Source organism: Streptomyces sp. CA-142005 (assembly GCF_050942335.1).
In the GTDB taxonomy this organism is placed as follows: domain Bacteria; phylum Actinomycetota; class Actinomycetes; order Streptomycetales; family Streptomycetaceae; genus Streptomyces.
On the sequence record NZ_CP192078.1, the window covers coordinates 9847898 to 9902422 of the forward strand.

The following is a 54525-nucleotide window of genomic DNA, read 5'->3' on the forward strand; positions in this document are numbered from 1 at the left end:
GTGAAGGCTCCGGCGGGTGCCGTCCCGGTGAGATCCACGTCGTTGACGTCGGCGGGGTCGGCACCGGAGAGCAGATCGCGGGGTGTGCCCCCGCTCAGCCAGCTGTGATGGCCGGATGCCGCCAGCTGCTCGATCAGCGGCATGGTGCAGACGAGGGAAGAGGGCCCGTACAGCAGTTCCTCGAAGCGGCTGGTGGAGCCGGGACAGACGGCTTCGGGGTCACGGCTGAGGGCCGGGCCGATCTGCTCGTGGGGCGCTCGGCCGGTGCGGCTCAGGCTCGGCTGGGCGGCGGGGTCCGTGCTGCGCCGCGGCGGCGGGCCGCTGCCTTCGTCCCCCTCCAGGACCAGTTGGTCGTCGGCGGCGGTCGGTAAGCCCGTGGCCGTACAGGCGAAACCAACGACCGGCCGGCCTTCGACCGTGTCACCGGCCAGGATCGGCCCCGTGCTGTCGTCCCCCGTGACTCTCCCGGGCTGCCGCGGCACCAGCGGCGTGCCGGTGGGTTCCTTCAGCTCACGCCCAGTCCCGTCCATTGTGCGGTCCCTCCTTCGAAGCTCAGGGTGAGGGGTACGCGTACGGCGTCCGCAGTCGTGAAAGCGGATCCGCCGTAACCCAGGCCCGGCGAGACTCCTGGCTTCAAGGCGAGGACGGCTGCGTCCCGCAGCTGTTGTGGCGTGCAGCTGATGTCCTTGTGCGGCTCGTCGACGCAGGTCGACCCCTCCGGGTAGATCAGCAGCCCGCCCGACAGCCGCCGCGGGTGGGTGCGGATGGCCCGCAGGACGTCACGCGCCCCGTCGCCCGAGCTGACCCACCGGCGTACTGTCGCAGAGCACGGGTCGCAGAGCGCGGCGAGCCGTCGCGTGTGCCCTCGCGCAGCCGCGTCCTCGATCTCCCCGGCCAGCTTCCGCACCGCGGCGGGCAGGCGGGCGCCGTGGTCGTCCTCGGCCGTCACGCCTTCACCGGGTTCCCGGGCCGGGGTCGTGGGCGGCCGCGCGGCGGCGCTCTCGGCCGGGGTCAGGACGAACTGGGACACCCCTGTGGCCAGAACACGCTTGCGGCCGTGGGCGGTCAGGGTGAGAGTGCCGGTCGTGATGGCCTGTTCGTCCACCTCGTGGGTCCGGGGGTACACCGGGTCCTCAAGACGTACGACGCGGCCGTCGGCGCCGAGCGCGATGCCGAGCATGCCGCTGCCGAGGTAGGTCCAGTGGCCGTCGCGCAGGTAGTACGACACCGTTCGCGCCGGGAACATGACCTGGCAGGTGGGTACGGCGCTGAACGTGGTGGTGATGCCGTCACCCACCCAGGCGAGGGACGTCACGAGCCGCGCCTGCGTCACCAGGGCGTGCCGGAGCGCCGCGTCGTGCGGCAAGGAGCTGCGGGGATCACCGCTCGTCGTGACGGGGTGGGTGTAGACGCTCGACAGGGTCCAGCAGGCGCCGCCCGAATCGGCGCTGCTCCACACCAGTCCGGTGCCGTGGGGCTGCCGCTGCGCGTCACCGAATGTCGTGCGGCCCTTGGCCGGGAGCAGTAGACGAACCGTGCCCTTGCGGTCGGCCACGGCGAGCGTGCCCTGGCCACGCTCCACACCGGGCCCGTCGAGAAGCGGGGAGAACAGCACGACGTCGTCGGTTCCGCCGGCGACCAGCCGGGAGTAGGGACGCTGGCGCGCGGTGAGGGCGACGCGCCGCGCGCCGCCGGCGGCCGGGAAGAGCAGCAGGGAGCTGCCGTCGCTGCTGAGACTGACGGCGTCGTCGCCGAGGAAACCGATCCCTTGGCAAGGGCAGGGGCGTGCGGTCTCCTTCCCGGTGCGTACGTCGACGATGTGGATCTGGCCGGTCTGGTCCACGTCGTTTGGGGCGTCGAGCCACGCCAGTCGCCGCCCGCCGGGCGACCAGGCGAGTTTCGTCGGCCACTGCGCAGCCGTGTCGTAGACGGAGGCCGACGGACGCATGTCGGCGGCCTTCCATGTGCGGCCGGAGGCGTCGGCGACGAGCACCGAACCATGGGCCGGCTGGACGAAGGCGACGACCGGGTGGAGCTTGTCGGGCTGCCCAGTCGGAGCGGCGGAGGAATCGGGCCGTGGCGGCCGAGGGTCGTCGTGGCCGACGGAGCACGCGGCGGCTGCCAGCGCCACCAGCACGGTGACGGCCAGGTGCCGGGTACGGCGGCATCGTGCGAAGGACATGGGCGGCTCACTTCCTTGTCGCGCACAGGTCGATGTACGAGTGGCGTGTGCCTATCTGGGTGCGCCATTCGCCGGGGGTGAGCCCGGAGTTGCCGGTCCAGTGGCAGATCTGCCGTTTCCAGTCGATCGCGTCCACCCGCCACAGGCTCACCGGCCCGGCGACCTGGTCCGCCCTGACCGAGCGGGTCGCTGCGGCGAGGAAGTCACCGTTGGGCGACCAGTCCAGACGCGTGATGTCCGTGCCATCCGAACTGCGCAGGGTGGGCAGGGCCTGCTGGCCGGTGGCGGTGTCGTGGACGAGCACCTTGTCGTCGACGGCGACCGCGATGTAGCTGCCGTCCGGTGACAGGGCCATCGCGTCGGGTGCCCTGGTGTTCTGTGGCAGGGTGAAGGGCCGTCCGGTCTCGTTGAGTTCGCCGTCGCGGAAACGTACGGTGCCGTCCGCGCTCAGCACGGCGATACGGGACCCGTCGTGACTCCAGGCCAGTTGCTCGGCGCCGGAGGAGCGCACTCGGCGGGTCGTGCCAGTGGTCAGGTCGGTGAGTGTGGTGAAGGGACCGTCCTTGCCCCCGTCCTCCAGGGCGAGCGCCTGTCTTCCGTGCACGGCCAGACCGGTGCCCGCCCGGAGCGGAACGGTCGCCGACAACTTCCAGGTCCTGGTGGACCAAACTGCCAGCGGACCGGTGGCATGGCGGGCGACGAGCAGATCCGTCCCCGGCACGAAGGCGGTTGCCGTGAACATGCGTCGGCCGGTGTCGGTGACGCCCAGGTCGAGTCGCGGTGCGTGGAGGGTGAGGCGCGGCGCGTGGTCGTTCTTCCCCCAGACGCCGACGACGGACTGGCCGCGGTACCGGCCGGCGGCGGCGACGTAGGGGCCGTTCCGGGCGGCGTCCATGATGTCGAAGATGCTCGACCCGTAGTCGGCGACGTGCCGGTAGGACTGCAGCGAGGGCGTCCGCGCGGGCTTGAGGGGCGCCGCCGGGTCGATGGAGAACACGCCGTCGGAACCCCCGAACGAGCCCGAGGCGAGCAACAGCAACCCGTCGGAGCCGAAGGAGACGACGGTCGACTGGTCCGCGGGAGTGAGGCTCAGGGAGTCGGGCCGCCGGTCGAGGACCTTCACCCAGGCGCCGGGCCCCCCGGCGACCACGGTGTAGAGATGACCGATCGCGACCGTGTCGGCGGAACCACCGCGTGGTGTCTCCAGCTCCCGGTTGGAGTAGAAGGAGCCGGTATCGACGGGCACGAGCGCGGTGCCGTCCTCACCGGCGATCGCCACGCTTTCTGACTGCGCGGCGATGGAGCGTGGCGGGTACGAGAAGTTTCCGACGAGAAGGGGGAATTGACGATGGTGACGCCGGTCCCACACCTGTACGCCGCGCGCGGTGGCGAGGAGGATCACATTGGCGCTGGCGGTGATCTGCGTGGGAGGACCCTGGACATCGCCAGCCGCGATCTCTGTGGTGACCTTGTGGCTGTCCAGCCCGACCGCGACGACGTCGCCGGACGTCAGGAGCAGCAACGCGCAGTCCTCCCGCCGTGGTCGGTCGGTCCGGTCCGGATCCGGGCCGGGAGCGGCCGTGGCGTCGAGAACGCTTCCCTCCCCGGAGGGGAGGGTCGCCTCCTTCGGCACATCGTTGCCGAAGCGGCGGCAGGACGTCGGCTGCAGCGTGGTGGTGTCGTACTGGGCGATGGTTCCGTCGTCGCGGATCTCGACCAGCCGTACGCCGCTGTTGAGGAACGCCGTCGCGACGGGTTTGCTGCCGGTCCCCGAACAGGAGGGCTCGGGAAAACGGCCGATGCGCTGTGGTACGGGCTGCAAGCCCGAGTACAGGCTCACTCCCTTGGAGTCGCGGGCCGCGAGCAGTCCGCTGGTGTGGTCGAGGACGAGGTCGGTGACGGCTGCGTCGGCCTTGCCCAGCAGTTTGCCCGTCCGCAGGTCCCAGGACTTGAGGTAGGGATCGTCGCCGGTGGTGTAGATCCGGCCCCGGTCGTCGTCGACGGCGACGCTGGTCACCTTCGCCGGGCTGGCCCGCCAAGAGAGGTGAACCCCCGCGTTCGCCTCCAGCACGTCGCGCATCGCCTGGACGGCGCCCGGAGTGTCCGGCTGGATCGTGTAGCCGGCCAGGGCCAGCAGGGCGGCCAACCGCGGATCGTTCTGGCGCAGCAGCATCGCCCGGGCGGCGAGGTCGGAGGCCAGCGCCTTGCGGCTCTCCTTCTCACTGCCCGCGCTGATCTGCTGGACGGCGAACACCGCGATCAGAACCGCTGCGCTGAGCACGGCGACGGCTGTGAGGCCCCATCGCCTGACGACGGGGAAGTCCCAGGTGCGGGCCTTGCGCGCCGCCTCTGCGACGGTGGCTGCGAAGAGCAGCCGGTCCGTGGTGCCGTTGGGCTGAGCCCGCAAGGCCTCCTGGCGGTCCACCGCGGGTACGACCACATTGGCGCCGTCGGCCACAGCCTGCAGCTTGGCCCGGTAACCGCCCACGGAGACCAGCGCGCCGGGCCGGTCCGCTTCGAGCCCGCCGACGAGCGCGGTACGCCGATTGAGCCGCCGCAGGGCCGGCAGCCGCGCCCCGCGTGTGGTCCGGGCCGCCTCGCCCAGCAGGATCGCGAAGGCGCATCCCAGGGAGTTGTCCTCGACCATGCCGACCACGCCGTCCGCGTCGGTCAGCGACCACAGCACGGGCGTGGTGACGTTCGCGCCGCTGGTGGCCCACGCGGCGCTCAGTGACTCGCGGAACCGCTGGTCGCCGCGGAACCCCGACATCGTGTGCGGGTCGGCAAGCAGGGCCGGCGGCCCCTGGGGAAGGACGGACCCGGTGAGGGTGCCGCGCACGCCGCCTCGGCCGTCGTCGAACAGGACGGTCACTACGGCCACCGGTCGCGCCCGCGGCAGTGCGTCGTCCAGGGCCAGGAGCCAGGTCAGCGTCGGCAGAGCCAGATCCTGGTACGCGTCGGGGACCGCGTTCAGCAGACGGTGCAGTCGGGTCGCGTGCCCGGCGTCGCTCGCATCCAACAGTGCGTGGATCGCACGGGGGGTCTGCTCAGGCCCAGGGTCGGGGAGGGCATGACGATGACGAAGCCACCGCAGACCGGCCGTCAGCTCCTTGGTGCTGTCACCGGCGTCGCCCACGAGGCTGAGTCCCATGGCGGCGGATGCCCGCAGTGCCTGGACCGCGGCGGCCTCGTCGTCCAGGAAGGGTGCCGTGCCGACGAGCGTACGCACGGAGGAGGCCGCTGCGGCGCGGGGCATCAACAATGAGTGCAGGTGCGTGTTGGCGTCCCGCAACGTGCGCAAGGTGTCGACGTCTTCGGCGGCCACGAGCGCTTTGAGGTGGCCGAAGACGGGCTGCTGGGGAGACAGCAGGGCCCGCTTGATGTGCTCACGCCCTCGCATGGGCGGCATGGTGTGGAGCAGCGCGGCCACATCCACGGCGTCAGCAGGCTCGTTCGCCGACTCTTCCACTCGTCCCCCCGACCAGCCGCGATGCGCGAGACCGCCCTCGACGCAACAGTTTGATTATGGGGAAAAGCTGATGACGTTTCAGCCTAATGGGACAAGTCCGTCCCGGGACGACGGTGCGCCTGCAGCAGCCGCAGTAGTGGTGCGCCACGACGCCGTCGCCGCCGCCGCACGGGCCACCGAAGGCACACCGGACCCCCGCACCGCCGCCCTGACGCTGGCCGGCCACCGGGCGTTCATGGCCCACGTCAACGCCGCCGAGGACCGCATCGCCCACATCCTCGGTGAGCAGTGGCAGATCACTCGCGACGCCCCCACCGGCCCTTCCCCAGAGCACCGGCGCCAAGCGGCTTGCACCACCTGCGAGCCGACTGACCGACCGGGCCGGACTCGGCTTCGTCGCCTACAACGCGGCCTGGACCGCGATCGGCAACGCCGCACGGACCTTGCAAACCCTTCAGGCGGCCTATCGCAGCAGCACCGTCGCATTCGGCCGCCCGCCCGTGATCGCCGAGCAGGTCGAACAGGCCCGCACCGCCGCACAGGACGCCGGGACCCTACTTCGATGACCTCAAGCGCAGCCGCTGCTGACGCTTCACTGCTCCAGAGGGAGAATTCCCGTTCGTAGAGTTGCTCGTTGTGTTCGTTCATGAAGAACTTGCGTTCCCGCATGAGTTCTTCGCGGCACGCCTTGGCCTGTTCCAGCGTCATGGTCGAAAGTTCTGACCAGGGTTGCTGCGGTGGCACATCGGAGGTCGAGACAATCGTCTCCGACGGATCGACCAGGAAGAACGCGAGAATTTTGCGATGCCCCGGGCGCGTGGGGTCCGCAAGGCCGAACGAGTCGACGCGGTGTTGCAGGATGTTCGGGAATGCCAGGCAGCGGCCCGCCGGGGTCGACGTCGATCCCAGCACCTGGTTCAGCGCATCCTCGTTCTCCAAGCCGTAGACCTCACGCACACCGTTGTCGTCGTTCTGTTCGTAGTTCGGGTCGTCGAGCGCCGCCCGGAAGCTCAGCCGGCTCTCGGTGATGTTCTCGCTGTCCCAGTAGTAGATGCCGGTCGAGGCGATCCGCTCATTCAACATCCTCTCGACATGCCAGGAACCGCCGGGGTACTCCGGCTTGTTGGGGGTGAGCTGAATGGTGGCGAGCTTGACGATGACCTGGAGACGGCGGCCGCGCAGGTCGACCCGGGCGCTTTCGTCGGGCGACTCCGGCGAGGTGTAGACGGGGGCGTCCGCGACGACCGCCGACGGTTCCGCCACCAGTCATCCTGGGCCTCCTCCCATGCGCGGACGGCTTCTGCGTAGGCCTCGTCATCTCTGTAGGCCGCCTTGTCCGGATACTCCGGCTCTGAGTCGTACCACCCGTAGGGGTCGGCGTCGATCCGCAGGGGCCGCGGATGACGCAGGTCGGTGAGCACCTTCTCCCACAGCGGGAGGAAGCGCGCGAACAACTCCGGCAGTGCGCAGGCCAGTTCGTGATGAGTTCGGGGGTGGACGTTGTTGACATACGAGCGGAAGGTGGCATCGCCGTCGTCACTGACGTCCACGTCCGTGGGCAGCCACTGGAACCCCACGACGCCACCAGCCAGCCACCAATCCCGTCCGCCAACGCCAACGCCAACGCCAACGCCAACGCCTACGCCTACGGCGACGACGACCCGCTGACCAACGCCCGACCCCTCTGGCGACAGCTCCTGCCACACAGCGACCGGATCCACCGGCCACAGCAGCTACCACCACCATCCGTCCTATTCCCCCATCAGCTACTGGCACCCCTCCAGCGGTTACAGGCACCACTACAAGCACACCCACGGCCACCGCAGCCCGAGCCGGGACTACAGCGACGAGATCGCAGCGGCACAACGCGAGATAGCCGCCGCAGCCGCCGATATGGTGGCGTCGCTGAGCGGCATGTTCGGTGGCTCAAGGCACCACATAAAGGTGATGCGTCACTACAGTGGCGGAAGCGGCTTCTGGAGCGGGCTCGGTGTCGGCGCCAGCCTGGGTGGCGCCTTGGGAGCGGGCATCTCCTTTGTCGAAGAGGGAGGCTGGGTCCTCGCCGCCGGCTACAGCAGCTGCAACGTCACCACGACGCCGCCCCCGCCGCCCCCGCCCACCGCCAAGACGGGCCTGCGGCAGAACCCAGGGACGCGGCCGTCGGGCCAGCCCCACGGGAGCGAGAGCCCGCATCAGAACGGCACCAAGGGCCCGGGTACGGGTCCGTCGGACACGAAGCCGCTCAACCCCAAGGGCCCGGCGCCCACCCAGGTCACCGCCCCAGCCGCCTACCAGCCCACGAGCAACGGCACAGGCCTTGACAACAGCGGCGGCTGCAGCGGAGCCCTCCTCGGTTTCCAGTGCAACGGCAACGGCAACCTCCTTGATCCCGACACTGTAGCGCGCGGCGGTCGGCAGGTCCGCGATGCGTTGCCCGGCGGCCGACGCCTTTGGTGATCCAGTCCGGTTGCGCGAGACACGCGACACCGTCGGGTCCGACCCCCATCGTCACGCAGACCCCGCTGCGATTGCTTGATCCGCAACGAAGGACGTGACGGCGTTGTTGGGGTTGCGGACGTCCTGGGTGCCCGACGGCTCAGCTCCATGCGGAAGCGGCGAAGCGTATTCCGACGCGGAATACCGTGCGCGGCGTCTGACCCGCCATGGGTCAGGCGCCGTAGTGCTGTCCGTAGGTAGGGCAGCAGTACGGGAGCGTCGATTGCACAGCGGCCGTAGATGGTCCTCGGCGATCATTTCTGGACGATCCGCCCCGAGCCGATCCCACAGGCCCACAACGTGCAGTCGATCATGGGAGTGTGAGAACAGCTCAGTTGTAAGACGCGATGGGGGTGAACCGCCCCGTGTCAGGTAGAGACTCCGGCCTGCCCCGAGTTACACGGAGTCGGGATACCTGATTTCACGCTACAGGTTCTGCACGCAGTTCGTACTCCACTGGGCTGAGCATGCCCAGAGCGGAGTGCCTGCGTTGTCGGTTATGGAAGATCTCCAGGTACTCGAAGAGCGCGGTGGACAGTTCCAGCCGGGCCCGAACTTCGGCTTGGTCCGGCGCACTCCGCGGGCCACGGCGCGTACACGTCCGCGCCCCCGCTGAGCAGCGTGATGATCCGGTCCGCCTCACCCAGCTTCTGGGTGCGCAGCACGATGCCGTCGTCGCGGAACAGACTCATGGACTCATTTTCGCGTACGGAGTCAGCGCGCGTGGTCGGGGTTGCTGATGGCGTCCCACGGTGCCAGGTTCCAGGGGCTGGCCCGGTTCGCTGGGTCGAGCAGCACGCGCAGATGTGCCTCGGCAACGACATGCGGGGCGGGAAGGTCCGCCTCCGACCGGCCCTGCAACCCGTCCCGCCAGACCTTGCGCCCGAGCAGGTAGTGGTCGGCGTACTCGTGCCAGGAGGCGTACGTCCTCACGACCGTCGGCACGATGTTCTTCAGCGCGGTCCAGGCCTCGGCCTGGCTGATCATCCCGCTGCCGAAGCCGCGGCGGGTGATGTCGACGTACAGGGCCGCGTCCCAGGCCAGCGGTGCGACGCCGAGGAGCCGGTGGACCCGCGCCCGGTAGCCGGTGCGCGCCAGCCCGTCGAGCCGGCCGATCAGCTTCTCACGCGAGGTGATCTCCCACTGGCCGGCCAGCCACTGCCTGGCCGCGTCGTCGTCGATCCGGGTGAACGGGTACAGGGTGGTCCGCGAGGCGTCCCGGTCCCAGTTGACCGGCGCGCTCAGCGACACCATCCACAGCTGGTGCATCGTGAGCGGGTCGGGGTACCGGCGCTCTGCCCGCGGCCTTCTCCATCTCGTCAAGCTCCACAAGGCCATGCGCCCGTACATTACGTCATGCCACACGCACCGCTGCAGGGTCCCCGGATCCACTGCTTCAAGGAACCTCGCCCCGGCTGCGCGCGTTGGCGTACGCCGGCAAAGAATCTTGAAAAGTGCCCTGGCCACTGTTCCGGATCTGCCGTTGTGCAGCGCGGCGGCGTTGTTCAGCAGCCGGCCGCTTGCGGGTGAAGGCGGGCCTCGGCTAGTACTCCAGTGCGGTTTCGTGATCTATCCAGCGGGTTCGCTGGCGGTTCGTCGTCGGTAGTGGCTGCGGCGGGCTGTTGCCTGGTGGCGTCGGCGCCAGTTGGACCAGTGCAGCAGCCTGGCCGCGGTCACGGCTGGTGGGTTGAAGACGGCGACGAGTAGGTGTCGGATCTCCGGGACAGTCAGCGTGATCGGATCGCGGCTGCGGACGAAGTGGTACGTATCTGCGGGCGGTTTGGGGGTCGCGTCGGCTGCGAGGGCGGTCAGGAAGGCCTGGGCGAGCATGGCGAGGGTGATGTGCCGGTGTCAGGCAGTCCAGTTGCGGACCTGGTAGTGGTCGAGTCCGACCTGGCTCTTGGCGGCCTGGAAGCATTCCTCGACGCTCCAGCGGGCACCAGCGACACGGACCAGTTCGGACAGGGGCACTTCGGTGGGTGACCAGCACAGGTAGAAGGCGAGTTCGCCGGTGGACCGGTTGCGTCGGATGAGCAGGTGCCGATGGCTGCCGGTGCCGATGTGGATCCAGGCCCAGTCGTAGTAGCGCGGGCCTTTCGCGCCGTTTCCGGCGCTTCTGACGGTGCCAGGCCGTGGCGGGCAGGCGGTCGGCGAGGGTATCGCCGCGGGCGGGAGTGCGGCCGTGGTTGATCCTCACCCGTGTCGAGCAGGCGACGGCCAGGACATAGCCGATGCCGCGCGCCTTGAGGGCGGTGCGGAGCTGGGGTCCTGGCCGTAGGCTTCGTCGCCGGTCACCCAGGAGGCGGTGATCCCGGCGTCCAGGGCGGCCTGGATCATCTGCTCGGCCAGGCGGGGCTTGGTGGCGAACTGCACCGTCTCGGGTATCCCGGCCGCGGTGCGGCGTTCGGGATCATTGGACCAGGAGTGTTCGGGGAGATGGAGCCGATCGCCAACGGCATCTCCGGCGCGATCCAGCACCGTGCCGGGGCCGTGCGCTTGTCGACGCGGTGCCGACCGGACGCTTGCGGTGACCCGGCGCCCGCCTTCCCGCCGGACCACTGGACCGGCACACCCTGGAAGCCGGCGCCAGCAACCGGCCTTCCCGGTCCAGGGTCTGAAGGAAGTCGGCAGCGTCCTTGGCATAAATGCAAATGCATTTAATTACGATGCAATAATCTTGGCCCGATGCCGCGTGGGGGAGAGCGCACCGGCGACCAGTCCGCCGAGACCGGCGCCGATCATGCCGCCGAGGCTGAACGCGGCGCCGGCGACCGCGCTCAGCGCGGTACCGGCCGCACACGCCTCCACCGGAGCCGAGACCTCGGCTGAGGACGGCGCCGCGGCCCAGGCGGCCGGCTGGTGCCGGACGGGGGCGGGCGAGGTGACGGCGACGGACGCGCCGACGCCGCCGGCGACCACGGCCGGGGCCGCCGCTCCGACAGCCCGCATTCGTACGCACTGACGCATGCTCTGTCTCCCGGATGGAAGGGAGGGGGGCGTGCCGGAAGTTTAGGGACAAAAGGCGGCTATCTGATCATGTGACGCCAAGGGGGTGATCGGCGGTTCGACGCGCGTGATGGGGGACAGGGCCGCTCCCTGCGGCGGGGCGGGCGCGCCACGGAGGTGCGGGGGCAGACGATCCGGGGCCGTTCGGGTGGAACGGTGCCGCGATCTCCTCCGGCGATTCGCCATCGGGTCCCCGGACACGTTTGCCCGGGCGGGGACAGGCAACGCGAACTTCCATGACTGAATCGAGCAATGACACGAACCGGAAGTCGGCGGCGGAGCAGAGGAGCGGGGCGAAGGCCCGGCAGGCGGCGGCCAAGGTGACGGAGCCGGCCGGTCGCGGGGCCAACAAGGCGGTGACCGTGGCCGATGACGCCGCGTCAGCCTCGCAGGCCGGAATCGAGCGGGCGGCGCGGGCGACGAGCGCGGCTGCCCGTACGGCGGCCCAGTCGGTCGAGTCGGGCCGCCAGGCGCTGATCGCGGCCTCGGGGCAGGTGGCGGCCACGGCGAAGACGGCGTGGGCGGTCGTCGCGCACCGCAAGGCGGTCGCCGCCGGAGTGGGCGCGGGCCTCACCGCGCTGAGTGCGGCGTCGTACGCGATGGGCCGCCGGGCCGAGCGCCACACCCACGGGCCCCTCACCCGCCTCACCCGCGGCCGCATGTGACGCATTCTCGGCCCCCGCCTCCAAGGCGACGCCCGGACGGACCCGGGGGGGCTAGGCGATGTGGCTGAAGTCGTACCGGCTGTTGATTGAGGCGCGCCGTACGGGAAACCGTCTCGGGAAAGTCTGACGCGCACGGTCGACCGGACGGATACCACGTGATGGCCACGACGGCGGGCAACGCACACACCTTTCCGGCGGCTCCGAACAGCCTGAGGCTGCCCGGGATCATCCTGGGCGTCGGCCTCGGCGGATTCGTCGACGGCATCCTGCTGCACCAGCTCCTGCAGTGGCACCACATGCTCACCAGCACCGACCACGACCACATCGGGGTCAAGTACTACGACCCCCACACGGCCTCGGGGCTGGAGATGAACACCGTCTGGGACGGCATCTTCCACGCGGTGTGCTGGATCGCCGTACTGGTGGGACTGGCCATGCTCTACTCTCGGGTCACGCACAACCGGCGAGCGGTGTGGACCTCGCGGGTCCTGTGGGGCTGGATCCTCGCCGGCTGGGGCCTGTTCAACCTGGTCGAGGGCGTCCTGGACCACCAGATCCTCGGCATCCACCACGTCCGCGGCGGTCCTCACCAGGCTTGGTGGGACGCCGGCTTCCTCGTCGTGGGCGGCCTGTTCGTGATCGGGGGCTACCTGCTGCAGCGCGGCGGCCGGCCCTTCGACCCCGAGGCGCCCCGGGACGGCGAGCGGGCCGGAGTCCCCGCCTGATGGGCACGATGCACCAGCGGGGACAGGGCGGCGCCGAACTGCCGGGGGCGGTGCTGACGGGGCTGCTCCTGCTCGCCGCGGCCGGCGGCTACCTGCTCGCCGTGCGGCGAGCCCGGCGTCGTAACCCCGCACAGGGCTGGAGCGCCTGGCGGTCGGCGTCCTTCCTGGCCGGGCTGACGCTGCTCGCCGTCGCCCTGCTCCCGCCACTGGCGCCCGCCGCGCACGACGACTTCCGCGGGCACATGGCCCAGCACATGCTGATCGGCATGTACGCGCCCCTGGCCCTGGTACTGTCCGCGCCGGTCACCCTGGCCCTGCGCACGTTGCCTCCCGGCCGCGCCCGCGGGGTGGCCGGGCTCCTGCACAGCCCGCCGGCCCGCCTCCTGGCGCGTCCCGCGGTGGCGCTGCTGCTGAGTGCGGGGACCCTGGGAGTGCTGTACTTCACGCCGCTTTACAACACGGCTGCGGCCCACCCGGCGTGGCACTGGGCCATGCACGCGCACTTCCTGCTGTCGGGCTGCCTGTTCGCCCACGTCATCGCCGGTCCCGACCCCGCGCCCACCCGGCCCGGGGTGCGGACCCGGCTCGTGTATCTGGGCGTCGCCATCGCCGCCCACGCCTTGATCGCGCAGGCCATGTACGGCGGGTTCTTCGTCGACATCCACGCCCCGATCGGCCAGGTCCAGCAGGGCGCGGAGATCATGTACTACGGCGGTGACATCGCCGAACTGCTGCTGGCCGCCGCGCTGGTGGCGACCTGGCGGCCCGACCGCCGCACCGCGACGGCCGGCCGGCGCCGCGGGCCGGGTATCGCCGCGCCCACGGCTCGGTGAGCGGGCCGGCACCGGCCCTTCGCGGAGCGAGGCCCCGGACCGAACCGAGCAGGCGGGACGGATCAGAGTTTGCACCAGCGCGCGTTGCACCAGGAGAAGGCGCCGAACGCGGCCAGGCCGAGCGCGACCAGCACGAGCAGCCACGGCCCGGCAGGCAGCTCCCGGAACGAGCGCAGCGTGTCGTCCATGCCCGTGGCCTTGCCCGGCTGGTGCCTCGCGGCCGCGACGACGGCGAACACCCCGGCCATGGCGAGGACGGCGCCGCGCGCCGCACCCCCGACCACGCCGAAGAGGTCGGTCATCCGGGCGGCCCTGCGGGACATGGCGCCGGTCCGCAGGTTCTTCCGGAACTTCTTCCTGACGGCCCGGACGGCCATCCACAACCCGACGACCACCACAGCCGCACCGGCGAGCCCCACGAGCCACTGGCCGCCCGGCCAGCGCAGAGCCATCGCGGTGACGTCTTCGGTGCGCTCGTCGGAGGACCCGCTGCCGCTGCCCCGGTCACCGGCGGCATAGGACAGCACCGAATAGGTCGCGAAGACGTAGACGAGAAAGCGGCCGGCGGCCGCCACGCGCTTCGACGGCTTCGCGCCATCCGGTCCCGCTCTGCCGAACACCGCCTCCGACAGCCGCCACAGCCCCATGCCGGCGAGCGCCACCCCCACGATCCACAGCATCGCCGCGCCGAAGGGCTTGCCGGACAGTTCCTCGAGGGCGCCTCCGCGGTCGGCCTGGCGCCGGCCCCCGTCCTGCCCGAAGGCGATCTGCAGGGCGATGACGCCCACGAGGACGTACAGCAGCCCGCGCGCCGCGAAGCCGCCCCGGGCCGCGACGGCCATCGCCTTTCCGGTCGCCGCCCGACGGGCCTCGCCACGTCCCCTCAGTGCCCATGCGTATGCATCCATACATCGCCGATGCCCTGGGAACGGTGTCCGACACGTGCGCGTCGGCCGGTGGTTCCTTGCGACGGGCCGCCGCGGGACGCCTCCTGTGCGACGGGCCGCCGCGGGACGCCGACTCGGCGCGGCCGAATGGGGATCACGGCGGCCGCTGCTCGTGACCAGCGGTGCCGGGCGCACACGGCGCACGAGTGGGTTCGTGCGAGGCGCTCCAACTGAACGCGGCATGTGGCACGGGGCAGCTAGTGTCCTGCGCCAGAGATCCGTCGGCAGAAGCGGGCGAGGGAGTCGAGGATCTCTTCGGCTGTCTTGGTCCAGACGAACGGCTTGGGGTCTTCGTTCCAGTCCTTGACCCAGGCCCGGATGTCGGCTTCCAGGGCCCGGATGTTCTTGTGTGCGCCGCGGCGGATCATCTGGTGGGCCAGGTAGCCGAACCACCGCTCGACCTGGTTGAGCCAGGAGGAGCCGGTCGGGGTGAAGTGCAGTTCGAATCGCGGGCGTTTGGCCAGCCAGGCCTTGATCGCGGGAGTCTTGTGGGTGCCGTATTTGTCCGCGATCAGGTGGACCTGCAGGTGAGCGGGCACCTCCTTGTCGATCCGGATCAGGAACTTCTTGAACTCCACGGCCCGGTGCCGGCGGTGCAGGGCGGTGATGACCTCGCCGGTGGCGACATCGAAGGCGGCGAACAGGGTGGTCAGGCCGTTGCGGACGTAGTCGTGGGTGCGCCATTCGGGCATGCCGGGCATTATCGGCAGCACAGGCTGGGACCGGTCCAGGGCCTGGATCTGCGACTTCTCGTCCGGGCAGCCCGCTCTCGTCGGCCGCGTCGCCGCGGTGCGAGATGAGCAGGACTGCCCGCCCGGCCACCTTCGCCGATGCCGGAGCGACAGCCCCGGCGTCGGCCCGGGCCTGCTCGGCCAGGCGGTTCAACTCCCGCTCCGCAACCGCCAGTTCGTCCCGCTCGGCCTGGACCTCCTGGAGTTGCTTTGCCAACTGCTCGGCGAGAGCGTCCAGTTCGATCCGGCGGGCGGTGATCCACTGCCGCTCCTGCATCCCCCGCGCCCTCCCGTGTTCCGGGAGAATGCCGTGGCTGATCGTCTGCGCCGCCCCTGCGGGAATTGAGGGGTAGCCACTCTGCTGCCTGGGTCTGCCGCCCTGCGCCGGTCAGGAGACGTCGCGGACGGTGTTGCGAAGCGTTCCGAGTTTGCTGACTTCCACTTCTACGACGTCACCGTCGACGATGAATCCCGGCGGCTCCATGAAGAGCCCGACACCGCCCGGCGTGCCGGTGACGATGACATCGCCGGCGGAAAGCGGCGTGAACGCGGTGACGTACTCGATGATCGACGGAACATCGTTGATCAGGTCGGCGAGCTTGCCGCGCTGGCGTACCTCACCGTTGACCCGGGTCGTAAGCTCAAGTTCGGTGACATCGCCGACCTCGTCGGCTGTTACCAGACAAGGACCGAAGCCACCGGTCCCCGGCCAGGTCTTGCCAGGCAGCCACTGGCTGGCGGCACGCTGCCAGTCGCGCACCGAGAAGTCGTTGTACACGGCGTAGCCGGCGACGTGGTCGTAGGCGTCGGCCCTGGAGACCTTGTGTGCGGGCTTGGAGATGACCAGAGCCACCTCGCCCTCGTAGTCGAACTGCGCGGAGTCCGCCGGCTTGAGGGCATCCTCGCCATGCCCCATCTGGCTGTCGGCGTAGCGGGCGAAGACGACCGGGGCCTGAGGAGCCGCCTTGCCGATCTCGTGCTGATGGCTATGGTAGTTGACCCCGATGCAGATGATCTTTCCGGGCTCCGGGATGACCGGAGCGAGCCGCACATCACTGAGCGCCACCGGGCGATCGGTGTAGTGCGCCAAGGAATCGAGGGCGTCAGCTGCGATGGCCTCAGCGAGTGAGGGTGCTGTCGGGGTCGCGTCATATACGGTCTCGGCGTCGAGACGCCCCCAGGCGATGCTGTGGTCGGCGCGGTAGTAGCTGACGAACCTGCTCATCGGGTGCTCCAGTTCAGTGGTGGGCGAGGGTGCGGGATTCCGGAGTACGGATCGGTCCGTCGGGAGCGGTCATCGATGAAGGTGCGGAGGCGCTCGACGACGCGTTGCTCGCCGGCGGAGTCGAATACCGCCGCGACGTAGCGGTCGGGACGTACCGCGACGAAGACCGGAAGGGTGCCGGCGCCGAAGGTGAGCACCGCGGTGGTCTCGGTGACCATGCCGTCGGTCGGCTCGCCGCCCGGTGCGCGGACGCACAGCCGCTTGGCTCCGATGGCGTCCCAGTACGCGTCGACTGCCGCGTCGGGCGGACCTCCGATCTGCAGCAGTGTCCACCCGCGCCCGAGGTGGGCGTCGAGTCCGCGTTCGGCGCCGGTGGCGTCGCGTACGACCGGTTGGCTCAGGGCGCGGCCGACCGTCACGGTGTCGAGGGTGACGCTGTGGGCCGGGGCGGCGACTCCGGCGGTGTAGTCGGGTGGTGCGATGAAGCGCATGTTGGCGAGGAATGCGCGCACGCGGGGGATCAGACTGACCGTGCGGACGACGGTGTCCCGTACGCGTGTGACGACCGGGTGGGTCGCCATGACGACTGCGCCGATGCGGCGCGAGACCGTCACCATCGCGGCTCCGTGGGTGCGCCGCTCGACCTCGTACGAGTCCAGAAGCCGTTCGGTCGCGCCGCCGGTGATCGCCTCGATCAGCTTCCAGGTGAGGTTGGTCGCGTCGCGGATACCGGCGTTCAGGCCTTGGCCCGCGAACGGCGGCATCAGGTGTGCGGCGTCACCGACGAGGAACGTGCGCCCCGCACGGTAGGTCCGCGCGACGCGCTGGTGCGCGATGTACACGACCGCGCGGCGCACGTCGCCCGGCGTCAGCTCGGCCCGGAAGCGCGGCACGATCAGCTCGCGGATCCGCTCCGGGGTGGTCATCGCCTCGGGGTCCTCGTCGTCGAAGAGCATGAACTCGATCCGCAGGCGTCCCTTGGCGCCGGGCACCAGCACGTACGGCCGCTCCCCGTCGCCGTGGAACTCGGCGAACGGGTCCCGCGCGCGCGGCTCGCCCCGCAGATCGACGACGATCCACCGCTGCGGTTGGGTGGTGCCGGCCAGTTCGATCCCGACCGCCCGGCGGGTGAAGCTGCGGCCACCATCGGCGCCGATCAGCCAGTCGGCGGTCAGAGTCCGCGTCTTCTCCGCGACCGTCTTCTCTGCTGTCGTCACGGTCACGCTGACCCCGTCGCCGTCCTGCGTGATCGCGGTCGCCTCGGCGTCGCGCAGGAACTCGAGTCCCTCGTGCGCGACTGCTCGCTCCCACAGCAGCCGCTCCAGGACCGGCTGGTCGAACTGGGTCTTGGCGGGATGCCCCAACCGCGACGCGACCGGCCTCGCTTCGAGCAGGAGGCGGTCCCCGAGCCCGAAGTAGCGGCTACCGGTGTCGAGCAGGGACTCGGCCTTGAGCGCGTCGGCCACACCGAGCTGCTCAAGGGTGCGGAACGACTCGTCCTGGAGGCTGATCGCGCGAGGCAGGTCGCCCGGCTCGGTCTCCTTCTCCACGAGCGTCGTACGCACCCCCGCGTCGGCGAGCAGGAGAGCGGCGACGAGCCCGATGGGGCCGGCGCCCACCACGAGCACATCACGCCGTGCGGTCACGACGATGCCTCCGGGCGTGGGCGGAGGTGGAAGTCGGTGTCGAAGTCGGCGCCCTGTGTCAGCTTCCAGTACTCGAGATGGCCGTACGGCCATACCTGCGAGACCCGGCCGCGGGAGTTCTTGTACCAGGTGCGTACCTGCGGCTGCCCCCACGCACGTTCGGCGTTGCCCTGGTCGACCCACGCGAGGAAGCGGTCCAGGGTCTCCTGCTTGACCTCGAGCGACGCATCCCCGCGGCGCAGCAGCTGATGTATCGCCTCGGTGGTGAACTCGACCCCGCACTCGATCATGAAGTGGAACTGGCCGTGCACGACGTAGTTCGTGTTGGGCCCCTGGATGAGGAAGAGGTTCGGGAAGCCGGGCACGCATACACCGGCCCAGGCCCTCGCATCACCGTTCCAGTGCTCCTTGAGGGTCTGCCCGGACGGCCCGGTGACCACGATCGGGTCGAGGTAGTCGGACGCCTTGAACCCGGTCGCGTAGACCACGGCGTCGACCGGGTGGTGCTCGCCGTCGGCGGTGACGATGCCGTCGGACGTGAACCGCTCGATCGGGGAGGTGACGAGATGGGCATGCTCCCGGTGCAGTGCGCGCGCCCACACGCCGTTGTCGCGGAGCATGCGCTTGCCGCCGGGGGGATACGCGGGCACGACGACATCGAGCATATCGGGACGGTCCGCCCACTGCTCGCGCATGATGGCGGTGAGTTCCTCGCGCACCCGCAGGTTGGTCGCCGACACCGAGTCGGTGCGGTCCCACTCCGGATCGACCTCGACGGTGTGGAGGCGTCCGGTGCGCGCACCCCAGAACGCCTGGAAGCGGAACCATTGACCATAGTGCGGGACGTGCTCGCTGAGCCAGGCCAGGGCCGGCGGTGTCGGGTCGTGGTAGTTCGGGGCGGGAACCGTCCACGGTCCGGACCGCTGGAAGACATCGAGGTGGGCGACGCGGTCGATGATACTCGGGACGATCTGGTAGGCGCTGGCGCCGGTGCCGACCACTGCGACGCGCTTTCCGGTCAGGTCCACGTCGTGGTTCCACCGCGCGGAGTGCATCTGTACGCCGCCGAAGTCGTCCTGCCCGGGGATCTCCGGGATGTTCGGCTTCTCCAGCTGCCCGGTCGCGGCGATGACGGCGTGGAACCGCCGGTGCTGCTCGACGCCGTCACGCCGTACGACGACCTCCCAGGTGGCCGATGCCTCGTCCCAGGTCATCGAGACGACCTCGGTGTCGAACTCGATGTGCTCGCGCAGCTTGGCGCGATCGACGATCTCGACGGCGTACGCCTCGATCTCCGCACCCTCGGCGTACGCGTCGGGCCAGTCGGCCCGCTGGGCGAAGGAGAAGCTGTAGCCGAAGGTCGGGGTGTCGAGACGTACGCCGGGGTAGGTGTTGGCCCACCAGGTGCCGCCGACCTCGGGGTGCTTCTCGAACGCGGTGAACCGTACGCCCGCCTGCCTGAGCCGGTACATCGCTGCGATACCGCTCATCCCGGTGCCGATGACCGCGACTTCGAAGTCGCGGTCGGGTGCGACCTCGTCGATGTGCCAGGTCGGTGCTCCCGGACGCTGTGCGACCAGGCCGAGCTCGTGCATCATCAGTGCCGCATCCTCGGCACTCGCCCCGCCCGTGATGAAGTCGACGATCGTGCGTGCTTCCCCGGGCTCCAGCAGACGGGGCCGGGTGAGCCCCTCGTCGCGGACGCGCTTGAGGGCGGACAGCGCGAGCTCACGCGCCCGCGCCTGCGCGGCCTCGCTCATGCCGCCGTGCGCAGGCGGGGTCGTGTCGACGGGTGGAAGCGGCGGGCGCAGCTCAGCCGGGATCAGCGTCTGATCCCCGGTCAGGGCTGCCAGCGCCGTGAGCAGCGACGGCAGGTCGGCCTCTGCGACGATGCGGTCGAGGAAGACGTCGTCCTCCGTGATGGGCGTGTACTCGTCGCGCCAGTACACGTCGTCGATCTGGGCGGCCTCGCTCGGATCGGGCATCGGCCCTCCATCGTGTTCGGGCGTGTTCGGGGTTCTCTCGGGGACATGCCGGGATCACACCACGCAGGCGACCGCGAAGACCTTGCCGAGTACGTCGTCGAGCTCCTGGGCCAGGCACTCGGCGGCGATCACATGGTCGGGGCGGACGACGACGGCACCGACCGGCCGTGCGTCGAACCAGGCCTGCAGGCCCGACTCGCCGCCGAGGTCGCCGACGACGGTGACGCCGGGCGTGGCCTGCTTGCGCGCCCACGGCAGCTGCGCCTTCGGCACCACCTGCACGAGGCGGGCGCCGAGCCGGTCGAGCACGGCGAGCCGCGGGTCCGACACGAACGCCGTCGGGTCGTTGTTCCAGGTGAGGATCCGCCAGCCCTGCCCGGTGGCGTCGTCGAGCAGCATCTCGACGCCGTCGGTGTCGGTGGCCCTCGGCTGGGGGAAGATCGACCCGGCCAGACGGGGGACGTCGCGGTCGGGCAACGTCTTGAACGTCGGCAGCGGGGTGTGCACCACCACGCCCCGGTCGAACTTCGGCTGCGGCTTGAACGCCTGCCGCTTCTGGGCCTCCCGCTCCTCGGGGGTGCGGTTGGCGGCGATCCGGTCGCGCTCGGCGGCCTTCTCGGGGTCGTGGTCGGTCATCTCCTTGGCCATCCCGAGGGAGACGGCCACCATCTGCGTGACGTGGCCCAGCCGTTCGGTCTCGTACGTGTCCAGCAGACCGTCGCTCGCCAGGCCCTTGACGACGGCTGCCAGCTTCCAGCCGAGGTTGAAGGCGTCACGGATCCCCGAGTTCCAGCCCTGGCCGCCGACGACCGGCATGACATGGGCGGCGTCGCCGGCGAGGAAGATCCGCCCCTGGCGGAACCGACCGGCGATACGGGCGTGGTGCCGGTAGACGCGGCGGCGGATGATGTCCAGCTTGGACGGGTCCGGCACATGCGGCGCCAGCAGGCCGAAGACGAACTCGTCGTTGTCGACCTCGGCCTCGGACTCGTCCTCGAAGAGCGTGAACTCCCAGCGCCGGATGCCGTGGGGCAGCGCGATGGAGGCGTAGCTGCGGGCCGGATCCCCGCCGAAGACGGCATGCGGCGTACCGATCGGGTCATTGGCGACGTCGATCACGAGGCCGTCGGACGGCCGGGTCTCGCCCTCGAACGAGATGCCCAGGCGCTTGCGGGTGGGCGAGGCCCCGCCCTCAGCGGCGACGACATACCGCGCGCGCACCGTCTCGCCGCCTCGGAGCGTGGCGAGCACGCCGTCCGTGTCCTCGGCCAGGTCCACGACCTCGGCGCCGAAGCGTGCGGCGGCGTTCGGGAAGCGGTCCAGGCCGGCGAGCAGCACCTGGTCGACCAGCGGCTGCACGAAGCCGTTGCGGCGCGGCCAGCCGAACTCGCGTGTCGTCGGGTTGACTTCGGAGAGGATCATCCGGTCCCCGTTGACCATGTAGATCTTCTGGTCGGGGATGGTGTGGGGGAGCACCTCGTCGACGAGGCCGGCGGTCTGCATCGCGCGCAGTGCCTCGTCGTCGATGCCCACGGCCCGCGGGTAGTCGATGAGGGCGTGCTCCCGTTCGGCGACGAGGACATCGACGCCCTGCTGTCCGAGCAGGTTGGCCAGGGTCAGGCCGACGGGGCCCGCGCCGACGACGAGGACGTCGCAAGCGGTGGTCATGAGGTGCTCCCAGTGGATCGTGCCGAGCCGAGCGCGGCGATGGTGTCGCCGAACGCGCGGTTCAGCAGGACGAGATCGATGCCGAGGGCCACGTAGTCGACGAGGCCGTCGGCGAACAGGCCGGCCGCGTACTCCGGCCGGCCCGAGTAGATGCCGAGGGTGACGCCGTGCGCGGTCGTCACCTCGCGCAGGTACGCGATCGCCTCGCGCACGGGGCCGTCCTCCCAGTCGCCGCGTCCGGGCAGACCGTAGGAGACGGCCAGGTCGGCGGGTCCGATGTAGACGGAGTCCAGGCCGGGGGTCGAGACGATCTCCTCGGCACGGTCCACGCCGGCCTTCGTCTCGATCTGGGCGATGGCGGATACGGCACGGTTGCCGGCCTCGGTGTACGAGTCACCAGGGTCGCCCGGGTTGCCCGGGTACAGCGCAGGCCTGGACGGACCCAGGCTGCGGTTGCCGGCCGGCGGGTACTTGACGGCGGCGACCAGAGCTTCGGTCTCGGCCCGGGACTCGACGCTGGGCGCGACGATGCCGCGGGCCCCGCTGTCGAGCAGCCGCAGGATCGGGGCGGGATCCAGCGAGCCCACACGCGCGTACGCGTACGCGTTGTCCCGCGGGATCGAGCGGAGGATCCCGCACGCCGCCTCCAGCCCCAGCTCGCCGTGCTGGAGGTCGAGGACCACCCCGTCGTAGCCGGCTGCCGCCGCCCACTCCGGCATCGAGAACGACGGCACCGACTGGTGGTACAGGACGGGGTTCCTGCCGCCGAGAGCTGCCTGCTTCACTGCGCCGACCCCTCTCGCCCGGCCAGCCGCGCGGCGTGCGCCGCGGCCGCCTTGCCGCCGAAGACCGGCACGATCTCGCGACGGGAGAACAGCCACCGGCCGTCGACCCTGCGGTAGCGCTCGCGGAACTCGCCCACCGAAGCGGGCTGCGTCTGCGGCTCGTTGGTGTCGCGGAAGGTGAGGTACTGCACCGTTCCCTCGACCTCCTCGCCGTCCCACACCAGGCGGATCCCGCCGATGAAGTGGCGGCCGACGACGTCGGTCTGCCGGGCGCGCCTGGCACCCCAGGCCTTCATGGCCTCGCGGTCCATGTCGCCCATCGGGCCGACCGAGATGCCGTCCTCGGTGTACAGCTCCCAGGTGGTGTCGGCCCGGTTGTGGTCGAGGCGGTACAGCATCTCGGCGATGAGCTGCTCGATCTCGACGCGGGTGGTCGCGTCGACGGGGCGGTAGTCGTTCATGGGACGGTCAGCCTTTCGAGTCCGCGGTCGCGACGACGCGACCGAGTCCGGTGATGGTGGCGACGCACTCGACGTCGGCGGGCCACGGCTCGATGTAGCCGATGGACCCGGACAGCAGCACCTCGCCGGCGCGCAGCGGCTGGCCGGTGCGGATCGCGGTCCGGGCCAGCCAGATCACCGCGTTGACCGGGTCTTCCAGCACGTTGCTGCCGACGCCCCGGGTGATCTCCGTGTCGCCGCCCGTGATGACCATCTCCACCTTGGTCAGGTCGACCTCGCCGTACGGGTGCCGCTCCTCGCCGAGGACGACGCCGCTGCAGCCGGCGTTGTCGGCGATGGTGTCGACGATCTGCCCGACCGAACCGCCGTAGCGGAAGTCGACGACCTCGAAGGCGGGGGTCACGTAGTCGATCGCGGCCTCGACGCTTTCGCGGGTGGCCTTGTGGATGTCGCTCTTCAGGACGAACGCGACCTCGGCCTCGATCAGCAGCCGGTTGTACCGGGACAGCGGAAGGCGCGTTCCCGAGGCGTGCACCATGTCGTCGTGGATGATCCCGTAGTCGGGTTCGTCGATGCCCACACGCTGCTGCACGAGGTGGTTGGTCAGGCCGACTTTGCGGCCCACCCGCTTCACGCCCAGCTCGCGCTCGCGGAGGGCGGCGAACTCGGCGGAGATCGCGTAGGCCGCGTCGAGATCGCGCTCGGGGAGCCGGGGGCTCACGTACGGCACGGTGTACACGCCGCGCTTCGCCTCGAACAGCTCGCGCGCGATCTCGTTGACGGTCTCCTGGGAGACGCTCACTGGCGGTCCTTTCGTCCGGCGTGCTTCTTCAGGAAGGCGACCGCCGCGGCGTTGAACTCCGCGGCGCCCTCCCACTGCGGCCAGTGCGCGGCGCCGCGGACCAGCAGGTACTCGCCGTCCGGGATCAGGGCGCACAGGCGCTCGCCCTCGGCCTCGTCGCCGGTCGGCTCGTTGTCGGTCCACACCATCAGGGCCGGGACCGGGAGCGCCGCGAAGTCTGCGTCCGTCACCCGGTTGCGCCAGCGCCGCTCCGGCTCCCGCAGCGCGGACACGTACGCCATGCTGAACCCCTCACGGGCGTAGATCGCCTGGCGGACGCGGACGAGCTCGTCGGTGATCTTCTCCGGGTCGTGGATCACCACCTGCAGGCGCTTCTTCACGTTCTCGAAGGTCGGCTCGCTCACCGCCTGGGCGCTCACCGACTGCGTCCTGTCGAGCCGCGCCTCCTCGACCATCCGCCCGCCCGGGGCGGACAGGATCACCGTGTGCAGCCGGTCGGGGTGGATCGGCGCGAACTTCAGCGCGAGCCAGCCGCCGAGCGACTCACCGGCGAGGTGCACGCGCTGAAGGCCCAGTGCATCGAGCAGCGCGAGCAGGTGCTCCTCGTAGTCGCGGATCTCCAGGGGGTGGTCGGACAGCGAGGTGTAGCCCTGGCCCGGGTAGTCGTAGCCGACCACCCGGAAGCCGGCCTCCACGAACGCGCGGACGTTCTGCGTCCACGCCTCGATGTGGCCGCTGGTACCGCTGGCGAGCACGACCGTCTGTGCGTCGGGGGCCGCCCCGGCGAAGTCGAGCACCCGGGTGCGGTAGCCGCCCGCGTCCACGTACCGCAGCGTGTGCTCCAGGTCCGCGATCTCCTCCCAGAAGGTCGCGAAGTGCGTCTTTCCCACCTGGCTCATGCGGTCACCGCCGCCTGGATCGCGAAGCCGGCGCCCCACTTCTCCACCGCCCAGTAGTGGTCGACGGCGAAGCGGTACGGGCCGGCGGTCGACAGCGCCGCGTAGGCGGCGACCCAGCTGCGCATCTCGTGCGCGGCCGAGCCGCCCTCCGCCAGGAACCAGCCGTTCTCCCAGCCGTCGACCGGGCTCAGGTCGCCGGAGCGGAGCACATCGAGGACGAGCGTGTCCCACTCCTCGTTCAGCGGGTCGCTCGGCGCCTTGCCGTCGGCGATCGCCTGAATGCCCCGGACGATCATCTGCTCACGCTCGTGCCGCTCCTCGGGCGAGGGCGCGTACGAGACCAGGCGCTCGTGCACGGTGTCGGGGGCGCCGTCCCAGCGCGGGATAGGCGGGCTGTGGGAGATGCCGCCCGAGGCGAGGAACAGCACCTTCTTGTCCATCGCCTGGGCGGCCCGGCCGAACGCCTCGCCCATCAGACGCACCCGCCGCATGGGCGAGAGCGGCAGGCCGATCGCGTTCACGAACACCGGCACGATCGGCTGGGTGAAGCCCTTCCCGAACACGAAGTCGAGCGGCTGGACCACGCCGTGGTCGACCTTCATCCGCTCGCTGCGGCCGATGTCGATGCCCTCGGCCAGCACCGCCGAGTGGAAGGCCCGGGCGGCACCGCCGTCGACGGGGAGCGGCCCCGCGGTGGTGCCGTAATCACCGACGCCCTCGGCGGCCGCGCCGATCGCCCACGGGGTCATCAGCGAGTAGAGCTGGCCGTTGAAGTGGTCCGGTCCGAACACCACGACCAGGTCGGGGCCGTACTCGGCGACGAATCCCCTGACCTCGTCGATGGCGGCATTGATCTCGGCGAACGTCTCCCCGCCCGGGTCGACGTTGCCGAACGACGGCGCGTGGGAGAGCGCTGCGACGGCCAGCGGCATGGCGTGGTTCCTCTTTCTCGGGTTTCTCGAGGTGTGTCGAAAGTGGTGGACGGCGCTTACGCGGACGTACCGGCGAGCGCGGGCTGGGCATCCGCTACGTCGGAGCCGGAGCGGCGCAGGCCCAGGTGCAGAGCCAGGACGCAGAGGCCGGCGACGAGCATGGGCAGCGCGAAGACGGTGAAGGCCGCCCCCATCCCCATGCCCGCGTCGAAGGCCGCGCCGCCGACGATCGGCGCCGCGATGCCCCCGAACCGGCCGACGCCGATGACGACACCGAAACCGGTCGAGCGGGCCAGCGTCGGGTACAGCGTCGGGACGATCGCGTAGAAGGCGGCGGTGCCCGCGCAGACGAAGAACGAGGCCAGGAACAGGGTCCACCAGGCGGTCGGCATCCCCGGCCCCGCGATGCCGAACAGCGACAGGGTGACGGTGGCCAGGACCAGGAAGACCGGGGTGAGGAGGCGGACGTTGAGCTTGTCGGCGAGGTAGCCGAAGAGCACGTTGCCGAGGATGCCGCCGATGCTGAAGGCGGTGACGAGCTGCGGGGCGAGCGCCGGGTTGTGGTGGGCGTCCGCGACGGTGCTCGGCGCCCAGTTCGTCATGAAGTAGAAGCTGAGCATGTACGCGAGGTACCCGACGATCATCAGCAGCGTGTAGAAGCCGGTCCGGCCGGTGAAGACGGTGCGCAGCGAGCCCTTCGCCCTGACGGCCGTCGAGTCCGACTCCGGCAGCGCCTCGAGCGCGGGGCGGCCCATCTTCGTCAGGAGCGCGTTGAGCCGCTGCAGGGAGTCCGTGCGACGGCCCTCGGAGAGCCAGGCGAGCGATTCGGGGAGGAGGGCGAAGGTGGCGACCGCGGCGATCGCGCTCAGGGCGAACCCGGTCCACCAGCCGAACTGCCAGCCGTGCGGGCCGAGCATCGGGCCCACGATCATGGAGCCGAGCAGTCCGCCGATGTTGATCGCGGCGGCGTAGACGGCCATCACCAGCGAGTACACGCGCTTGCCCGTGTACTCGGCGAGGATGACACCGGCCACGGCCACCAGGGAGCCGATGCCGACGCCGGTGACGATGCGGCTCAGGACGAGGGGCCCGGTACCGGTCTCCGGCGTCGCGAACGGGCCGATGAGCATGCCCACCGCGATCGTCGCGGTGGAGATGACGCCCATCTTGCGCCGGCCGATGCGGTCGGCGAGCGGCGCGACGATGATCGAGCCCACGAGCATGCCGATCAGGGCGCCGGACATGACGAGTCCGAGCTCGGCCTTGGAGACCCCGAAGCCCTTCTCGAGGTACGGGGCGGCGAACGACGTGAGTGAGACGTCGTAGCCGTCGAGCACGACCAGGGCGATCGCCACGATGACGGCGCGGATCTGCAGGCCGCTCATTCTCTCTTGAGCGATGTCGTCGGTGATCCTCATGGAGACCTCTCTGTCTCGGGATTGGACGGACCTGTGCCATCGCAGTGGCCCGCCGGGAGGAGGTGGATCGCGCACCGGTTCGCGTTCCGTCGGCGATTCCCTAGAAGCTGCGTTCTAGAATCTGCATTACAATGAACAGCGCGCATCACCGGTGTCAAGGGTTCGCGTGCGATTTGGTAGAACGGCAGTCCGACGAGGAGTGAGGGGGACCCATGGCCACGAGGCGGAAGACCCACCGGGCGTCCGAGGTGTCGAAGCAGGCGATCCTCGAGGCCGTGCTCTCACGTGCGGTCGAGGCCGGATACGAGGGCACGACCATGGCCGATGTGGCACGCGCGTCCGGTCTGCCGATCGGATCGGTCTACTGGCACTTCCAGAACAAGGAGCAGCTCTTCGTCGAACTGCTCGACTACTGCTTCGAGGTCTGGAAGCAGACCCACGCGTCCGTCGGTGGCATGCGTGACCTGCTGCGGCACAGCATCAGCGAGTCGGCGGCAGCCTCCGCGAGCCTGGCGGAACCGGCCGCCGCGTTCTGGAGCATCGGCCTCGTCTTCGCGTTCGAGCGGCGCCTGGAGGACAACCTCGCCCGGCAGCGGTACCTCGCCATCCGCAAGGAGATGTTCGAGTTCGTCACCTCCCGGCTCCGGGCCTCATACCCGGGGGTGCCGGAGGACGTCGCGGAGGAGCTGGCGCACGACATGGCCGTCATGGGGCGCGCACTCACCGACGGCTTCCGCGTGGCCGCGGCCGCCGGTGACGACACCGACTTCGCCCGTTACGCCGAGCTGGCCGCTGACGCGCTCGAGTCCCTGGTCACCACCCGCCTGAAGGAGTACACACGTGCCTGAGACCCCCTCGTCCGCATCCGAGAAGGTCGCGATCGTCGTCGGTGGCGGATCCGGAATCGGCGCCGCGTGCGTGCGGGAGTTCGCCGCGAACGGCTACCGGGTGGTCGCGATGTCGCCGTCGGGCCGGGCCCGCGCCCTGGCCGAATCGCTCGGTGGCGCCGGCGTGGACGGCTCGAACACCAGCGTCGAGGACCTTCGGGCGTGCGTCGACCTCGCGGTGTCCAAGTACGGCCGGGTCGACGCGGTCGTCAACAGCAGCGGTCACGCGGCACGCGGCCCGGTACTCGAGATCACGGACGAGCAATGGTCCGAGGGCGTCGACCTCTACCTGCTGAACGTCGTGCGCATGGCCCGCCTCGTGACGCCCCACCTGATCGCCTCCGGCGGCGGTGCGATCGTGAACATCTCCACCGCAGGCGCCTTCGAGCCCAGTCCGAAGTTCCCCGTGTCAGTGACGATGCGAGCGGCGCTGGCCTCCTTCACCAAGCTGTACGCCAACGAGTACGGCCCGCAGGGCATCCGGATGAACAACGTGCTCACCGGGCTGACCAAGGACGACCCCAGTGTGGTCCCGGCCCAGTGGACGAGCGGCATCCCGCTGCGCCGAGCGCAGAGCACCGCAGAGGCCGCTCGGATCGTACGCTTCCTGGCCGGCGAGGAGTCGGCCTATATGACCGGACAGAACCTCCGCGTCGACGGTGGAGAGACCAAGTCGGTCTGAGGCACATCGGCAGGCTTTCTGGCACCGTACCTGTATGCCGTCCGGGCTGGGCGGCGGATTTCGATGGTGCGCGGCTTGGTGTTAAGAGGGCATCTGATCTAGGTAGTTGGTGATCTGGGATGTTTTTGTGACTGGCGGCGTTGGTGGTCGTTGCAGGGTGTGTGAGTCCTCGCCGTCCGTACCGCAGTGATGTGTCCGATGCCCGCTGGGCCTTGATCGAGCCGGTCTTCGTTGCTTGGAGGGCGAGGCGGACCGGGCCTGGAACGGCAGCTCGGGTGCATGATCTGCGAGAGATCGTCAACGCGATCCTCTACGTCAACCGCACCGGCATCCCGTGGGAATGCCCGCCGCATGACTTCCCGCCGTACAAGACCGTGTACGACTACTACGCCAAGTGGGAAGCCGACGGCACCACCGAGCAGGTCCACGACCTATTGCGTGACAAGACCCGCCGAGCCCACGGCCGCAACACCGAGCCGGCCGCGGCCGTGGTCGACGCACAAAGCGTGAATACCTCAGGAAACGTGGCCGAGACCAGCCAGGGCATTGACGCCGGCAAGAAGATCAAAGGACGCAAGCGGCACCTGATCACCGACACTCTCGGCCTCGTTCTGGCCGTCCTGGTCACCGCTGCCTCCGCGCACGACACCGTCGGCGGCAAGGTCCTGCTCGACGACCTGGCCGCAACGCACCCGCGAGTGACCAAGGTCTTGGCCGACGGCGGCTACCAGAACAGCATCTTAGCTCGGACATGACGTGCACCGTGCAGCGCCGCCCAGCCCGCCGACCGCCGGCCCTGGCGTGCCACTCCTCCTGTGCGCGAGCGAGGTCGTCGGGAATCGGACTAACAGCCAGATTCAAGCATGTGTTCGATTGTCTTCGCCATTCCGTCCGACCCTGACAAGGTGGCGGTTGGGACTGAGTGCTTCAATTGGCCGCTCCTTACCAGCAACGCTCATGCCGTCGCCCGCGCGCATCGACGAAGTACCACCGGGTAGAGGACGAGGAGGAAACCCCACAGTGCCGCCGGACGGGAGGTTGCCATGTCGCCCGGGGTGCGGACCGATACATGGTCGCTGACCTCCCCCGCTCTCGCGGAGCAGCTGATCGAGGTGGTATCGCACGTCCAGGTCCGCGACCTGGACACGTTGCGTCGGCACTTCCCGGGGCTGGGCCCAGAGGAGATCGCCGATCACCTGGTCACCGGGGCGGTTCGGGGCACCGAGGTCGTCGGAGCGGGCGTGGGTTCTGCCGCGGCGTTGCCCACTCCTCCGGCAATGCCTGTCGAGCTGGCCGCAGGCATCCTCGGGACTGCGTCCGTCGAGTTCAAGCTCATAGCCGAGCTTCATGAGGTGTACGGTCTGCGTGCGCCTGGAACTGCTCGGCAGCGTGCCGCACTGTATCTCGCGGAGTGGACGGAGGGCCGTGGCCTGAACATCACGAAGCCGACCTCCGCGGTCAGTCTCATGCTCGGCGTCCGGCTGAGGAAGGAACTGCGCCGACGGCTGCTCACGCTCGCCGTACGCAAGATTCCCATGCTGACTCCCTTCATGGTCGGCGCGGCGTTCGGCGCCGTGCTAAACCATTACGACACCACAAGGCTCGCCCGGCGCATTCGTACCGACCTGCGCGCGCGTCAGGTCCCTTGGCAGGCGCTGCCCAGGCAGGAGTCGGCACCCGCGGGTGCCGACTCCTGAGCGACCGCCATTCGGTTCACCGGGTTTCTCCGAGGATGCCCCGGCCTTCGGGCCGGGGAGGAATCGGGCTCCTGAGGGGCAGGGCAGGGATAGCCAGATCGCCGTCAGGGCGGTCCGGCGTCCACCCCGCACGGCGGTGTTGTCGCCCACCATGAGCGAGGACTCTCAACTGTCAGTGTCCTCGGGTAGGTTCGGATGCATGACGACAGAAGCGACCACGAAGGAGACCGGGCATGCCCGGTACACCTTCCGTGTGCGCCTGTCGAACACGGCCAGGCGCCGGCTCGAAGCGGAGTGGGATCGCTGCCGCTGGATCTGGAACGAATGCGTGGCCAAGTCCCAGCAGGTCCACGCGCAGGGCCGGGCGACCGGCGAGAAGCTGACGTGTGGTCCGGCTCAGCTCGACAAGATGCTGACAGAGGCCCGCAGGGTGTCGCCCTGGCTGGCTGAGGGCGCGAGCGTGCCGCAGCAGCAGGTGATTCGGGACTTCGCCAGGTCGAGGGCGAAGGCGCTGAAGGACATCAAGGACCGGTTGCCGCAGCAGCGCCGGGCTGGGATGCCCAGGTGGAAGAGGAAGGGGGAGGCGCGGCCCAGCCTGAACTACACGAAGCGCGGTTTGCGCCTCAGGGACGGTCGCCTGCACCTTGCGGGCCAGATCGTGGTGAGGGTGGTGTGGTCGCGGGGCCTTCCGGCCGATGCGTCGAGTGTGCGGGTGTACCAGGACAGCCTCGGACATTGGTATGCGTCCTTCGTCGTCCCGGCTCAGGTTGAGCCGCTCTGTGAGACCGGCCGCGTCCTGGGCGTGGACTGGGGTGTGAAGGAGACTGCCACCACCACCGACGACGCCTACGATCTGCCGCATGCCGAGCACGGCAGGCGGGCCGCGCAGCGGCTGGCGAGGTACCAGCGGATGATGGCCCGGCGGCGGCCTCCGAGAGGAAAGCCCGCATCCGCCGGCTACCGCAAGGCGCAGGCGCAGGCGGCGAAGCTGCACAAGAAGATCGCGAGGCAGCGGGAGGACACCGCCCGCAAGTGGGCCAAGCGGGTGATGCGCGGCCACGACGGGGTTGCGGTGGAGGACTTTCGGCCGAAGTTCCTGGCGAAGACGACCATGGCCCGCAAGGCGGCCGATGCCGCCATCGCCGCGACGAAGCGTGCCCTGGTCGAGATGGGCCGCAAGCACGGGCGGGACGTCCGTCTTGTGCACCCGGCGCACACCACGATGGACTGTGCCAAGTGCGGAGCGAGAACCAAGCACGCACTGCCTCTGTCGATGAGAACGTATGCCTGCACCGTGTGTGGGGCCGTGTCCCCCAGGGACAAGAACTCCGCCCGCGTGATGCTGGTCCGGGCAGGTTGGAACCCGGACGGTGTCGAGGGCGTAAGACCACCGGGGCCGCCGGCTCCGGTGGCGGCCTGAGCCGTAAATCCCCGCTCAGCCCTGGAGGGTGACCAATCCCTCCCTTCAGGGAGGGGAGCCTTCAAGGACTCGATTTTCCGCCCCTGTCGCACGGAACAGCCGACGCGTTCGCGGAGACGTGAGCGCCCCTCAAACCTGCTGGGGGTTGATCTCGCGAACGGGGCCGATCGGGAGTTGGGAGCCGCCATGTTCTATTACGTGCTCAAGTACGTCCTTCTGGGTCCGTTGCTTCGGCTGCTGTTCCGGCCGCAGGCCGAGGGGCTCGAGCACGTTCCGGCCACCGGCGCGGCGATCGTCGCCGGCAATCACCTGTCCTTCGCGGACCCCCTCCTCATGCCTGCGGTCCTGAAACGACGCATCACGTTCCTGGCCAAGGCGGAGTACTTCACGGCGCCGGGTCTCGCGGGCCGGCTGACCGCGCTCGTTCTCCGCGGTGCCGGACAGATTTCGGTGGACAGGTCGGGCAGGGCTGCGGGGCAGGCGGCGATCCGGGAGGGGCTGGTGATACTGGCGAAGGGAGAGCTACTCGCGATCTATCCGGAGGGCACGCGTTCCCCTGACGGCCGCCTGTACAAGGGCAAGGTCGGGGTGGCCGTGATGGCGCTGGCCGCGCACGTCCCGGTGATTCCGTGCGCGATGGTGGGGACCTTCGAGATCCGGCCTCCCGGTCGTGTCCTGCCGAGGCTCCGGCCGGTCGCGATTCGTTTCGGGGAACCGCTGGACTTCTCGCGCTTTGCGGGGATGGCGCAGCAGAAGACGGTACTGCGGGCCGTCACCGACGAGATCACGTACGCGATCTTGCGGCTTTCGGGCCAGGAGTACGTGGATCGGTACGCGGCTGACGTGAAGGCCGGACAGGTGACGGGGCGGCGGGGGTGAGGTTCCGCCGTCCCTCGGCTGCGATCCGGTCCGGACGGTCTCGGCGCCTGGCTGGCTAAAGCACAAGGCCATGAAGTTACGGGTGGGGTCGTGGTCGCAAGTGAGCGCTGATCTGGAAGGACGCCGGACGCGGGAAGCGGAGCCCCGGTAGAATTGGCTGGTCCGCCAAGACAAGCCGTTCACAAAGACCGGAGGCTCCGCTGTCCGGACAGTCTGTCATCACGCGTGAAATCGCGGTAGCCGAAGGCGTCTTCGCCCCGGGACATCTGGGTGAGTTAACCCAGGTCGGGACCTTCGAGATGGTCGATGAGGTCCTCGGCGAGTGCGGGGCGGTTCAGCAGCGGCTGCGGAAACTGCCGGCCCGGGTGGTGGTCTACCTGCTGCTCGCGGCCACGCTGTTCGAGGAATGCGGCTACCCGGCCGTATGGCGCAAGCTGACCGGCGCCCTTGAGGCCCTGCCACTGCCGACGGTGACCGCGACCGCGCTGTGGCACGCCGCACCAGGCTCGGCGCGCGCCCGATGCGGGCCCTGTTCGACCTGTTGCGCGGCCCGGCCTCGGCGGTCCGCACCTCCGGAGCCCGCTGGGCCGGGCTGCTGGTGGTTGCCATCGACGGCACGTACCTGGACGTCGCCGACGATGCGGACGTGCGCACCCGGTTGGGCAAGGGGGCCAACCAGTACACCCGCCGCCTCCGGCTACCCGCAGGTCCTGCTGGTCGCCCTGGTGGCCTGCGGCACCCGCGCGGTCATCGACGCGGTCTTCGGCCCCCGCAAACCCGGCGAGCCCGTCCTGGGACGCCGCCTGCTGCGCTCGCTGCACCAGGGCATGGTCGTGCTGCTGGATCGCGGCTTTGCCACCAACCCCTTCCTCCAAGCCGTGGCCGGCACCGGTGCCGGCTTCCTGGCTCGGCTCTCCGCAGTGCGCAAGCCGCCGATCCTTCGCCGCTTCGACGACGGCTCCTTTCTCTCCCAGATCGGCACGGTTCAGGTCCGCATCATCGAATGCGAGATCACCATCTCCACTGCCACCGGGCGGCACAGCGGCGTCTACCGCCTGGCCACTACCCTGCTCGATCCCCACCGCTACCCGGCCTTCGAGCTGGTCAGGCTGTATCACGAGCGATGGGAAGTGGAGTCCGCCTACTTCGCGGTCAAGCAGTCGATGCTCGGCCGCCGTGTGCTGCGGGCCCGCACCTGGCCGGGCATCGCGCAAGAGATCTACGCGCTACTGACCGTCTACCAGGTGATCAGGGTCGCGATCGCCGACGCCACCAGCACCGTCCCCGGGGCCGACCCGGACCGGGCAAGCTTCAGCATCGCTCTCCATACCGCCCGTGACCAGAGCGTCCAGGCCGCAGGCGTGATCGCCGCCACCACCATCGACCTCCTCGGCGCCATCGGGCGTGCGGTCCTGAACCACCTCATGCCCACCCGCCGCCTGCGCGTCAGCCCCCGCGCCGTCAAACGGCCACTGTCCCGCTACGCCTACAAGAGCCTGCGCGTCGACCGCCGCACCTACAAAGCCACCATCAGCATCGACATCCTGTTGACAGGACCCAACAGCCCATAATTTCACGGCCTTGGGCTAAAGCACGTATGAAACGCCGCGCCAGGCAATTCCCCGACGATCATGTACGCCCAGCCCTCTTCGACGGGAACCCCAGGTGGCCACGGCCCAGCAGCTCAAACCGTCTCCGGCGGCAGGTCCTGAACTGGCCTGCTCCGGGTACTCGCCCGCTACAGGACGGCCGGGGCGCTCCGCGCAGCCCGGCCAACATGGACGCAAGGACGACGGGAGGTGATCGCCGTGTCGAGCACACAGCCGCACACCACCGGATCCGGCCGGGACACGTACCCCTCCGGGCAGGAGCCGGTGGGCGAGCTGGTGCAGCGGGCCTCGCAGCAGCTGACGGAGCTGGTGCGAGGCGAGATGAGGCTGGCGCAGGCGGAAATGAAGGAGAAGGGCAAGCGCTATGAGGCCGGCGCCGCTGACGGTGCTTGTTGGGCGCAGGCGACTCGTGCGGAGATCAGCTGCTGAAGCGGCGTTGCGGTTGCGTACGTGTGGTCCCGGCAGGAGCGTCGCGGACGCGCACTGTCAGAGAACGAAGCACGTCCCGGCGTCGAGTGATCAATCGGTCCGGCGCACGGACCAGGTCGTCACCGCTGCCAGCGCCGCAGTGATCACAGCCATCAGAGGCACGGCCGCGGGGGTCCAGACCGCGGCCAGCACCAGAACCGCGGCCACGGGCGAGGCCGCGACGGCGGGACCGCGCAGCGGCGGGCCTACGCGCAGCCACCAGACCGTCGCGATCCAGACGGCGAGGGGTATGCCGACAGCCAGGCCCTGCTGCAGGTGTGTGACGTGCATATGGCCGCTGAGGGCGTCGACGACGACGGCGAGTCCGGCGCCGATCGCAGCGGTCGAGGTGAAGACGAGGTAGTGGCCGTAGCCCCAGATGATCGTCGTGGGCATGGAGCGCAGCATGCGCTGGCTGGTCCGGTCGAAGTAGAGCCACCACAGGCTGAAGACGAGCAGCAGACCGCTGCCGGCCAGGACCAGCAGGTCGACGTCGGTGCCGTCGCGCGAGTCGGCCGCGGTCTGCACGGCGTTGGTCGCGGCCAGCACCGCCTCACCGAGCACGATCATGGTGAACAGACCGAACCGCTCGGTGATGTGCTCCGGGTGAAAGGTCGTCACCTGCGCCCGCTCGGCCCAGATCGGGACCAGCAACTCGCCCACGGCCAGCGCCAGCCCGACATAGAGGTACGTCGGCTGGTCGAAGGCGAGGCGAGCGACCCATCCGGCCTGTACCAGGGCGAAGCCGACGGCATACCGCAGAGCGGTCGTGCGCCGTTCGGGATCGGCCCCGGCCGCCCGCAGCCACTGCAGGACCATGGCCAGCCGCAGGATCACGTAGCCCAGGGTGACAACGAGATAGTCGCCGGACTCGAAGGCCCGGGGTACGCCGGCGGCCAGGGTCAGCGCCCCGGCGATCTGCACCATGGTCAGCAGGCGATAGGGGTCGTCGTCGTTGTCGTACGCGGAGGCGAACCAGGTGAAGTTCATCCAGGCCCACCAGATCGCGAAGAACACCCAGAGGTAGTTGCCCACGGCATGGCCGAGGTGCCCGCCGCTGAGGTCGTGATGCAGATGGGAGGCGGCCTGCGCGACGGCGGCGACGAAACAGAGGTCGAAGAACAGTTCCAGCGGGGTGGAGGACCGGTACGCCTCGTCGGTCCGGCGGGCCGTCATTCTGCGTAGGTTCAGCACCCGCGTGCCACGGCCTTCCGCGGCCGGTTCCAGGCCGACCGCGTCTCTGATCTCCCCGGGCATGGTTCGGCGATCCGTCCTGGCTGTCCGTGTCAGGTTCCGGCGGGAAGCAGGTCGTGGGCCGCGACCCACAGTGTGTACGGGTTCGCCAGCTCGGGATGGGCGGCCGTCATCCGGTCGATGAGCTCGCCCGGTGCGGAGCTGCGTTCCAGCGCCGTCTCGAAATCGGCCAGGTAGCGGCGGCTTTCGTCGATCTGGCGGCGGGCGTCGTCATCGGCGGCCCGTGGGTCGCGGTGGCCGGCGATCAGGGTGTCGGCCCCCAGCGCCGCCACGGCGTCCAGCGCCCGCGCCCAGTCGGCCCGGGAGTCCGGTGTCGATCCCGCCAGCCACATGTGCGTCCGGTTGTAGACGACGTCACCGGAGACGACCAGGCTCAGGTCCGGGACATGGACGACGCTGGCATGCCCGGTGTCGGTGGTCCCGACCGGGATCACCGTGGCCGATGAGCCTCCGACCGGGATCGTGCTGCCGGTCAGCGGCCCCGGCGGGACGGGATTGCCGGTCAACTGGCCAGGGAAGAAGCCGCCCCAGACCTGCATGTACCCCGCTGAGATCTGCTCCTGCATCGCGGGGACGGACTCGGCCAGGGCCACCGGCCTTGCCTGCGGGAACGCCGCCAGGATCTCCGTCAGCCCGAGGAAGTGGTCGGCGTGCGGATGGGTGATGTACACATACCCGGGCTCGCAGTCGTGGGACTTCACCCACGCCGCCAGCTCCCGGCCCTCCCGCACGGTGATGAGGCAGTCGATCAGCACGGCACCGTCGTCATCGCTGATCAGCGTCGATGTGGACGGCGGCCAGGTCGCCGGGCCCACCACCTCCTCGAATCCCGGTACCGCACTCGGGATCGGCTTGGGGTCCACCACGAACACGTCAAAGTCAAGGCTCATCGTCTTCTCCGTCACCGCTGACTCGGCTGGACCTCATGGTCACCCTGGGGGACGGCGGCGGAGTATCAGCATGTTGACTTCACTGCGAGCCGCGGCCGGCTGCAGTCATGTTGCTGATACCACCCCACGGTGCGTTGCCGGATGCTGGTGCTCATGAACCTGAACGTAGCCACATCCGGCGGCGGCGCGCGCCTGCTGGCGGACGGGAACCAAGTGCCGGTGCTCGGCCTCGGCGTCTGGCAGGTGCCGGCCGGGCGTGAGTGCGTCAACGCCGTGCGCTGGGCGCTCGACGCCGGTTACCGGCATATCGACACGGCTCAGGCATACGGCAACGAGGAAAGCGTCGGCCACGCCCTCCGCGACAGCGGCGTACCGCGCGACCAGGTGTTCATCACCACGAAGTTCCATCCGCGGGGCAACGATCCGGTCGCCCAGGCAGAAGCCAGCCTTCGTCGTCTCGGCCTGGAGCAGATCGACCTCTACCTGGTCCACTGGCCCGAGGGCGGCCCGACCCGGGCCTGGGCCGGGATGGAACGTGCCCAGGAGCTGGGACTGGCCCGTTCCATCGGGGTCTCCAACTACGACGCGGCCGAACTCGAGGCCGTGATCGCCGCGGGAACAGTCCCGCCCGCCGTCAACCAGATCCTGTTCAACCCGCGGCACCGTCGGCGGGCGCTCCTGGACGCCTGCGGCCGGTTCGACGTCGCTGTCGAGGCCTACAGCCCGCTGGGCACCGGCCGGTACGTCGACGACACCACCGTGGCCCGGATCGCCCGACGGACGGGCCGGACACCCGCACAGGTGCTGCTGCGCTGGGGCCTGCAGCACGGACTCGTGGTCGTGGCGAAATCAACGCACCGCGACCGCATCCATGAGAACGCGCAGATCCACGACTTCACCCTGTCGGCCGAGGACATGGCCGAACTCGACGCGCTCGACCGGACCGGCGGCACCGACCGCGCGCTGGAAGCCAAGTGGTGGTAGCACCCAAGGAGTACGCAATGCCCATGATCGACGTGTACGCCACAGCGGGCACATTCACGGACGGGCACCAGCTCGCCAAGGACCTCGCTGCCACCCTGATGGCCATCGAGGGAGTTCCGGACATCCCGATGTTCCGCCAGAACACCGCGGCATTCATCCACGAGTTGCCGACAGGCGACCTGTCGAACGTCGACGGCGCGTCCAACTACGTACGCGTGCAGGTGCTGACCAACGCGGGTGCTCTCGACCGCGACAAACAGATCGCGGTGGTGAGCCGGTTCACCGGCATGGTCGCGGAGGCCGCCGGCGACCCGACGCTCGCGGACCGCACCTGGGTGTTGCTGACCGAGACCGTGCCCGGTGGGTGGGGGCTGGGCGGTCACGCGAACACCAACGACGAACTCGTCGCCGCGGCGCGCAAGCAGATCGCGGAGCTGCAGGCGATGGCTGGGGACCAGTGATGTAGGCGACGGTCATGCCTGTTCCTGAATCCAGGCTTTCGCCAGCGTGGTCCATATCGCGGCCTCGCCGGCATTCCGGGCGAGGCCGAGACTGTGCGGGCCGTGGGCGAACACGTGCACAGCGTGGGGAACTTGGCCGGCCGCGAGCGCTGCGGCAAGGCGGTAGGTGTGTTCGGCGGGGACATAGGGGTCCTCCGCGGTGTGCCAGACGAAGAACGGCGGCGACTGGGGCGTGACCAGCGAATCCAGCGAGGTCGACCGGCGCAGCTCGGGGCCGGCGTCCTCGCCGAGAAGGATCACCCGGGCCGGACGGTAGGTCTCGGTCTCCATCGAGGTGATGGCGTAACCGAGCACGGCGAAGTCCACCGCCTCATCGGGCGGGGCGCCCGGCGCGAGGGCGGCCAGCCCGGCCAGATGACCTCCCGCGGAGAACCCGATGAGACCGATGCGCTGTGCGCCGGCCGCCCGCCGGCGGCGGATCTCGGCGCGCAGCGCGTTGAGCGGCTCCGGGTGCCGGGCGTGGAGCGGATAGCGGAACACGCTCGCCCGCACGCCTATGCCGCCGAGCCAGTCGACCACCGGCTCGGCCTCGTGCGAAGCGTGTTCGGCGTACCCGCCACCGGGCAGGACGATCATGTGGGTGCCGGTCATCGAGGGCCGCCGAGGAAGGCGTCGACGTCCGCGGCAAATTCCGCGTGGTGCTGGAACAGGAACCCGTGCGCCGCGTCCGGATAGATCTTCACGTCGGCCTGTGGGATCAGACCCGCGAGCAGGTGGGAGTAGTGCGGCAGGATCATCGGGTCGCTGTCGCCGTTCGCCACGAACACCGGCATCTTCAGGCAGCTGAGCCGCTGGAGCTTCGCGTGGTCGGGGATGCCCCACGTGCACACCGCGTCGTACTGCGCCTCGCGGGTCGCCCAGTTGGTCGCCGTGTCCCGGTCCTCGCTTCGGGCGCCGTAGATCCGCTGCAGGGTTTGCCCGCCGGCCTGCATGCTTGCCGGGGATCCGGTGAAGAAGACGCTCAGGTATTCCTCGGGACTGGTTTCCGGGTCGCCGATGGCGCCGATGACCTCGGGGGCCCAGCCGTGCATGCCGGCGGCGCCCTGCGGCGCCGACGACGCGAGGACCAGCCTTCTGACGATCGCCGGCCTGACCAGGGCGATCTGCTGCGCGACGAAGCTGCCGAGGGAGAATCCCAGGAGATCGACCTCGCCGCCATCGAGGTCCAGGGCCTTGATGAAGGCGATGGCGTCGAGTGCCATCTGCTCCACAGTGTTCGGCGTTGTCCCGGTGGAGCCGCCGACTCCGGCGTTGTCGAAGGTGATGACACGCCGCGCCGAGGCCAGCGCGTCGATCAGCGCGGAATCCCAGTTGTCGAGGTTTCCGCGGAAGTGCTGGAGAAGGACCAGCGGTACACCGCTGTCGTCCGTCGGGCCGGTGTCGCGGTAGGCGTAGTCGATGCCGTTCGCGGCCTTGACCCGCTCGTTCGGCAGATCTGAGTACGAGTTGGGCTCCATGAGCCCAGCGAATCAGCCGCGGCGGATCGACGGAATCAGCATGTTGACTGCACCGGGCCGCCCGCGCCGTCTCCGGGAAAGGTGCAGCCAGCATGCGGATACAGCGGTCCGCCGGGCCCACGCACTGTCGAAGTAGCAAGTGATCGACTGATGGCGGTATGGAGGAACCCTGTCCTACGTGAGCGTGGGCGAAGAGAACGGCAGGAACGCGTCGGGCCGGCTGCCGGGCACCGGTGATCACCTACGGCCGGCGGGGCTTCGGCCGGTCGAGCAAGCCCTCGACCGGCTACGACTACGACACCTTCGCCGGCGACCTGAAGTCCCTGCTCGAACACCTCGACCTGACCGGCGTGGCGCTCGGCGGGTTCGCGACGGGCAGCGGTGAGGTCACCCGCTACCTGGGTGTACGGCTTGGACCGGGTGGACAAGGCGGTGCTGATCGGGACCGTTCCGCCGTTCCTGCTGAAGACGGCCGACAATCCCGAGGGCGTCGACGGCCAGGTGTTCGAGGGCATCAAGGCGGCGATTGTTCAGGACCGGTACGCCTACTTCGGTGACTTCTTCGACAACTTCTACAACACCGACACGTTCGCGCCGGACCGGATCAGCGACCAGGCCCTGGGACGTCTCCTTCCAGGTCGCGGTCACCGCCTCGCCGTTCGCCACCTACGTGTGCGTCGATTCCTGGCTGGCCGACTTCCGCGACGACCGAAGATCGACGTCCCGGTGCTGGCGATCCACGGCACCGCCGACCGGATCCTGCCGTTCGAGGCCACGGCGGGACGGCTGGCCGGCCTGGTCACGGATCTCAGGCGGGTCAGCGTCGAGGGCGGCCCGCACAACATCTGCTGGACCCACCACGAAGAGGTCAACCAGGCTCTGCTGGAGTTCCTCGCCGCCTGACGCGCACGTCAGAGGGCGCCCAAGAAGTCGACGAGCAGTTGGTTGACCTGAGCCGGGTGCGTCCAGGTGATCGCATGCCCGCCGTCCGGTATCACCGCGAGGCGGGCATCGGCCAGCATCACGGCCAGGCGGTTCCCGGTCGAGCCGGGCGGCATGATCCTGTCCTGAGCGCCCTGCACGATCAGGACGGGGATCGTGATGCGGGCGACGTCGTCCCGGAAGTCCTCCCGCCACGCGACCGCGCAGCCCAGGGCCGCGGCCGCTGACACCCCGAGCGCGACGTGGAAGCTGTTCTGCCACGCCTGGTCGCTGACCCGGTCCCCGCCAGGCAGGTCGGTGCTGCGGTAGTCGGTGTTGTAGTAGTCGATGTTGTAGTACCGGTCCAGGTAAGTCTTGATCGCCGCCGGGCGATCGGCGGACAGTTCACCGAGGAAAGCCTCGAGGAGGCCCGGTTCGATACCCTCCGGGTTGGCTTCGGACCGGGGCAGGAACGGCGGCAGCGGCGCCAGCAGCGCCGTGCCGCGGACCCGCCCCTGCCCGTACGTTCCCAGGTACCGGGCCACCTCTCCGGTGCCGGAGCAGCAGCCGACGAGCACCGCGTCCCGCACGTCCAGGACTTCCAGCAGCACGTTCAGGTCCGCGGCCAGCGTGTCGTAGTCGTAGCCCACCGCCGGCCGACTGGAGTCGCCACCGCCGCGCCGGTCGTAGCTGATGACGCGGTACCCGGCCGTGAGCAGAGCCGCTTCCTGCTTCTCCCACGAGCGCACGTCGGCGAGGTAGCCGTGGACCAGGACGACGGGCGCGCCCGCCCCATGGTCCTCGTAGTGGATCCGGATGTCACCGGTGTTCTCCCGGCCGACCGTGACGAACGGCATCAGGCACCCGCATTCCACCGCGCGCAGGGGACAGCATCCATACAATCAAGCCTGTGCCGCGCAGCGGCCGTCCGGTATCCGCAACCTGACTGCACACGGCCTTGCGCACCCGGATCACCTCGGCCGTGTGCGGCCTGTATTCGGCCGGGTGAGGGTGGCGTTTCCGCGATGGCCCGCAAGGACACGAACGTGATCGGGCGGCAGGAGGAGCTGTCCCTGCTGCGGGAACTGATCGCCCCGCCCCACAAGGAAAGCCACGTTCTGCTGCTCCTGGGCGATCCGGGCCTGGGCAAGACCGTCCTGCTCGCCGAAGCCGCGCGCGAGGCCAGGGCGGCGGGGATGCGGGTGCTGGCGACCACCGGCCGGGAGTCGGAGCAGGACCTGGCGTTCGCCGGGCTGCACCAGCTGCTGCGCCCGGTACTGGACCGCGTGATCGGCCTGCCAACCCGCCAGGGTGAGGCGCTGCGCGGTGCGTTCGGGCTCTCCGACGACCCCGCGCCGCCCGACGCCCTACTCACCGGGATCGCCGTACTCACCCTGCTGTCCGAGCTGTCCGACGAGCAGCCGCTGCTGGTGGCAGCCGACGACATGCAATGGCTGGACCGTGCCTCACTCGACGCGCTCGCCTTCGCCGCCCGGCGCCTGGAATCGGAGCAGCTCGTGCTGCTGGCCGGCACCCGCGGGAACGTACCTCCCGCTGGTTTCGAGCGGGACCTGCCGCAACTCCTGCTGCGACCGCTCACCCGGCAGGACGCTGGCCTGCTCCTGGACGCGCAACCGCGCCCGCCGCACGGCCGGCTGCGCGAACAGGTGCTGGCCCAGGCGGCTGGCAACCCTCTGGCGCTGATCGAGCTGGCCAGGATGATCTCCGTGGATCCCGACGCGGGGCGCCGATGGACCGCCGAGCCGCTGCCGCTGACCGAGCAGCTGACCGCCCTCATGGCCGCCCAGTACGCCACCCTGCCCCCGGCCACCCGATCCGCGCTGCTGCTCGCCGCGGCCGCCGACAGCCCGGACCTGACCACGGCGGTACCAGGGCTTTCCGCCGACGCGCTCGCCCCGGCGGAAGCGGCGGGCCTGATCCGTCTGGACACGTCAGGCCCGCGGTTCGTCCATCCGCTCACCCGGTCGGCCGTCTACCATGCCGCGCCCTTCGCCGAGCGGGCCGCGGCGCACCGACAGGTCGCGGACGCGCTTCGCGACCAGCCCGACCGCCACGCCTGGCACCTGGCGGCCGCCGCGCTGGAACCCGACGAGCACCTGGCCACGCTGCTTGAGGACAGCGCGGCCCAGGCACAGCGCCGCGGCGGCACCGCCGCGGCGGCACACGCCCTCGAACGCGCCGCCGAACTCAGCCCCGGCGAACCCGACAAGGCCCGGCGGCTGCTGGCCGCCGCCGAACTCGCCCTGCCCGCCGGACACGCCGACTGGGTACGCGAACTGGCGGGCAAGGTACTCACGCTGACCTCCGACCCGGACCTGCGCATCGCCGCCCGGCTGGTCATCGGCTGGTCGCTGCTGTGGTCGAACCGCAACGCCGACGCGCTCGACACACTCCTGTCCGTCGTCGCCGAGGCATCCCCGAGGCTGCCGGCCATCGCGTGGCAGGCCGCCTGGATGGCCGCCACGGTCGCCCACCAGACCGGACTCCCCGAAGTCTGCGCCAAGGCACGTGCCGCCCTCGACCTGCTCGACTCCCGGACCGTGCCACCGCCGTCGGCCGAGGACCCGCCCGCCGCCCGCGCCGACGAGTACCGGATCTGGATCCGGGCCTGCACGGACCCGTTCGGCGAAAGAGCCGACATCGTCCCCCGCCTGCGGCGCGCAGCGGAAGGATCCCTCTCGGACCCGGGTACGTTCGGTGCGGCGGCCTGGGTCCTGGACGAAACCGAACTGGCGGTCAGAGTGCTGCGCGAAGCCCTCAGCCGGCTGCGCGCCCCGGGCGTCCGCGGTGCCAGCGGCGGCGTGCTGTCGGCACTGGAATGGGCATGCGTCGACAGCGGACGCTGGGACGACGCACTCACCGCCGCCCGAGAGGCGGGCGACATCGCCGCCGCCTACAAGATGGAAACCGTCGCGGGCTCGGCCGACCTCACCACGGCCGTCGTGGCGGCCATGCGCGGCGAACACGACCAGGTGGCACCGCTACTGGCCCGCGTGCGCGCCGCCGTGGACACCTCCGAATACCGCGGGTTCGCCGCCAGAATCCGGCAGACGGCAGGTCTCGCCGCGCTGGCACAAGGCAACTACGTGACCGCGTACGCGCAGCTCAGCCAACTCTTCGCCGCCGACGGCACACCCCTGCACCACCACTTCTCGTACCTCGCCGTCGCCGACATCGCCGCCGCGGCGATGCGCGCCGAACGGCGCCTCGAAGCACGTACGTTGCTGGAGCGCGCACTGGCCCGGGTGGACCCCGAGCCCGGGCCGCGCCTGGAACAACTCGCTGCCCGCGCCCGCGGACTGCTCGCCGAGCCCGACAGCGCCGAAGCACACTTCGCCGCGCCCCTGGCCGATCCCATCGGAGACACGTGGCCGTTCGAACGGGCCCAGCTTCAGCTGGACTACGGGGAATGGCTGCGCCGGCAGCGACGGATCAACGACGCCAAGCCCGTCCTCGTGACCGCCCTGGAAACCTTGCGCCGTCTGGGCGCGGCACCGTGGACCCGGCGCGCGGAATCCGAGCTGCGGGCCTGCGGCGTCACCGTGCAAGCCCCGCAGGCCGCCCCGGGCGCGCTGGACGGCCTCACTGCTCAACAGCGCGAGATCGTCATCCTCGCCGGACACGGCCTGACCAACGGCGAGATCGCCGACCATCTGTTCCTGTCCCCCCGCACCGTCGCCTCACACCTGTACCGCTCCTATCCCAAGCTCGGCATCGCCGGCCGCCACCAACTCCGCGACCTCATCGACCAGCAGCGCACACCACGGTCCGGCCGCTAGCACGCCGACCACGCCGACGATCCGGCAGCCGTCGGGGAGCGTGTCCGCCGCGTCTGTCCTGTCAAGGGCGCTTTCGGCGTCGTCTGCGGCGTGGCCTTCGGCCACTCTTGGCCGCTTATGCCGGCTCGGAGTTTCGGCCGCGGAGTTCGAGACCTTCGTTCACCGATCGGCGGCGGGTTCGCCGACTTCGGCCGGACCCCAGGGATGAGCCGGGCTGGCGGGAGGACTACCCGATCCGCCGGTGGAACGAAGCCGTCATCGAGACGAGCAAAGGCTTACTCAACGCGAACAGGACTGCGGCAGGGACCCAGCCGGGAAGGACTGGGTTGCCGCCGGGCTGCGAGCACGCCGAAGACCTTCTCCGGGCCACCAGGCCGCCTGGAACCCTGGCGCCTCAGACTCCACAGCGCACCGCTTGCTCGTAGACATCGACGAGCTCGGACATTCGCAGATCACGAAGGTCCGCGCCCACGTAAGCCCGTCATGCGGGTCGCTCGCTGCATCCGTGACCTGGCGCCTTTCCCTGGGGCCCCTGGCGGGCGAGCAGCAGCTGCGGGTCTCCTGAGACTCGAACATCTGGCTGCCCGCAGGGGAATCGAAAGGCCGTCGACACGGCACATCACACATTCAGAGGATGTTGTGGTCCGCGGGATCGGGAAAGCATGCCGGTGTGCATCGGCGACCAGCCGACAAGTGGCGCTCGAACTGCAGGCAAGAACGGTGGCACGGCTGACACCGACGGATTCGGAGCCAAAGGAGATGGGCGAGCCGAATGGGGAGTGTTCCGGGTGATGGCGGGGACTGCAACCTCGTCCGGGCGTCAGCCTTTCGAACCAATGGTCGACAGTGAGTCGCCCAAGACCTGCGGATGGAACACCCGGCCTCTTCATCCCGTGAGCACGGTCAGATGGCGATGACTTCGACCGGGTGTTCGCACGCGGCGTGATCTACGACGGCGTGCCCCTGTACCCCGGTGAGGGGTCCGAGGGTGTACTGGATGCCTGACGAGAGAGGCTGCTGACGCAGCCCGGCGCGTCCGAAGCCGCGCCGCGGCAAGCCGCCAGAACACGAAGCTCGGCGATGTCCCCGGACGGCTCATCATCGAGACCCGGGAGTACCCCTACGCGGGCGAGGCCGAATGGCCACGAGAGAAACTCCAGCCAACCTCGTCAGCACCTTAGCCCAGCACCTCGAACGGAGAACACCACATGAACGACCTCTTGCAGTTCGTCCTCAAGGCCCATGGGGGGCTGGAGCGATGGGAATCGGCGACGACCATCCACGCCAAGGGCGCGATCGGAGGGTTCTTGTGGACTCGTGTCGGCCAGGAAGGCGTCCTGGCCAACGCCGACATGACCGTCGATGTCCACCAGCAGCGGCTGGTCTTCGCAGGCTTCACCGGCCCTGAACTGTCTGGAGTTTTCACGCCCGATCGCGTCGAAATCCGCGGGAAGGACGGCACTGTCGTCGTAGACCGGGTAGCTCCACGTGAAGCCTTTACCGGACTTGGCCAGGACGATCCCTGGGACGAACTCCACGTGCTCTACTTTGCCGGCTATGCGCTGTGGAACTACCTGACGGCCCCGTACCTGCTGACGCATCCCGGCGTCGAGCTGGTCGAACTGGAACCGTGGCGCGAGTCGGGAGAAGACTGGCGGCGCCTGCAGGCCAGGTTCCCGCAGGACCTGGCCACGCACGCCACCGAGCAGTTCTTCTACTACAACAGTTCAGGACTGCTCCGGCGCCATGACTACGCAGCCGACGTGCTGGGCGGGTCTCCAGCTGCGCACTACAGTGCCGATCACACCACAGTGTCGGGGTTGGTCTTCCCGACCCACCGGTATGTCGTACCTGTTCAGGAGGACGGGCAGGCGCTGCCTGAACCGATCCTCATCTCCATCGACTTCTCCGAAATCTCTGTCGACTCGCGGCAGGGTTAGCCGACCGAACGACAGAGGTGAATCCCGGTGGCGACGTCAATGACAACCAGCATCGTGGAGACGGGACCGGGCTTCCGTGAACCCGATGCAGCGTCTGCCAGCACTGGTTGCGGCACCGAGCGAGGTCGAGTACGGCGTTGGCTGCGCAGCCATGGTGGACGAATGCCCGCGTGGCTGTCCTGACGGCTGCCACGCAATCACGGACGTCTTGGAGTGAGGCATCCTTCGCCGGCCTTCTGTCCGTAGAGCTCCCGGTCCAGAGGGCGTATGCGCTGGCGCTCTTCGGCTACCGCTGGAAAGCGGCTGACCTGATTTCACGCGTCCAAATGATGCCGACACGGCACGCGGCGACAGGGTCAGGAGGCCGGCGGCAGGGTCAGGGTCAGCCGGGCTCCGGGCTTCTCGGCAAGGGGCGGCTCCACTTCGAGCGTGCCACCGTGTGTGGCCGCGATCCCGCGGGCGATGGCCAGACCCAGGCCGCTGCCCCCTTCGTCACGGGTGCGGGCGTCGTCGAGCCGGGTGAATCGCTCAAAGACCCGTTCACGGTCCTCGAGGGGAATACCGGGCCCGTCGTCGGCGACTGTCACGGTGACCTTGTCGGAGCTCGCGGTGATCTCCACGGTGACGATGCTCGCGGAATGACGGAGCGCGTTGTCGACAAGGTTCGTCACCAGCCGAGTGAGTGCGCTTCGGTTACCGACGACGGCGACTGCCGTCTGCCCGTCGGTAGCGGGACGGTCGAACACCACGGGCCGCTCCGGGTACTGGCTGGAGATCAGATCGGCCAGGAACGAACGAAGCTCTATCCGCTCGGTCTTCGCTGGCCTGGGGCTGGCGTCCAGCCGGGCGAGCAGGAGCAGATCGGAGACGATCTCCTGGAGCCGGACTGTGTCGTTCAGCGCGGCGTCTCCGGTCTTTGGCCAGTCGGTGGTGGCGGGGTGTGCCAACGAGAGTTCCAACCGGGTCCGGAGCGTGGTAAGCGGGCTACGCAACTCGTGGGAGGCGTCCGAGGTAAAGGTTCGCAGACCGCCGACAGCGCGCTGCAACTGGTCCAGGGTGTCGTTCATCGTGCCGGCCAGTGCGGAGATCTCGTCCCCGGAGCGCGGGTCGGGAACCCTCTGGGCAAGGTTGGTCGCGGTGATTTCCGCGAACCTGCCGCGGATCGCCTCGACCGGGCCCAGCGCGCGGGTCATCGCGGACCAGGTCAGTGCCGCTACCAGGGCCACTACGCACAGCAGGGCGGGGACGAACAGCCAGAGCATGATCCGCAGCGCGTCACGTTCGGAACGCATATCCGGGGCCGACCGTAGGACGTAAATGCCCTCGGCGGTCAGCACGGTGGCCGTCTGGCCCTTGACCTCCACGACCTTCACAGGCACAGGGTCGTGGGGAACTCCGGACGTCGGGATCAGAGTTGCCGTTTCGGACCCCGACGATCCGGTACTTCCCGGCTCCCGGGTGGCGATCACGCCGTACACCGTCGCGGTCTTGAGAACGTCCGCCGCGGAGGTTCCGTTCTCCAACTGTCTGACCGTCTGGTTGATGACTTTGCGGGCGTCACGGCTCGCGTTCGCCGCCAGGTCACGGTGCACTGCGTACATCAACCCCGCCGCGCAGACTCCCAATACGACTGCGGTGACCAGGGAGACGACAACCGTCGCCCGGGCTCGCATGCTGCGTGGAAACAGGCCCGGGACCCGGAGGTTCCTTGTACGACGCCGCATTGCCGAAGCCCTCTCAACAGTGAACGCACCATCGAGGGCCGTGCTGCCCGGCAGCGGCCCCTGATGCGTTCACATCACAGTTTGCGGCAAGGCTACGCCCGGCATCCGTGAGACCGCTGAAGGGCGTCTTCAGCGTTTTCAGCAGGCCTTCAGCAGTAGCTGAAGAGAATCTTGAGCGTTCGGTCACGAGCGGTCCGCGTCTCCCAACAGCGGTGACGGGCGTCTCATGAAGGAAAAGAAAGGGCAGGGCACGAGCAGCGTCCTTCGAGGACGCGGCGCACCGTGGTCATGGCCGTCGTCGCGGCAGCTGTACTGGGTCTGACATCGGCCGCGGTCGTCGAGGTCACAGGAACCGCAGGGTACGAGCGTCGTGCAGATGCGTGAACTCAGCAGTCGGCTGAGGCGCTAGAGGTGAGACCGGCCGAGGGCTTCGTTTTCCACGCGGCCTTCACCTGGCCGACTGCGCCCATACTGACGACCGGGCGACGGCAGGGCGCCACGCCCCGCTCCGGCCGCGGCCCAAGCCGTGGGCGTGCGAGCGTCGACAAAGCCGGGGCTGCGAAGGGCAGCCGCGCCGTCACGCTCCGTCGGAGCGGAGCCGGTAGGCCCGGCCGGGCACGGTTTCGATGCTGGCCCGGCCGAAAGGCCGGTCGATCTTCCGGCGAAGCGCACTGACGTAGACCTCCACGATGTTCGGACCGCCTTCGTACGCGCTGTCCCAGACCCGTTCGAGGATGGCCGTCTTGCTGACGGCGACGTCCGGGGCCGCCGCGAGCAGGGCCAGGATGTCGAACTCGCGGACGGTGAGGGCGATGTCGGTACCCGCGCGGCGGCACCGGCGGGCGCCGGTGTCGATCTCCAGGTCTCCGAAGTGCTGCACGGCCTGACGTTCGGGGCGTGTGCGCCGTATCAGGGCACGCAGCCGGGCGCTGAGGATGACGAAGGAGAAGGGTTTGGTGAGGTAGTCGTCGGCACCGGTCTCCAGGCCCTCGGCTTCGTCGTATTCACCGTCCTTCGCGGTCAGCATCAGGATGGGGGTGTTGTTGCCGGTCGTACGCAGGTGGGAGCAGACCTTGTAGCCGTTCAGCCTGGGCATCATGATGTCGAGGATGATCACGTCGTAGGTGTCTGCCGCGGCCTTCGTCAGGCCTTCCAGGCCGTCACTGGCGGTGTCGACGGCGAACCCTTCCGCTCGCAGGCCCTGTTGGAGCAGTTCCACGAGCCGGGCGTCGTCGTCCATCAGCAGCACGCGCATGCTGTGCATCTTGCCCCATTGCCTGCGTCGGGCGCTGAAGAGGTTCTTCAGGACGTTCAGTGGCTCTTCAGGCGGCGGGGGCGAGGGTTGGCCCGTACTCGTCCTCGAGGGGCCGGGCCGGGCTGAGGCTGGCTTCGCCGTGTCCCTCTCTGATGAAGGAGCTAACCCATGACGATGCATTGGCGCAGCTTCACGCGTCGGCGCAATGTGGTGATGGCCGGTGTGGTGACTGTACTCCTCGCCTCCGGCGGGGTGGCCGTCGCCGCCGCGGTGCCGCAGCACTCGACGCACGCGCAGAAGTCGCACTCGACAGAGACCGTGCTCACTCCGGCGTACCGGCACAGGTCGCACCCGCTGGAGCCGGCCGGCGGCGGGGTGCACCCGCACCCGGTGCCGCCCACCCTCACCGAGGTCCCCGGCGCGCGACCGCACCACGTTCAGCCCGGGCAGCCCGTCCCGATCTCGGGTACCCCCGTCACCGAGGATGAAGGACACACATTGAAGCGGTAGCAGACGGCTTGCTACCCCACCCCAGGGGCCGCTTCAGTGGTCCCAGGGTCGCTTCACTGGCGCCCGGCCGGATCTCTCCTCCCGCCCGGGCGCCTTGTGTTCGGATCGGTCGAGGCCGTTCGCTGCTGTTTCCTGTTCAAGGCCATCACCACTGCGGCCAGCGCCAACGTCGTTCCCCGCCCCTGGCGTCCGAGTCGGCCTGTCAGGGATCTGCGGTTCTGCTTCCTCACCTGTTCGTACGAGAGATCGGCATCGGATGCGTGGCTGCAGCGCCACCGAAGCGGCATCAGTGTGACGGCGTAGCCGAGTTGGATGAGTCGGCAGACGAGCCTGCGGGCCTGCCGGAACTTGCGGATGTGGCTGATGAAGTGGCCGACGCCGAGGTCCTGGTAGGGAGTGTCCCAGGTGAGGATGTGCCAGACGGCGACGAGGATAGGCGCACTACCGGCCGTGAGCATACGAAGGTGGCGGCCGGCCCCAGCATTTTAGTGGGGTCGGCCGCTGTCGTTTCTCTCAGACCAGGGCTCAAACGCTGGTGCAGCCCGCGTGCCCGGCTGAGAACTCCCGCACCACCGTAGCTCGCGTGATCGATGGACCAGTCGTACGCGAGGCAGGACGGTTCGCTGGCGATGAACGCTCGGTGAACCGTCGGGCAGACCCTTAATGCGCCGCTGGTGTCCATCGGGGGTTTCTGCCACTGAGGGCCAGTGCACGGTCGAGCGCAGGTGCGTCTGAGTCTTGGGGTACTTCGTCACCCAGGAGGCCGAGACCGCGCATGCGGGGTGCCTCACGCGAGTATGTCGCGAACGTGGCTTCGGCCAAGGATGCGGGAATGGCGCGCCGTTGTCCGGTGGCTGCTGTCATATCCCAGGCATGGACGGTGAATTCGGCGATCAGGATTCCGCCGAGCGCGGTCGCGGGCATGGGCGGTCCGCCGAGGGCGGCCTCTCCCTCCCACGCTGCCGGCTCGGACCAGGCCCTGGCCGCCGGTTCCGCTCTGGCGGCCAGCAGCAACGCCCACTCGGACTCCGGCCGCCCGGCGAGGAGGGGTACCGGGTTCGCGGTCAGCAGGCTCGGATCCGATGCCGTGCGTGTGCCCGCGTCTCTCGTCATCAGGAGCATCATGACGAGGTGATTGACGAGGTCTTTCACCGTCCACGCCGAACACGGCGTCGGGCTGTGGTACTGGTCGCCCAGTGCACCGCGGACAGCGTCCACGACCAGATCGATACTCTGCGTCAACTGCTCCGCCCTCGTCGCTGGCAGCAGCATGCGGCATCCCTCCTTCTCACGCCCCACGCCGAGGCGAATGATGCTCATGCGGTGGCTTGCTGGATGATGTCCCAGAGCCGGGAACAACGTCTGGTGTGTGACTCGCCCGCCGGGATCTGCGGCGTATTTCGGATTGCGAGGTCGGCTGCGCCCTGGTTTTTGGCCTTTTCGTGGCCGCTGGGTGGTTGCATGGAGTGGCTCTTCGTCAGGTTGGGGACCACAATTTCAGCTGTGTCTCCGCATGCACCTTGACTCCGTTCACATGCCCGCTAAGTAGGGGCGAACATGCAGGTCCGAGCCCCGCGAGCCTGTACGGACCGGAGTTCCATGGCGCATGTCGTGTCGGGCGTAAATGCAATCACCGCAGTTCGCCCCTCATCCGCAGGGTGTCGTCCTAGTCGATGAAGACGCTCCACGCGGTGGCGTTGAGGTTGTCGGCGAGGAAGATGTCGGTTCCTCCCAGGCGCTTTTCCCAGGACGGCATCAGCTCGGCCGCGCGGGCGACGACCGCATCCATCCAGACCTTGAGCCCCGCCTGCTTGTTGTTCGCCGGCACCTTGGCGGCGGCCGCGGCCTCCTCCAGGTCGACCGTCCGCAGCGCCTCGCCGGCAGCCTTCCGCAGGTCATGGATGTACTCCCGGTTCGTCGCGACGTCCTCGGGCGTGCCGGGCAGAGCCATGTGGCCGGTCACGACGGTCTCGAAGTCGTACTCCAGCAGCTGGTCCATGGCGTCGAAGTACGCGGGCACGTGTGCGGAGTAGTACAGGCGGAAGAACGGCGCGTTCTTCGGACTGAAGCTGTCCATCGCTCCCATGAGCTTCAGCTCCGGCAGGTGGATGAACAGATTGCCGGCCTGGTGCCAGTCTCCCGTGTAGTCGAGGACGAACCGTACGCCGTCGATGTCCATCTCCTTGCGCCGGCCGCTGAAGGTCTCGGTGGGCAGGGGGCGCCGGTCGTCGTTCTTGACCTCCTTGATGAACTGGCCGGTGATCTCATGGGAGATGATCTTCAGTCCGTCCCGCTTCAGCAGGTGAGCCGCCCCGATGTGGTCGGCGTGCGCGTGGCTGTAGATCAGGTGCGTGACCGGCTTGGGGGTGACCGACTCGATCGCCTCCAGCAGTTTGTCCCCCAGGAACGGTGAGGCGTCCACGAGGACGACACCGTTGTTCGTCTCCACGAACATCGTGTTGATCATCCCCTGGGTGACGAAGTGGGCACCGCCACCCAGGTCCCTGATGACGTACCCGGTCTCCGGGATGTCCGGGCCCAGGGCGAAGTCGGGCATAGGTGCGAACTCGGTCATGGTGATCTCCTTGCGTGGCCCGTCCCGGGGACGGGGGCGGAGGGTCTCTTGTGATGGCGTTCCAGGGGCGGTGCGAGGGCTGACTAGGGCCTGGCCTGCGGCGGCGTGCTCCTCGAGGGGACACTAGGCCGGTACAGGACAGCCGGTCCTTTCTCCAGCCCCCGTGCGGGGAGGTCCTCCGGCGACCTCGCCAGAGAAAATCATCCCTTTTAAACCAGCATGACCCATTTTGCCTACATGTGGATGCTCCAAGGGTGCCCTGCCGAACCTAGGTCTGACTGGTCCACCTTCACCGGTCCGTCACCGTCCTGTGGGATGCACACTGGCCGCATGAACCGCAACGGCGAACTGGGTGACTTCCTGCGCTCGCGGCGGGCCCGTCTGCGTCCCGAGGACGCGGGGGCGGCTTTCGGTGGCGGCGCACGCCGGGTCCCCGGACTGCGCCGCGAGGAGGTCGCCCACCTGGCCGGGGTGAGCACGGACTACTACGCCCGTCTCGAACAGGGCCGGCACCCCCACGTCTCGGAAACCGTTCTGGAGGCAGTGGCCCGCGCCCTGCGCCTGGACGACACCGAACGCGGCTACCTCTTCGAACTCGCCCGGACCAAGCCCCCCGGCACCGACCGGCACCGTCCGGCCGGGGTACCGCGCGTGCGTCCGGCCATCCACCAGATGCTGGACGTCCTCAACGACGTCTCACCGGCCCTGGTGCTCAACCACCGCAGCGACGTCCTGGCAGTCAACCACCTGGCCAAGGCGCTGATCACGGACTTCGACGCACTGCCGCACCGCGACCGCAACTTCGCACGGTTCGTCCTGCTCCACCCCTCCGCCCGGGACCTGTTCCAGGACTGGGACCAGATTGCGGAGGCGTTCGTCGCCAGTCTGCGCCTGGCCGCCGGACGCCATCCCGACGACCGCGTGCTGAACGAACTCGTGGGGGAGCTGTCCATCAAAGTTCCCGAGTTCTCCACCTGGTGGGCCGGCCACCGCGTGGACCAGTGCGCCCACGGCACCCAACGCCTCGTTCACCCCGTGGTCGGCGAACTCACCCTCACCTACGAAACGCTTGCCCTGCCCGCCGACCCTGACCAGAGCATCGTGCTCTACACCACCGAACCCAGCTCCGCCTCCGCGGAAACACTCCGCCTGCTCGCCAGCTGGACCATACCGACGAACACACACGAGGCCGCCCCCTCTCAGGTGCCGTACGGCTGATGGGGAACCGGCAGCCCATGACTGACGGGGACTTGAGGTCATGAAAGCTGTCCAGCGCCTCCAGCGCCACGCCGCGAGGACAACACCGAGGTTCGCCATCGGCGAGGCCGAATGCCAGGCCCTCGGCCGAGCCGCGGCAGCAGCGGTCCCAGTGGCCTAGCGCATGACATGACCTCCGGGCCAGGGAAGGTTCATGCACGCAGGTCGGCGGCACGCATAATGCATTTGTCCCAGCAAGGAACAAATGATGCACTCCGCACCTCGCACCGCATCGCAGCAGTCCCTGGGCCGTCTCGGAATCTTCAGCCCACGAACTGCGCTCCGAAGACCCGGCACTTCAAGAACAACGGCGACGCGCGGCAGCCGAGCTTGAAGACCTCGGCTTCGGCGCGATCTGCCTCGGGGGCAACAGCAGTCGAAGCAGCCATGACACCCATCCTCTGGAGCACGACATGTCCACACCCGAGAAGAACAAAGAACTCGTTCTGACGGCCTTCGACACGCTCTTCGGCAAGCGCGACTACGCAGCAGCCAAGGAGTTCTGGTCCGAGGACTACCTTCAGCACAGCCGGCACATCCCGCCGGAACGGGAGGGCCTGTTCAACCTGGTTCGCGCCCTGCCCGCCACACTGCGCTACGACAACCAGTTCGCGGTCGCCGAGGGCGACTACGTGATGCTCTACGGCCGGTACTCCGGCACCGGCGAGGCCGCCTTCGTCGTGGCCGACGTCGTACGTGTCGAGAACGGCACACTGGCTGAACACTGGGACGTCTGGGAGGACGAGGCGACCCTCGCCGAGTCCGCAAGCGGTCTGCCGATGTTCGGCGACCACTTCCCGCCCGACCGGGCGAGGTAAGCCGAGATGACCGGCACCAATCGCCATTTCCTGCTCAAGGCCCGCCCGGCCGGTCCCTTTGAGGATTCCGACTTCGAGCTCGTCCAGACCCCCGTTCCCGT

General features: G+C 69.4%; 51 protein-coding genes and 4 pseudogenes (2 of these 55 only partly in view). 23 read left to right on the forward strand and 32 right to left on the reverse strand.

Going from position 1 to position 54525, the window contains the following annotated elements; all coding sequences use genetic code 11:
* The 4 genes and pseudogenes from ACQPXS_RS45605 to ACQPXS_RS45620 form a co-directional block, all read right to left on the reverse strand.
* On the reverse strand, positions 1–530 hold the 5' portion of the coding sequence (locus ACQPXS_RS45605) for a hypothetical protein (protein WP_433455352.1). Its footprint begins 634 nt before the window's first position; only the first 530 of its 1164 coding nucleotides appear in the window; the start codon lies at positions 528–530; the stop codon falls past the left edge of the window.
* On the reverse strand, positions 506–2182 hold the full coding sequence (locus tag ACQPXS_RS45610; protein ID WP_433455354.1) for a hypothetical protein: 1677 nt from the start codon (positions 2180–2182) through the stop codon (positions 506–508). The genes ACQPXS_RS45605 and ACQPXS_RS45610 overlap by 25 nt, the downstream gene beginning before the upstream one ends.
* Positions 2183–2189: 7 nt before the next feature.
* Positions 2190–5582, reverse strand: coding sequence for a hypothetical protein (locus tag ACQPXS_RS45615; RefSeq protein WP_433455356.1), 3393 nt, complete (start codon positions 5580–5582; stop codon positions 2190–2192).
* 672 nt (positions 5583–6254) lie between these two features.
* Positions 6255–7222 (reverse strand): annotated as a pseudogene (locus ACQPXS_RS45620) (DUF4246 family protein); the annotation flags it as partial.
* A 376-nt stretch (positions 7223–7598) separates the two neighbouring features.
* On the opposite strand from ACQPXS_RS45620, the gene ACQPXS_RS45625 reads away from it, so the two are divergent.
* Entirely contained in the window at positions 7599–8108 is a 510-nt protein-coding gene (locus ACQPXS_RS45625) for a hypothetical protein (RefSeq protein ID WP_433455358.1), read from the forward strand.
* A 460-nt stretch (positions 8109–8568) separates the two neighbouring features.
* Here ACQPXS_RS45625 and ACQPXS_RS45630 read toward each other — a convergent pair whose 3' ends face one another.
* The 5 genes and pseudogenes from ACQPXS_RS45630 to ACQPXS_RS45650 all read right to left on the reverse strand — a co-directional run bounded on the left by ACQPXS_RS45630 (position 8569) and on the right by ACQPXS_RS45650 (position 11096).
* Positions 8569–8691: an IS3 family transposase gene (locus tag ACQPXS_RS45630; RefSeq protein ID WP_433456241.1), complete on the reverse strand. Its 123-nt coding sequence runs from the start codon at positions 8689–8691 to the stop codon at positions 8569–8571.
* 5 nt (positions 8692–8696) lie between these two features.
* Positions 8697–8839: pseudogene (gene recO / locus ACQPXS_RS45635) on the reverse strand (DNA repair protein RecO); the annotation flags it as partial.
* Positions 8840–8861: 22 nt separating this feature from the next.
* Positions 8862–9416: a DUF1266 domain-containing protein gene (locus ACQPXS_RS45640; RefSeq protein WP_433455360.1), complete on the reverse strand. Its 555-nt coding sequence runs from the start codon at positions 9414–9416 to the stop codon at positions 8862–8864.
* A gap of 924 nt (positions 9417–10340) precedes the next feature.
* Complete coding sequence (locus tag ACQPXS_RS45645) at positions 10341–10790, reverse strand: transposase (RefSeq protein WP_433455362.1); 450 nt, start codon at positions 10788–10790, stop codon at positions 10341–10343.
* Between the two features lie 18 nt (positions 10791–10808).
* On the reverse strand, positions 10809–11096 hold the full coding sequence (locus tag ACQPXS_RS45650) for a hypothetical protein (RefSeq protein WP_433455364.1): 288 nt from the start codon (positions 11094–11096) through the stop codon (positions 10809–10811).
* Positions 11097–11389: 293 nt separating this feature from the next.
* Here ACQPXS_RS45650 and ACQPXS_RS45655 point away from each other — a divergent pair, with 293 nt between their 5' ends.
* The 3 genes from ACQPXS_RS45655 (at position 11390) to ACQPXS_RS45665 (ending at position 13376) form a co-directional block, all read left to right on the forward strand.
* Positions 11390–11818, forward strand: coding sequence for a hypothetical protein (locus tag ACQPXS_RS45655; RefSeq protein ID WP_433455366.1), 429 nt, complete (start codon positions 11390–11392; stop codon positions 11816–11818).
* Between the two features lie 158 nt (positions 11819–11976).
* Positions 11977–12543: a DUF2243 domain-containing protein gene (locus tag ACQPXS_RS45660; protein ID WP_433455368.1), complete on the forward strand. Its 567-nt coding sequence runs from the start codon at positions 11977–11979 to the stop codon at positions 12541–12543.
* A gap of 8 nt (positions 12544–12551) precedes the next feature.
* The gene (locus ACQPXS_RS45665; protein ID WP_433456243.1) at positions 12552–13376 is read left to right on the forward strand and encodes a cytochrome c oxidase assembly protein; all 825 of its coding nucleotides are present in this window, start codon (positions 12552–12554) and stop codon (positions 13374–13376) included.
* Between the two features lie 62 nt (positions 13377–13438).
* On the opposite strand, the gene ACQPXS_RS45670 is transcribed toward ACQPXS_RS45665, so the two are convergent.
* Both ACQPXS_RS45670 and ACQPXS_RS45675 read right to left on the reverse strand, forming a co-directional pair.
* On the reverse strand, positions 13439–14284 hold the full coding sequence (locus ACQPXS_RS45670; RefSeq protein WP_433455370.1) for a DUF1206 domain-containing protein: 846 nt from the start codon (positions 14282–14284) through the stop codon (positions 13439–13441).
* 236 nt (positions 14285–14520) lie between these two features.
* Positions 14521–15078: pseudogene (locus ACQPXS_RS45675) on the reverse strand (IS630 family transposase); the annotation flags it as partial.
* Between ACQPXS_RS45675 and ACQPXS_RS45680 the strand changes: the two are divergent.
* Positions 15014–15400 (forward strand): hypothetical protein, encoded by a 387-nt coding sequence (locus ACQPXS_RS45680; protein WP_433455372.1) that lies wholly within the window; start codon positions 15014–15016, stop codon positions 15398–15400. The pseudogene ACQPXS_RS45675 and the gene ACQPXS_RS45680 sit on opposite strands and share 65 nt — an antisense overlap.
* A gap of 42 nt (positions 15401–15442) precedes the next feature.
* Here the strand turns inward: ACQPXS_RS45680 and ACQPXS_RS45685 are convergent, their stop codons facing one another.
* From ACQPXS_RS45685 to ACQPXS_RS45730, 10 genes are read right to left on the reverse strand one after another with little or no spacing between them, the layout of a single operon-like run.
* Complete coding sequence (locus tag ACQPXS_RS45685) at positions 15443–16279, reverse strand: fumarylacetoacetate hydrolase family protein (RefSeq protein WP_433455374.1); 837 nt, start codon at positions 16277–16279, stop codon at positions 15443–15445.
* The gene (locus tag ACQPXS_RS45690; RefSeq protein WP_433455376.1) at positions 16276–17925 is read right to left on the reverse strand and encodes an FAD-dependent monooxygenase; all 1650 of its coding nucleotides are present in this window, start codon (positions 17923–17925) and stop codon (positions 16276–16278) included. The genes ACQPXS_RS45685 and ACQPXS_RS45690 overlap by 4 nt, the downstream gene beginning before the upstream one ends.
* The gene (locus ACQPXS_RS45695) at positions 17922–19910 is read right to left on the reverse strand and encodes a flavin-containing monooxygenase (protein ID WP_433455378.1); all 1989 of its coding nucleotides are present in this window, start codon (positions 19908–19910) and stop codon (positions 17922–17924) included. The genes ACQPXS_RS45690 and ACQPXS_RS45695 overlap by 4 nt, the downstream gene beginning before the upstream one ends.
* A gap of 54 nt (positions 19911–19964) precedes the next feature.
* Entirely contained in the window at positions 19965–21578 is a 1614-nt protein-coding gene (locus ACQPXS_RS45700; protein WP_433455380.1) for a bifunctional 3-(3-hydroxy-phenyl)propionate/3-hydroxycinnamic acid hydroxylase, read from the reverse strand.
* On the reverse strand, positions 21575–22363 hold the full coding sequence (locus ACQPXS_RS45705) for an HpcH/HpaI aldolase family protein (protein ID WP_433455382.1): 789 nt from the start codon (positions 22361–22363) through the stop codon (positions 21575–21577). Before ACQPXS_RS45705 ends, ACQPXS_RS45700 begins: the two co-directional genes overlap by 4 nt.
* Positions 22360–22824 (reverse strand): nuclear transport factor 2 family protein, encoded by a 465-nt coding sequence (locus tag ACQPXS_RS45710; RefSeq protein ID WP_433455384.1) that lies wholly within the window; start codon positions 22822–22824, stop codon positions 22360–22362. Before ACQPXS_RS45710 ends, ACQPXS_RS45705 begins: the two co-directional genes overlap by 4 nt.
* A gap of 7 nt (positions 22825–22831) precedes the next feature.
* Positions 22832–23626, reverse strand: a complete 795-nt coding sequence (locus ACQPXS_RS45715; protein ID WP_433455386.1) for a 2-keto-4-pentenoate hydratase — start codon at positions 23624–23626, stop codon at positions 22832–22834.
* Positions 23623–24525: an alpha/beta fold hydrolase gene (locus ACQPXS_RS45720; RefSeq protein WP_433455388.1), complete on the reverse strand. Its 903-nt coding sequence runs from the start codon at positions 24523–24525 to the stop codon at positions 23623–23625. The genes ACQPXS_RS45715 and ACQPXS_RS45720 overlap by 4 nt, the downstream gene beginning before the upstream one ends.
* A complete protein-coding gene (locus tag ACQPXS_RS45725) occupies positions 24522–25457 on the reverse strand; it encodes a 3-carboxyethylcatechol 2,3-dioxygenase (RefSeq protein ID WP_433455390.1) in 936 nt (311 codons plus the stop codon). The genes ACQPXS_RS45720 and ACQPXS_RS45725 overlap by 4 nt, the downstream gene beginning before the upstream one ends.
* Positions 25458–25513: 56 nt before the next feature.
* Entirely contained in the window at positions 25514–26875 is a 1362-nt protein-coding gene (locus ACQPXS_RS45730; RefSeq protein WP_433455392.1) for an MFS transporter, read from the reverse strand.
* Between the two features lie 212 nt (positions 26876–27087).
* Here ACQPXS_RS45730 and ACQPXS_RS45735 point away from each other — a divergent pair, with 212 nt between their 5' ends.
* The 8 genes from ACQPXS_RS45735 (at position 27088) to ACQPXS_RS45770 (ending at position 34479) form a co-directional block, all read left to right on the forward strand.
* Positions 27088–27723 carry a TetR family transcriptional regulator gene (locus ACQPXS_RS45735; RefSeq protein WP_390683756.1) on the forward strand — a complete coding sequence of 212 codons (636 nt, stop codon included), beginning with the start codon at positions 27088–27090 and terminating at the stop codon, positions 27721–27723.
* On the forward strand, positions 27716–28444 hold the full coding sequence (locus tag ACQPXS_RS45740; RefSeq protein WP_433455395.1) for an SDR family oxidoreductase: 729 nt from the start codon (positions 27716–27718) through the stop codon (positions 28442–28444). Before ACQPXS_RS45735 ends, ACQPXS_RS45740 begins: the two co-directional genes overlap by 8 nt.
* Positions 28445–28635: 191 nt before the next feature.
* On the forward strand, positions 28636–29199 hold the full coding sequence (locus tag ACQPXS_RS45745; protein ID WP_433455397.1) for an IS5 family transposase: 564 nt from the start codon (positions 28636–28638) through the stop codon (positions 29197–29199).
* A gap of 288 nt (positions 29200–29487) precedes the next feature.
* On the forward strand, positions 29488–30141 hold the full coding sequence (locus tag ACQPXS_RS45750) for a hypothetical protein (protein WP_433455399.1): 654 nt from the start codon (positions 29488–29490) through the stop codon (positions 30139–30141).
* 199 nt (positions 30142–30340) lie between these two features.
* The gene (locus ACQPXS_RS45755; RefSeq protein WP_433455401.1) at positions 30341–31561 is read left to right on the forward strand and encodes an RNA-guided endonuclease InsQ/TnpB family protein; all 1221 of its coding nucleotides are present in this window, start codon (positions 30341–30343) and stop codon (positions 31559–31561) included.
* A 186-nt stretch (positions 31562–31747) separates the two neighbouring features.
* Positions 31748–32440 carry a lysophospholipid acyltransferase family protein gene (locus ACQPXS_RS45760; protein ID WP_433455403.1) on the forward strand — a complete coding sequence of 231 codons (693 nt, stop codon included), beginning with the start codon at positions 31748–31750 and terminating at the stop codon, positions 32438–32440.
* 266 nt (positions 32441–32706) lie between these two features.
* Positions 32707–34011, forward strand: a complete 1305-nt coding sequence (locus ACQPXS_RS45765) for a transposase domain-containing protein (RefSeq protein WP_433456245.1) — start codon at positions 32707–32709, stop codon at positions 34009–34011.
* A 228-nt stretch (positions 34012–34239) separates the two neighbouring features.
* Positions 34240–34479, forward strand: coding sequence for a phage holin family protein (locus ACQPXS_RS45770; RefSeq protein ID WP_433455405.1), 240 nt, complete (start codon positions 34240–34242; stop codon positions 34477–34479).
* A 90-nt stretch (positions 34480–34569) separates the two neighbouring features.
* Here the strand turns inward: ACQPXS_RS45770 and ACQPXS_RS45775 are convergent, their stop codons facing one another.
* Positions 34570–35694 carry a low temperature requirement protein A gene (locus tag ACQPXS_RS45775; protein WP_433455407.1) on the reverse strand — a complete coding sequence of 375 codons (1125 nt, stop codon included), beginning with the start codon at positions 35692–35694 and terminating at the stop codon, positions 34570–34572.
* A gap of 110 nt (positions 35695–35804) precedes the next feature.
* Complete coding sequence (locus tag ACQPXS_RS45780; RefSeq protein ID WP_433455409.1) at positions 35805–36662, reverse strand: MBL fold metallo-hydrolase; 858 nt, start codon at positions 36660–36662, stop codon at positions 35805–35807.
* Between the two features lie 153 nt (positions 36663–36815).
* Between ACQPXS_RS45780 and ACQPXS_RS45785 the strand changes: the two genes are divergently transcribed.
* Both ACQPXS_RS45785 and ACQPXS_RS45790 read left to right on the forward strand, forming a co-directional pair.
* Positions 36816–37646: an aldo/keto reductase gene (locus tag ACQPXS_RS45785; RefSeq protein ID WP_433455411.1), complete on the forward strand. Its 831-nt coding sequence runs from the start codon at positions 36816–36818 to the stop codon at positions 37644–37646.
* A gap of 17 nt (positions 37647–37663) precedes the next feature.
* On the forward strand, positions 37664–38107 hold the full coding sequence (locus tag ACQPXS_RS45790; RefSeq protein WP_433455413.1) for a tautomerase family protein: 444 nt from the start codon (positions 37664–37666) through the stop codon (positions 38105–38107).
* A gap of 12 nt (positions 38108–38119) precedes the next feature.
* Here the strand turns inward: ACQPXS_RS45790 and ACQPXS_RS45795 are convergent, their stop codons facing one another.
* Both ACQPXS_RS45795 and ACQPXS_RS45800 read right to left on the reverse strand, forming a co-directional pair.
* The gene (locus ACQPXS_RS45795) at positions 38120–38758 is read right to left on the reverse strand and encodes an alpha/beta hydrolase family protein (RefSeq protein WP_433455415.1); all 639 of its coding nucleotides are present in this window, start codon (positions 38756–38758) and stop codon (positions 38120–38122) included.
* Entirely contained in the window at positions 38755–39624 is an 870-nt protein-coding gene (locus tag ACQPXS_RS45800; protein WP_433455417.1) for an alpha/beta fold hydrolase, read from the reverse strand. Before ACQPXS_RS45800 ends, ACQPXS_RS45795 begins: the two co-directional genes overlap by 4 nt.
* Positions 39625–39857: 233 nt before the next feature.
* Between ACQPXS_RS45800 and ACQPXS_RS45805 the strand changes: the two are divergent.
* Both ACQPXS_RS45805 and ACQPXS_RS45810 read left to right on the forward strand, forming a co-directional pair.
* Positions 39858–39968: pseudogene (locus ACQPXS_RS45805) on the forward strand (alpha/beta fold hydrolase); the annotation flags it as partial.
* Positions 39969–40026: 58 nt separating this feature from the next.
* Positions 40027–40527, forward strand: coding sequence for an alpha/beta fold hydrolase (locus tag ACQPXS_RS45810; RefSeq protein WP_433456297.1), 501 nt, complete (start codon positions 40027–40029; stop codon positions 40525–40527).
* Positions 40528–40535: 8 nt separating this feature from the next.
* Here the strand turns inward: ACQPXS_RS45810 and ACQPXS_RS45815 are convergent, their stop codons facing one another.
* Positions 40536–41402, reverse strand: coding sequence for an alpha/beta fold hydrolase (locus ACQPXS_RS45815; RefSeq protein WP_433455419.1), 867 nt, complete (start codon positions 41400–41402; stop codon positions 40536–40538).
* A gap of 168 nt (positions 41403–41570) precedes the next feature.
* Between ACQPXS_RS45815 and ACQPXS_RS45820 the strand changes: the two genes are divergently transcribed.
* Positions 41571–44345: an AAA family ATPase gene (locus ACQPXS_RS45820; RefSeq protein ID WP_433455421.1), complete on the forward strand. Its 2775-nt coding sequence runs from the start codon at positions 41571–41573 to the stop codon at positions 44343–44345.
* A 1208-nt stretch (positions 44346–45553) separates the two neighbouring features.
* A complete protein-coding gene (locus tag ACQPXS_RS45825; protein WP_433455423.1) occupies positions 45554–46285 on the forward strand; it encodes a hypothetical protein in 732 nt (243 codons plus the stop codon).
* A gap of 356 nt (positions 46286–46641) precedes the next feature.
* Here ACQPXS_RS45825 and ACQPXS_RS45830 read toward each other — a convergent pair whose 3' ends face one another.
* Both ACQPXS_RS45830 and ACQPXS_RS45835 read right to left on the reverse strand, forming a co-directional pair.
* Entirely contained in the window at positions 46642–47886 is a 1245-nt protein-coding gene (locus ACQPXS_RS45830) for a sensor histidine kinase (RefSeq protein WP_433455425.1), read from the reverse strand.
* Positions 47887–48586: 700 nt separating this feature from the next.
* Positions 48587–49264 (reverse strand): response regulator transcription factor, encoded by a 678-nt coding sequence (locus ACQPXS_RS45835; protein ID WP_433455428.1) that lies wholly within the window; start codon positions 49262–49264, stop codon positions 48587–48589.
* Between the two features lie 168 nt (positions 49265–49432).
* On the opposite strand from ACQPXS_RS45835, the gene ACQPXS_RS45840 reads away from it, so the two are divergent.
* Positions 49433–49774, forward strand: coding sequence for a hypothetical protein (locus ACQPXS_RS45840; protein ID WP_433455430.1), 342 nt, complete (start codon positions 49433–49435; stop codon positions 49772–49774).
* Positions 49775–49827: 53 nt separating this feature from the next.
* Here the strand turns inward: ACQPXS_RS45840 and ACQPXS_RS45845 are convergent, their stop codons facing one another.
* The 3 genes from ACQPXS_RS45845 to ACQPXS_RS45855 form a co-directional block, all read right to left on the reverse strand.
* Positions 49828–50232, reverse strand: coding sequence for a hypothetical protein (locus tag ACQPXS_RS45845; RefSeq protein WP_433455432.1), 405 nt, complete (start codon positions 50230–50232; stop codon positions 49828–49830).
* A 202-nt stretch (positions 50233–50434) separates the two neighbouring features.
* Positions 50435–51094 carry a TIGR03086 family metal-binding protein gene (locus tag ACQPXS_RS45850; RefSeq protein WP_433455434.1) on the reverse strand — a complete coding sequence of 220 codons (660 nt, stop codon included), beginning with the start codon at positions 51092–51094 and terminating at the stop codon, positions 50435–50437.
* Between the two features lie 346 nt (positions 51095–51440).
* Positions 51441–52349 carry an MBL fold metallo-hydrolase gene (locus tag ACQPXS_RS45855; RefSeq protein WP_433455436.1) on the reverse strand — a complete coding sequence of 303 codons (909 nt, stop codon included), beginning with the start codon at positions 52347–52349 and terminating at the stop codon, positions 51441–51443.
* A 330-nt stretch (positions 52350–52679) separates the two neighbouring features.
* Here ACQPXS_RS45855 and ACQPXS_RS45860 point away from each other — a divergent pair, with 330 nt between their 5' ends.
* Positions 52680–53567: a helix-turn-helix transcriptional regulator gene (locus tag ACQPXS_RS45860; RefSeq protein ID WP_433455438.1), complete on the forward strand. Its 888-nt coding sequence runs from the start codon at positions 52680–52682 to the stop codon at positions 53565–53567.
* A 302-nt stretch (positions 53568–53869) separates the two neighbouring features.
* Here ACQPXS_RS45860 and ACQPXS_RS45865 read toward each other — a convergent pair whose 3' ends face one another.
* Entirely contained in the window at positions 53870–53995 is a 126-nt protein-coding gene (locus ACQPXS_RS45865) for a hypothetical protein (protein WP_433455440.1), read from the reverse strand.
* 24 nt (positions 53996–54019) lie between these two features.
* On the opposite strand from ACQPXS_RS45865, the gene ACQPXS_RS45870 reads away from it, so the two are divergent.
* Both ACQPXS_RS45870 and ACQPXS_RS45875 read left to right on the forward strand, forming a co-directional pair.
* Entirely contained in the window at positions 54020–54424 is a 405-nt protein-coding gene (locus ACQPXS_RS45870; RefSeq protein ID WP_433455442.1) for a nuclear transport factor 2 family protein, read from the forward strand.
* A gap of 6 nt (positions 54425–54430) precedes the next feature.
* Positions 54431–54525, forward strand: partial view of a hypothetical protein gene (locus ACQPXS_RS45875; protein WP_433455444.1) — the 5' end (the start) only. It continues 133 nt past the right edge of the window; the window shows 95 of its 228 coding nt (coding positions 1–95); the start codon lies at positions 54431–54433; the stop codon falls past the right edge of the window.

What these genes read in the sequence shown, in the direction of transcription:
- ACQPXS_RS45610 (WP_433455354.1), bottom strand. Translation starts at nt 2,182, where the DNA reads ATGTCCTTCGCACGATGCCGCCGTACCCGGCACCTGGCCGTCACCGTG.
- ACQPXS_RS45615 (WP_433455356.1), bottom strand. Translation starts at nt 5,582, where the DNA reads ATGCGAGGGCGTGAGCACATCAAGCGGGCCCTGCTGTCTCCCCAGCAG.
- ACQPXS_RS45625 (WP_433455358.1), top strand. Translation starts at nt 7,599, where the DNA reads ATGCGTCACTACAGTGGCGGAAGCGGCTTCTGGAGCGGGCTCGGTGTC.
- ACQPXS_RS45640 (WP_433455360.1), bottom strand. Translation starts at nt 9,416, where the DNA reads ATGCACCAGCTGTGGATGGTGTCGCTGAGCGCGCCGGTCAACTGGGAC.
- ACQPXS_RS45645 (WP_433455362.1), bottom strand. Translation starts at nt 10,790, where the DNA reads ATGCCAAGGACGCTGCCGACTTCCTTCAGACCCTGGACCGGGAAGGCC.
- ACQPXS_RS45650 (WP_433455364.1), bottom strand. Translation starts at nt 11,096, where the DNA reads ATGCGGGCTGTCGGAGCGGCGGCCCCGGCCGTGGTCGCCGGCGGCGTC.
- ACQPXS_RS45655 (WP_433455366.1), top strand. Translation starts at nt 11,390, where the DNA reads ATGACTGAATCGAGCAATGACACGAACCGGAAGTCGGCGGCGGAGCAG.
- ACQPXS_RS45660 (WP_433455368.1), top strand. Translation starts at nt 11,977, where the DNA reads ATGGCCACGACGGCGGGCAACGCACACACCTTTCCGGCGGCTCCGAAC.
- ACQPXS_RS45665 (WP_433456243.1), top strand. Translation starts at nt 12,552, where the DNA reads ATGCACCAGCGGGGACAGGGCGGCGCCGAACTGCCGGGGGCGGTGCTG.
- ACQPXS_RS45670 (WP_433455370.1), bottom strand. Translation starts at nt 14,284, where the DNA reads ATGGATGCATACGCATGGGCACTGAGGGGACGTGGCGAGGCCCGTCGG.
- ACQPXS_RS45680 (WP_433455372.1), top strand. Translation starts at nt 15,014, where the DNA reads ATGCCGGGCATTATCGGCAGCACAGGCTGGGACCGGTCCAGGGCCTGG.
- ACQPXS_RS45685 (WP_433455374.1), bottom strand. Translation starts at nt 16,279, where the DNA reads ATGAGCAGGTTCGTCAGCTACTACCGCGCCGACCACAGCATCGCCTGG.
- ACQPXS_RS45695 (WP_433455378.1), bottom strand. Translation starts at nt 19,910, where the DNA reads ATGCCCGATCCGAGCGAGGCCGCCCAGATCGACGACGTGTACTGGCGC.
- ACQPXS_RS45700 (WP_433455380.1), bottom strand. Translation starts at nt 21,578, where the DNA reads ATGACCACCGCTTGCGACGTCCTCGTCGTCGGCGCGGGCCCCGTCGGC.
- ACQPXS_RS45710 (WP_433455384.1), bottom strand. Translation starts at nt 22,824, where the DNA reads ATGAACGACTACCGCCCCGTCGACGCGACCACCCGCGTCGAGATCGAG.
- ACQPXS_RS45720 (WP_433455388.1), bottom strand. Translation starts at nt 24,525, where the DNA reads ATGAGCCAGGTGGGAAAGACGCACTTCGCGACCTTCTGGGAGGAGATC.
- ACQPXS_RS45725 (WP_433455390.1), bottom strand. Translation starts at nt 25,457, where the DNA reads ATGCCGCTGGCCGTCGCAGCGCTCTCCCACGCGCCGTCGTTCGGCAAC.
- ACQPXS_RS45730 (WP_433455392.1), bottom strand. Translation starts at nt 26,875, where the DNA reads ATGAGGATCACCGACGACATCGCTCAAGAGAGAATGAGCGGCCTGCAG.
- ACQPXS_RS45735 (WP_390683756.1), top strand. Translation starts at nt 27,088, where the DNA reads ATGGCCACGAGGCGGAAGACCCACCGGGCGTCCGAGGTGTCGAAGCAG.
- ACQPXS_RS45750 (WP_433455399.1), top strand. Translation starts at nt 29,488, where the DNA reads ATGTCGCCCGGGGTGCGGACCGATACATGGTCGCTGACCTCCCCCGCT.
- ACQPXS_RS45755 (WP_433455401.1), top strand. Translation starts at nt 30,341, where the DNA reads ATGACGACAGAAGCGACCACGAAGGAGACCGGGCATGCCCGGTACACC.
- ACQPXS_RS45760 (WP_433455403.1), top strand. Translation starts at nt 31,748, where the DNA reads ATGTTCTATTACGTGCTCAAGTACGTCCTTCTGGGTCCGTTGCTTCGG.
- ACQPXS_RS45775 (WP_433455407.1), bottom strand. Translation starts at nt 35,694, where the DNA reads ATGACGGCCCGCCGGACCGACGAGGCGTACCGGTCCTCCACCCCGCTG.
- ACQPXS_RS45780 (WP_433455409.1), bottom strand. Translation starts at nt 36,662, where the DNA reads ATGAGCCTTGACTTTGACGTGTTCGTGGTGGACCCCAAGCCGATCCCG.
- ACQPXS_RS45785 (WP_433455411.1), top strand. Translation starts at nt 36,816, where the DNA reads ATGAACCTGAACGTAGCCACATCCGGCGGCGGCGCGCGCCTGCTGGCG.
- ACQPXS_RS45790 (WP_433455413.1), top strand. Translation starts at nt 37,664, where the DNA reads ATGCCCATGATCGACGTGTACGCCACAGCGGGCACATTCACGGACGGG.
- ACQPXS_RS45795 (WP_433455415.1), bottom strand. Translation starts at nt 38,758, where the DNA reads ATGACCGGCACCCACATGATCGTCCTGCCCGGTGGCGGGTACGCCGAA.
- ACQPXS_RS45800 (WP_433455417.1), bottom strand. Translation starts at nt 39,624, where the DNA reads ATGGAGCCCAACTCGTACTCAGATCTGCCGAACGAGCGGGTCAAGGCC.
- ACQPXS_RS45815 (WP_433455419.1), bottom strand. Translation starts at nt 41,402, where the DNA reads ATGCCGTTCGTCACGGTCGGCCGGGAGAACACCGGTGACATCCGGATC.
- ACQPXS_RS45820 (WP_433455421.1), top strand. Translation starts at nt 41,571, where the DNA reads ATGGCCCGCAAGGACACGAACGTGATCGGGCGGCAGGAGGAGCTGTCC.
- ACQPXS_RS45825 (WP_433455423.1), top strand. Translation starts at nt 45,554, where the DNA reads ATGAACGACCTCTTGCAGTTCGTCCTCAAGGCCCATGGGGGGCTGGAG.
- ACQPXS_RS45830 (WP_433455425.1), bottom strand. Translation starts at nt 47,886, where the DNA reads ATGTACGCAGTGCACCGTGACCTGGCGGCGAACGCGAGCCGTGACGCC.
- ACQPXS_RS45835 (WP_433455428.1), bottom strand. Translation starts at nt 49,264, where the DNA reads ATGCGCGTGCTGCTGATGGACGACGACGCCCGGCTCGTGGAACTGCTC.
- ACQPXS_RS45840 (WP_433455430.1), top strand. Translation starts at nt 49,433, where the DNA reads ATGACGATGCATTGGCGCAGCTTCACGCGTCGGCGCAATGTGGTGATG.
- ACQPXS_RS45845 (WP_433455432.1), bottom strand. Translation starts at nt 50,232, where the DNA reads ATGCTCACGGCCGGTAGTGCGCCTATCCTCGTCGCCGTCTGGCACATC.
- ACQPXS_RS45850 (WP_433455434.1), bottom strand. Translation starts at nt 51,094, where the DNA reads ATGAGCATCATTCGCCTCGGCGTGGGGCGTGAGAAGGAGGGATGCCGC.
- ACQPXS_RS45855 (WP_433455436.1), bottom strand. Translation starts at nt 52,349, where the DNA reads ATGACCGAGTTCGCACCTATGCCCGACTTCGCCCTGGGCCCGGACATC.
- ACQPXS_RS45860 (WP_433455438.1), top strand. Translation starts at nt 52,680, where the DNA reads ATGAACCGCAACGGCGAACTGGGTGACTTCCTGCGCTCGCGGCGGGCC.
- ACQPXS_RS45865 (WP_433455440.1), bottom strand. Translation starts at nt 53,995, where the DNA reads ATGGCTGCTTCGACTGCTGTTGCCCCCGAGGCAGATCGCGCCGAAGCC.
- ACQPXS_RS45870 (WP_433455442.1), top strand. Translation starts at nt 54,020, where the DNA reads ATGTCCACACCCGAGAAGAACAAAGAACTCGTTCTGACGGCCTTCGAC.